The following is a 55,824-nucleotide window of genomic DNA, read 5'->3' on the forward strand; positions in this document are numbered from 1 at the left end:
CGAACGCGGACCGCCCGAACGGGGTGGCGTGCAGCACGACCGCGGCGATCGCGAGCAGCGCCAGGAAGGGCAGGAACGCGTACGGGATGAAGGTGTCCCCGATGCGTCCGGCCGCGAAGTCCAGGTACTGGGTGGGGAAGTCTGTCACCGCGTCCGAGCCGAGCACGATCTGCGCGATACCCCGGTAAGCGGCGAGCGTGCCGATGGTGACGGCGAGGGACGGCAGCCCGAGCCGGGTCACCAGCAGACCGTTGATCAGCCCGCACACCACGCCGAGGAGCAGGCAGATCGGGATGATCGTCTCGATGGTCATGCCCTGGTTCCACAGGGCTCCCATCACCGCGCCGGACAGACCGGCCGTGGACGCGACCGACAGGTCGATCTCCCCGGCCACCACCAGCAGGGTCATGGGCAGGGCGATCAGCGCGATGGGCAGCGTGCTGCCGATCAGGAACGACACGTTGAAGGCGTTGCCGAAGCCGTCGACGAACCCGAAGGAGAACAGCAGGATGACGATGAGGAGGGCTCCGACGGCTGAATCCCACCTTTTCAAGGCGGACCAGCGGACGGCGCGCGCGAGAGCGGAGTCAGCCATGGCGGGCGTTCCTCTTCTTCAGGGCGGTCGCCACCCGCAGGGCGACGATCCGGTCGACCGCGATGGCGAGGATGAGCAGGATGCCGTTGATGGCGAGCACCCAGACGGAGCTGACGCCGAGCGCGGGCAGCACGCTGTTGATGGAGGTGAGGAGCAGCGCTCCGAGTGCCGCCCCGTAGACGCTGCCGGAGCCGCCGGTGAACACGACACCGCCCACCACCACCGCGCTGACGACGGTGAGTTCGTAGCCGTTGCCCGTACCGGAGTCCACGTTGCCGAACCGGGCGAGGTAAAGCGCTCCCGCGAGACCGGCGAGGCCCCCGCAGACGACGTACGCGGTCAGGATCCGCTTGCGGACCGGGATGCCGGCGAGCCGCGCGGCCTCCGGGTTGGAGCCGAGCGCGTACAGCTCCCGTCCGCTGCCGAAGTGCTTGAGGTAGTACGCCGTGACCACCACGACGGCGACCGCGATCAGCGCGAGATAGGGCACCGCCGAGATGCCCTCCGACCCGAAGTCGATGAAGGAGTCGGGGAGGTTGGCCGCGGTGATCTGCCGGGAGCCGACCCAGATCGAGTCGATGCCACGGATGATGTAGAGGGTGCCGAGGGTGACGACCAGGGCGGGCACCTGGCCGAGACTGACGAGCAGCCCGTTGACCAGTCCGCAGCCGATCCCGAGCAGGATCGCCAGGACGAGTGCCACGACGGGGTTTCCGCCGTCCTGGAGATAGACGCCGGCCGCGAAGGCGCTGATGCCCAGCGTCGAGCCGACCGACAGGTCGACGTTCCGGGTGATGACGACCAGCGACTGGCCGGCGGCGACGAGCACCAGGATGGTCGCGTTCAGCAGCAGGTCCTTGATGCCCTGCTCGGACAGGAACTCGCTGTTGCCCAGCTGGGTGATCACGATCATCACCAGGAACACGGCCAGGATGGCGAGTTCCCGCATCTTGAACACACGGTCCACCAGCCGGGTGCCGCTCGACTTGGGCACCTCCGCGGCGGGGGCGGGGTTGGGGGCGATCACCGTCATTCGGCGGCCCTCCCCGTGGTGGTCGTCGTCATGCGGCGGCCCTCCCGGTGGCTGCGGCCATCACGGATTCCTCGGTGGCTTCGGAGCGTGGGATCTCGGCGGCGAGCCGCCCCTCGTGCATCACAAGCACGCGGTCGGCCATGCCGAGGATCTCGGGGAGATCGGAGGAGATCATCAGGACGGCCACCCCGTCGGCGGCCAGTACACTGAGCAGCCGGTGCACCTCGGCCTTCGTACCGACGTCGATGCCACGGGTCGGCTCGTCGACGATCAGTACCTTCGGCCCTGTGGCCAGCCACTTGGCGAGGACGACCTTCTGCTGGTTGCCGCCGGAGAGCGTGGACACGGCGTCGGCGATCCGCGCGTACTTCACCTGGAGCTTGACCGCCCAGTCCAGCGAGCGGCTGCGCTCGGCGCCCCGGTCCACGAGTCCGGCCTTCACCGTCGTACGCAGCCCGGTCAGGCCGATGTTGCGCTCGATGGACATGTCCATCACCAGGCCCTGGGCGCGCCGGTCCTCGGGGACGAGCGCCAGCCCCGCGGCCATGGCCGTGGAGGGCGCGCCGTTCGTCAGCGGCTTGCCGTCGACCGCCACCTCACCTGCGTCCCACCGGTCGACGCCGAAGACGGCCCGGGCGACCTCGGTGCGCCCGGCGCCGACGAGCCCGGCGAGACCGACGATCTCGCCGCGCCGGACATCGAAGGAGACGTCGGTGAAGACGCCCTCGCGGGTGAGCCGCCGTACGCTCAGGGCCACCTCGCCCGCTTCGACGGCCTGCTTGGGATAGAGCTCGTCGAGGTCGCGGCCCACCATCCGGCGTACGAGATCGTCCTCGGTCATGCCCTCCAGCGGCTCGCTGGAGATCAGGGCGCCGTCCCTCAGGGTGGTCACCCGCTGACTGATCTGGAAGATCTCCTCCAGTCGGTGCGAGATGAACAGCACGGCCGAGCCCTGCTCGCGCAGGGTGCGGACGACGCCGAACAGGCGGGCCACCTCGCTGCCGGTCAGGGCGGCGGTCGGCTCGTCCATGATCAGGACGCGGGCGTCGAAGGAGAGGGCCTTGGCGATCTCGACGATCTGCTGGTCGGCGATGGACAGGCCGCGGGCGGGGCGGTCGGGGTCGAGTTCGACGCCGAGGCGCTTCATCAGGGCCAGCGTCGCCGTGTGTGTGGCCTTGTGGTCGATACGGCCGAGGGAGCGCCGGGGGCGGCGGCCCATGAAGATGTTCTCGGCGATCGAGAGGTCGGGGAAGAGCGTGGGCTCCTGGTAGATCACCGCGATGCCGGCGTCCCGGGCGTCGGCGGGACCGTGGAAGACGGTGGGCTCGCCGTCGAGCAGCACCCGACCGGCGTCCGGTCGGTGCACGCCGGCGAGCGTCTTGATGAGGGTCGACTTGCCCGCGCCGTTCTCACCGGCGAGTGCGTGCACTTCGCCGGGGAACAGTTCAAGGGACACGTCCCGCAGGGCGCGTACCGCACCGAAGGACTTGGAGATGTCCTCAAGCGCCAGCACGGGGGCCGGACCCGCGTCGGACCGGTGGGTCATGGAAGGCTCCTCAACGACGCGGGCGGAGAGGCCTCACGACGTCGTGAAAGGTTTCAACTAGGTTGCCGGGACGTTAGACACGTAGCCCAGGTCACGTCAATGGGTACGCGTCGAAATTTTCGATAGCCAGCGGTCACAACAGGATCACGGGGAATACTCACCGCCGGAAGGGTTGACAGCCTTCCGGAGGGCTCATAGCTTCGCGTCTGAATCGTTTCAGACGGACGCTGCGCAAACCACCTTCCACACTGCCTTCAAGACCGCCCTACGGACCGTCTTCCAGACCCGATGTCACAGGAGCACTGAAGTGACCGAGCTCGCCGCGGTGAAAGCCGCTCTCAAGACCCAGGCAGTAGAGACGCCGTCGTGGGCGTACGGGAACTCGGGAACGCGTTTCAAGGTGTTCGCGCAGCCCGGAGTCCCGCGCAATCCGCGCGAGAAGCTGGACGACGCGGCGAAGGTGCACGAGTTCACCGGGGCGGCGCCGACCGTCGCGCTGCACATTCCCTGGGACAAGGTCGACGACTATGCGGCGCTTGCGAAGCACGCGGAGGAACAGGGCCTGAAGCTGGGCACGATCAACTCCAACACCTTCCAGGACGACGACTACCGGCTCGGCAGCATCTGCCACCCGGACGCGGTGGTGCGCCGCAAGGCCCTTGATCATTTGTACGAGTGCGTCGACATCATGGACGCGACGGGTTCGAAGGACCTGAAGCTGTGGTTCGCCGACGGCACCAATTACCCGGGCCAGGACGACATCCGCGAGCGCCAGGACCGTCTCGCCGAAGGCCTGGCCAAGGTCTACGAGCGGATCGGCGACGAGCAGCGGCTGCTCCTCGAGTACAAGCTGTTCGAGCCCGCCTTCTACACGACGGACGTCCCCGACTGGGGCACGGCGTACGCGCACTGCCTCAAGCTCGGCCCCAAGGCACAGGTCGTGGTCGACACCGGTCACCACGCGCCCGGCACCAACATCGAGTTCATCGTCGCCACGCTGCTGCGCGAGGGGAAGCTCGGCGGTTTCGACTTCAACTCCCGCTTCTACGCCGACGACGACCTGATGGTGGGCGCCGCCGACCCCTTCCAGCTGTTCCGGATCATGTACGAGGTGATCCGCGGCGGTGGCTTCACGCCGGACATCGCCTTCATGCTCGACCAGTGCCACAACATCGAGGCGAAGATCCCGGCGATCATCCGGTCGGTGATGAATGTGCAGGAGGCCACGGCCAAGGCACTCCTCGTCGACCGCTCTGCGCTCGGCGAGGCCCAGCGGGGTGGGGATGTGCTGGCTGCGAATGCGGTGTTGATGGATGCGTACAACACGGACGTGCGTCCGTTGCTTGCCTCCTTGCGGGAGGAGCTTGGGCTCGACCCCGACCCGGTCGCCGCGTACGGCCGGTCCGGCTGGCAGCAGAAGATCGCCGCGGAGCGGGTGGGTGGGGAGCCGGCCGGCTGGGGGGCGTAGGCGCTGCGCTGCGTCTGCCGGGTTACGCCCGGTGGCAGGCTGCGGGCCCGTTGTGGCTGGTCGCGCAGTTCCCCGCGCCCCTGGAGGGGCGCTCCCGTGCACGTATTTTTCCCTGCGAAGGACTGATCATGGCAATCCATCCCCAGGCCGCTGCTCTGCTCGCCCGGTCCCGTCGGCTTGGTGCCGACCCCCGTAACACCAACTACGCGGGGGGCAACACCTCCGCGAAGGGGACTGACACCGACCCCGTCACCGGTGGTGATGTCGAGTTGATGTGGGTCAAGGGGTCGGGGGGTGATCTCGGGACGCTGAGCGAGGGTGGGCTCGCGGTGTTGCGGCTGGATCGGCTGCATGCGTTGAAGGGGGTCTATCCGGGGGTGGAGCGCGAGGACGAGATGGTTGCCGCGTTCGACTACTGCCTGCATGGCAAGGGTGGGGCGGCTCCGTCCATCGACACCGCGATGCATGGCCTGGTGGACGCGCCGCACGTCGACCACCTCCACCCCGACTCCGGGATCGCGCTCGCCTGCGCGGCCGATGGGGAGAAGCTGACCGCCGAGTGCTTCGGGGACAGCGTGGTGTGGGTGCCGTGGCGTCGGCCCGGTTTTCAGCTCGGTCTGGACATCGCGGCGGTCAAGGAGGCCAATCCGCAGGCGCTCGGGTGTGTTCTCGGCGGTCACGGCATCACGGCGTGGGGCGCCACGGCCGAGGAGTGCGAGAGCAACTCGCTGCACATCATCCGCACCGCCGAGGCCTTCCTCGCCGAGCGCGGGAACGCGGAGCCCTTCGGCCCGGTGCTCGAGGGGTACGAGGCCCTCGACGCTTCGGAGCGTCGTGCGCGGGCCGCCGCCCTGGCCCCGTACGTCAGGGCGATCGCCTCCCAGGACAAACCGCAGGTCGGCCACTTCAACGACTCGGACGAGGTGCTGGACTTCGTCTCCCGCGCCGAGCACCCGCGGCTCGCCGCCCTCGGTACCTCCTGCCCGGACCACTTTCTCCGTACGAAGGTCAGGCCGCTGGTGCTCGACCTGCCGCCGGCCGCTTCGGTCGAGGACGCGGTCGCCCGGCTCGGCGAGCTGCACGCCGAGTACCGCGAGGAGTACGCCGCCTACTACCAGCGGCACGCCCTGCCCGACTCCCCCGCGATGCGCGGGGCCGACCCGGCGATCGTGCTCGTCCCCGGCGTCGGCATGTTCAGCTTCGGCAAAGACAAGCAGACCTCGCGCGTGGCCGGCGAGTTCTACGTCAACGCGATCAATGTGATGCGCGGGGCGGAGGCCGTGTCGACGTACGCGCCGATCGAGGAGTCGGAGAAGTTCCGCATCGAGTACTGGGCCCTGGAGGAGGCAAAGCTCCAGCGGATGCCGAAGCCCAAGCCGCTGGCGACGCGGGTTGCGCTGGTGACCGGTGCCGGCAGCGGCATCGGCAAGGCGATCGCCCAAAGGCTGGTGGCCGAGGGGGCGTGCGTGGTGGTCGCGGACCTCAACGCGGAGAATGCGGCCGACGTCGCGTCGGCGCTGGGCGGTCCCGACAAGGCCGTCGCCGTCACGGTCGACGTGACCTCCGAGGAGCAGATCGCCGCGGCCTTCGACTCGGCGGTACTCGCCTTCGGCGGCGTCGACCTCGTCGTCAACAACGCCGGTATCTCCATCTCCAAGCCGCTCCTGGAGACCACCGCGAAGGACTGGGACCTCCAGCACGACATCATGGCCCGCGGTTCCTTCCTCGTCTCGCGCGAGGCGGCCCGGGTGATGAGCAGGCAGGGCCTGGGCGGCGACATCATCTACATCGCCTCCAAGAACGCCGTCTTCGCGGGTCCCAACAACATCGCGTACTCCGCCACCAAGGCCGACCAGGCCCATCAAGTACGGCTGCTGGCCGCCGAGTTGGGTGAGCACGGGATCCGGGTCAACGGGGTCAACCCGGACGGAGTCGTGCGCGGTTCCGGGATCTTCGCGGGCGGCTGGGGCGCCCAGCGGGCGGCGACGTACGGCATCGAGGAGGAGAAGCTCGGCGAGTTCTACGCCCAGCGGACGATCCTCAAGCGCGAGGTGCTCCCGGAGCATGTCGCGAACGCTGTCTTCGCCCTGACGGCCGGGGACTTGACGCACACCACGGGACTGCACATCCCGGTCGACGCCGGCGTCGCCGCCGCCTTCCTGCGATGACCGCCTCCTTCGCCGCGGTCGACCTCGGCGCGTCCAGCGGACGCGTCATGGTCGGCCGCGTCGGCCCCGACTCGCTGGACCTCACCGAGGCGCACCGCTTCCCGAACCGGCCGGTCCGGGTTCCGGAAGGGCTGCGCTGGGACATCCTCGCGCTGTACGCGGGAGTCCTGGACGGTCTGCGCGCGGCGGGGCAGGTCGACTCCGTGGGCATCGACAGCTGGGCGGTGGACTACGGCCTGCTGGACGCGGACGGGGCGCTGCTCGGCAACCCGGTGCACTACCGCGACGCCCGCACCGAGGGCATCGCGGAGAAGGTGTGGGCGTCGGTGCCCCCGGCGGACCTGTACGCGGCGACCGGGCTCCAGTACGCGCCCTTCAACACCCTGTACCAGTTGACGGCGGCCCGCTCCTCCGCTCAACTCGCCTCAGCCGAGCGCCTGTTGCTCATCCCCGACCTGCTGGCGTACTGGCTCACGGGCGAGGCCGGCACCGAGCTCACCAACGCCTCGACCACCCAGCTGATCGACCCCCGGACGCGCGACTGGTCGTACGACCTCGCGGCGAAGCTGGGCATCGACCTCAAGCTCTTCGCCCCCTTGCGCAGCCCCGGAGACCCGGCAGGGTTCCTGCGGCCCGAAGTGCTGGAGGAGACCGGGCTGACCGGCCCGGTCCCGGTGACCACGGTCGGCTCGCACGACACCGCCTCCGCAGTGGCCGCCGTCCCGGCCACCGGCGAGCGCTTCGCGTACATCTGCACCGGCACCTGGTCCCTCGCGGGCCTGGAACTGGACGCTCCCGTGCTCACCGAGGCGAGCCGGGCGGCCAACTTCACCAATGAGCTGGGCCTCGACGGCACGGTCCGCTATCTGCGGAACATCATGGGGCTGTGGCTGCTCCAGGAGTGCCTGCGGGAGTGGGGGGACCCGGACCTCACCGCACTGTTGAGGGAAGCCGCCGAAGTAACGCCGCTGCGCTCCCTCGTGGACGCGGGCGACGCCGCGTTCCTGGCACCGGGCCGGATGCCGTCCCGAATCGCCGACGCCTGCCGGGAGTCGGGCCAGCCGGTCCCCGGATCCCCCGCCGAGGTCACCCGCTGCATCCTCGACTCCCTCGCACTCGCCCACCGCCGGGCGGTCACCGAGGCCCAGGCCCTCGCCGACCATCCGGTCGACGTCGTACACATCGTCGGCGGCGGCGCCCGCAACGACCTGCTGTGCCAACTCACCGCCGACGCCTGCGGCCTGCCGGTCGTGGCGGGCCCGGCGGAGGCGGCGGCCCTGGGCAACGTCCTCGTACAGGCCCGGGCGCACGGCCTCGTCGGTGACCGTTCGTCGATGCGGCGGCTCCTCGCTCGTACGCAGCCGTTGCGGCGGTACGAGCCCCGGGGCGACGCCGGCGTCTGGCGCGCGGCGGAGGACCGGCTGCTCAGCCGCCGGTGAGAGGGGGCTCCCGTGTCGCGCGCCCGCCGCGTACTCTGCACTCATCCGATGATCGAACCCGAGGAGCCGCGATGCGTGTCGCCCTGTTCCTGACCTGTGTCAACGACACGCTCTATCCGGACACCGGCCGCGCCGTGGTGAAACTGCTGACCAGGCTGGGTGTCGAGGTCGACTTCCCGTTGGCCCAGACCTGCTGCGGGCAGGCGCACTACAACACCGGGTACCGACACGAGGCAGAGCCACTGGCCCGGCATTTCTCCGATGTATTCGGTGAGTACGAGGCGATCGTGACGCCTTCCGGGTCCTGCGGCGCGATGGTGCGGGAGTTGTACCCGCGGATGGGCGAGCGGGCGCGCGCCGAGGGACGCGGGGACACACTCGCGGCGACGCTCGCGCCGGTCGTGCCCAAGACGTACGAGCTCACCGAGTTCCTCGTGGACGTACTCGGCGTGACCGACGTCGGCGCGTACTACCCGCACACCGTGACCTACCACCCCACCTGTCACGGTCTGCGCAGCCTCGGCCTCGGCGACCGGCCGCGCCGACTCCTCCAGTCCGTCAGGGGACTTGAGCTCCGCGAGCTGCCCGGAGCGGACGAGTGCTGTGGCTTCGGCGGCACCTTCGCCGTCAAGAACTCCGATGTCTCCGCGGCGATGGGCGCCGACAAGGTGCGCAACGCCGAATCGACGGGCGCCGATGTGCTGTGCGCCGCCGACAACTCCTGCCTGATGCACATCGGCGGCACCATGTCCCGCCTCAACACGGGTATGCGGCCCGTCCACATCGCGGAGATCCTGGCGAGCACGGAAGCAGAACCGAGCACGGGCACGGGCGTGGTACCGAGCACGGTCACCGCAAAGGAGCCGAGCGCATGAGCGGGACCTTCGTCGGCATGCCGGCTTTCCCCAAGGCCGCGCATGAAGCCGTGAACAACGCGACCCTGCGCGGCAATCTGCGCCACGCCACCCACACGATCCGCACCAAGCGCGCCAAGGCGGTCGCGGAGCTGGAGGACTGGGAGGCGCTGCGCGAGGCGGGCAAACAGATCAAGGACCACACCCTCCGCCATCTCGACCGGTACCTGGTGCAGTTGGAGGAGTCGGTCACGGCCGCCGGAGGCACCGTGCACTGGGCCGCCGACGCCGACGAGGCCAACCGGATCGTCACCGAGCTCGTGAAGGCGACCGGCGAGACCGAGGTCGTCAAGGTCAAGTCGATGGCCACGCAGGAGATCGCTCTCAACGAGGCGCTCGAAGCGGAGGGCATCCACGCCTACGAGACCGATCTCGCCGAACTCATCGTGCAGTTGGGCAAGGACCGCCCCTCGCACATCCTCGTGCCGGCCATCCACCGCAACCGCGGCGAGATCCGGGACATCTTCGTCCGCGAGATGAGCGAGTGGGGCCGCCCGGCGCCCGAGGGCCTGACCGACACACCCGCCGAACTCGCCGAGGCCGCCCGCCTCCACCTCCGCGAGAAGTTCCTGCGCGCCAAGGTCGGCGTCTCCGGCGCCAACTTCATGATCGCCGAGACCGGCACGCTGGTCGTGGTCGAGTCGGAGGGCAACGGCCGGATGTGCCTCACCCTCCCCGAGACGCTGATCTCGGTCGTCGGCATCGAGAAGATCCTCCCTACCTGGCAGGACCTGGAGGTCTTCCTCCAGACCCTCCCCCGCTCCTCGACCGCCGAGCGCATGAACCCGTACACCAGCACCTGGACCGGCACCACCGACGGGGACGGCCCCCAGACCTTCCACCTGGTCCTCCTCGACAACGGCCGCACCGACACGCTCGCCGACGAGGTCGGCCGCCAGGCCCTGCGCTGCATCCGCTGCTCGGCGTGTCTCAACGTCTGCCCGGTGTACGAGCGGGCCGGCGGCCACGCGTACGGCTCGGTGTACCCCGGCCCGATCGGCGCCATCCTCAGCCCCCAACTCCGGGGCACCGCAAGCGAGATCGATGCCTCGCTCCCGTACGCGTCCTCGCTGTGCGGCGCCTGCTACGAAGTGTGCCCGGTCGCCATCGACATCCCGGAAGTCCTCGTCCATCTGCGCGAGCGGATCGCCGAGGGCGGTCAGGCCACCAGCCAGGGCAACAAGGTCGTCCTCAAGCCCGCCAAGGGGCACGCGGCCGAGCGGGCGGCGATGCGCGCGGCACGCTGGGCGTTCAGCCACCCCGGCGCGCTGCGCACCGGCCAGCGGCTCGCCTCCCGCACGCGCCGCTTCCATCCACGGACGCTGCCGGGTCCCGGCAGGGCGTGGAGCGAGAGCCGTGATCTGCCCGCGGTTCCCGCGGAGCCGTTCCGGGACTGGTGGCAGCGTACGAACGGTGGGAAGGAGACGGCGAAGTGAGCAGCAAGGAACTGATCCTGGGCCGGGTGCGGCGCGCGATCGCGGACGTACAACAGGACGACACGCCTTACGAGCAGGACATTGACCGGAGCTATCTGCGCGAGCACGGTTCTCGGAGTGTCGCGGAGACGGTGGATCTGCTCGCGGAAAATCTGGCGGACTATCGGGCTCTCGTGCACCGGACGGACACGGAGGAGCTGCCGGATCTGATCATGAGGCTGCTCGCGCAGCGGGGCCCGCAGTACGTACTCGTGCCGCCGTGGTTGCCGCCCGAGTGGATGTCGGCCGCCGATCCCACCCGGGTGCACGACCGTGGAGTGAGCACCCCTCAGGAGCTGGACAAGGTGGAGAGCGTCGTCACCGGTTGCGCGCTCGCCATCGCCGAGACCGGCACCATCGTGCTCGACGGCTCCCCCGACCAGGGCCGCCGCCGCATCACCCTGGTCCCCGACCACCACATCTGCGTCGTACGCGTCCCGGACCAGGTCGTCTCCTCGGTCCCGCAGGCCCTGGAACGCCTCGACCCGACACGCCCGCTGACTTGGATCTCCGGCCCGTCCGCGACCAGCGACATCGAACTCGACCGGGTCGAGGGGGTGCACGGTCCGCGCACCCTTGAGGTGGTGCTGGTGAGCGGAGAGTGACGGGCGCGGTTAGCGTGAGGGAATGATCCGGTTCGAACAGGTCACCAAGCGGTATCCGGACGGTACGACCGCGGTGGACGGCCTCTCCTTCGAGGTCGCCGAGGGCGAACTCGTCACGCTCGTCGGCCCGTCCGGCTGCGGGAAGACGACGACCATGATGATGGTGAACCGCCTCATCGAGCCGACGTCCGGACAGATCTTCGTGAACGACGAGGACATCGCCAAGGTCGACCCGGTGCGGCTGCGGCGCCGGATCGGATACGTCATCCAGCAGGTCGGCCTCTTCCCGCACCGGACGATCCTCGACAACACGGCGACCGTGCCGTCGCTCGTCGGCTGGAAGAAGGCGAAGGCGCGGGCGCGCGCCGCCGAGCTGCTCGATCTGGTGGGCCTGGACCCGAAGACGTACGGAGCGCGTTATCCGGACCAGTTGTCGGGCGGTCAGCGCCAGCGGGTCGGCGTTGCGCGGGCGCTGGCCGCCGACCCGCCGGTGCTGCTCATGGACGAGCCGTTCGGGGCGGTCGACCCGGTGGTGCGGGAGCAGTTGCAGGACGAGTTCCTGCGGATGCAGCAGGCCGTGCGCAAGACGGTGCTGCTGGTCACGCACGACATCGAGGAAGCCGTGCGGCTCGGCGACCGGATCGCGGTGTACGGGCAGGGGCGCATCGAGCAGTTCGACACGCCGGGCGCGGTGCTCGGCACGCCCGCCACGCCGTACGTCGCCGAGTTCGTGGGCGCCGACCGCGGACTGAAACGGCTGTCGGTGACGGAGATCGAGCCGAGCGACCTCGAACAGCCGCCGATCGCCCGGCTGGACGAGCCCGCCGAGCAGGCGGCGGCCCGGATGCGGGCGGAGGGCGCGCGCTGGGCCGTGGTCCTGGACTCCGAGGGTGATCTGCACGGCTGGGTCGGCGTGGACGAACTCGGGGCGGGCGGCTCCGTCCGCGACCTCGCCCACCGGATGAACTCCTGGGTGGCCGTGGGCGCCCCGCTGAAGCAGGCCTTCGGCGTGATGCTCCAGCACGACGCGGGCTGGGTCGCCGTACTGGACGGAGCGCGCTTCCTCGGCGTACTGACCCCGGCGAAGCTGCACGAGGCGCTGCGCCGGTCGGTGGACGCGGACGCGCTGGGCGTGCCGCGGGGTCAGGTGGCGTTCGATTCGGTGGCCGATGCCTAGCAGTGTGTCTGCCGTGTGGTGACCTCACGCCCGACCAGGCCGTAGGCCCATCGCTCGTTGAATCCCGCCAGGAAGCCCACGGCGCCCCAGAATCCCCAGAAAAGGGTGCCGTTCGCCGTGGATTCCGCAGAACAGACGTCAGTGACAGCGGCGGGAATCTCGATCGCCGCGACGAGACCGGTGCTGAGCAGCAAATAGACGGCGATCGCGAGCAGCCAGCCGAGGAAGATCCGGTGGACACCGCCGCGTCGCATGCTGCGGGACAGCTGGCCGGGCGCGACAGCCGCTTTTCCCCCGTTGGCGGGTCGGCGTGTCACGTCGTCGTTGTTGCGCAGCCGCGTCAGAACGCTGAGCACCGCCCCGAACGCTCCGGCGCCCCCGCACACGAAGGCACCGAGCAGGCCCCACCGGTCGGTGCAGTTCAACGAGACGTCGCAGAGTCCGAGCAGCTTCTCCCCTGCCAGCAACGGCACGAACAGCAGGAACACACCGGCGACGAATCCGATGTTGAGACCGCGGTTGACGGCCAGCTCCCCGTCCTGGTCGATGCGGACCCGGATACGGAGGATCTCCCGTTCCAGGTAGGCGGCCAGGTGTTTGTCGGGCTGCGGATCTCCCAGTCGCTGATCGCGCAGGACGTTGCTCAGCACGTGGTGAACCGTGGTCTTCAGCGACTCCCTGGTCTTCTCCTCGAAGGCTCGCTGCGAGTCGCCGTAGAGCAACTGCAGTTCCAATTGCTGCTCGGGAAACGCGACACCGAACTGCCTGTACGCGTCCTGGAATTCGGACCCCACCAAGTCCATCAGCCCTTGGGGCCTGAGATCGGTGGTCGCCCCTTCGACCGTCTCACACACTTTCTGCCACCGAGACCGGTGGCCTTCCCCGTTGTCCCCCATGAAGTACGTGTACCGGCGCCCGCCCCCGGCGAATACCCGCCCCACCGCTCCAGTCCGGTAACCGACGTCACGGTCCTGTCACTTCAGCAGGCCATTCTCCTTCAGATAGGCCCGCGCCACGTCCTCCGGCAGCCGCCGCCAGCTGTCCACCTGTTCGTTTATGGACGCCAAGTCGGCAGTCGTGAGTACGTCGTTGAGCTTGCCGAGCGCCTTGGTGACGCCCGCGCTGCCCGCACGGGAGCGGTTGACGACGGGCACGATGTAGTCGGCGTTCTGCAGATGCTTGTCGTCGGTGAGCAGGACGAGCCCGAAGTCGCCCAGGGTCGCGTCCGTCGTGGTGGTCAGCACCATCTGGTCCTGGCCGTTCTGCACGGCGAGCTTCGCCGGTGTGGTGCCGACGCCCTTCGGGTCGACGGCGGTGATGTCGATGCCGTACGTCTTCTTCAACCCCGGTGCGCAGTACGGCCGTTGCACGCACTCGTCGCCCGCCGCGAGCCGCACCTCCAGTCCCGACTTCCCGAGGTCGCTGAGCGTCTTGAGGCGGTGCTGAGCGGCGTACGCCTCGGTGACCGCGAAGGCGTTCTGGTCGACGGCCCTGCCCGCGTCGAGGGCGGTGAGACCGCGTGGCGTGGCCAGCTCGCGCAGGGCGGCCATGGTGGCGTCGAGGTCGGGCGAGCCGACGGGCGGTGCGTCGGCGCCGTTGGTCTTGGCGTTCAGCCAGTCGGCGAAGGTGGCCGCGTATTCGGCGACGACGTCGATCTGGCCCGATTCCAGGGCGGGTTCGTACAGTTCGCGGTTGGCGACGGTGAGCATCGACGTCTGGTAGCCCGCCTGGTTCAGGAGCAGCGCGTACATCTGGGCGAGCAGGTCGCTCTCGGTGAATCCGGCCGAGCCGATGGTCAGGTGTTTGCTGTCGCCGGGCGGGGCGGTGATCGCGCCCTGGTTCTCCAGGGACGGGCCGGTGGTGCAGCCGCTCAGCAGGACCAGGGTCGCCAGTGCGATGCGGCGGCGGCGAGGCGCGCGCGGTGGCCGCGACGATCGCGTACGTCTCATCGCGAACCCCGCGCCCAGCTCGGCGCCAGCCGCTCCGCGACCTCGAAGATCCCCTCGACGATCAGCGCGAACACCGCCACCAGAACGGCACCGGCGACGACCTGGGGCGTACTCGCCAGGTTGAAGCCCGCAGTGATGATCCGGCCGAGCCCGCCGCCACCCGCCAGCGCGGCGATGGTGGCGGTCGCGACGAGCTGTACGGCGGCGATCCGGACCCCGTTCATCACCATGGGGAGCGCCAGGGGCAGTTCCACGCGGAACAGCATCTGCCGCCCGGTCATCCCCATCCCGCGCGCGGCCCGCACCACGCTGCGATCGACCTCGCGCATCCCCACGTACGCGTTGGTGAGCAGCGGCGGTACGGCGAACAGGACGAGGGCGACGACGGTGGGGCCCTCGCCCCAGTCCCCGATCGGCGTGAGGAGCAGGAGCACCAGCACGGCGAAGGTGGGGACGGCTCGCCCGACGTTGGAGATGTTGACGGCGAGCGCGCCGCCCTTGCCGAGATGGCCGAGGACGAGGGCGATGGGCAGCGCGATCAGGCAGCTGATGACCAGGCAGACGACGGTCAGGACGAGATGCTGGGCGAGCCGGTGCCAGATGCCGTCGGAGCCGGACCAGTGCGCGGAGTCGGTGAGCCAGTCCCAGGCGTCGGTCAGCGTGTTCATGCGCGGGCCGCCCTGGTCCAGGGGGTGATGAGCCACTGCACGCCGAGGAGCAGCAGATCTGCGGCGACGGCGATGATGACGCACAGCACGGACGCGGTGAGGACTTGGGCCTTGAAGTAGGTGTTCATGCCGGCGTAGATGAGGTTGCCGAGCCCTCCGAAGCCGACGATCGCGCCGACCGTCACCAGGGACACGGCTGAGACCATGGCGATCCGGAGGCCGGCCATGGCGGCGGGCAGGGCCAGCGGGAGTTCCACGGTGAGCAGCAGACGGATCGGCCCGTAGCCCATGCCGCGCGCGGCCTGCCGGGTCTCTTCCGGGACCGCGCGCAGTCCGGCGAGGATGTTCCGGACGAGCAGGGTCAGCGAGTAGAGGACGAGGCCCGCGACGACCAGGGCCGCCGAGAGTCCGTACACCGGCAGGAGCAGCGAGAACATCGCCAGCGACGGAATCGTGTAGAGGATCGTCGTCGCGGCGAGAACCGGCCCGGCGGCCCAGCCCCAGCGGCGCGCGAGGACGGCCAGCGGGACCGCGACGACGACGGCGATGAGCACCGCGATCGAGGTCAGCTGGAGGTGCTGGACCACCGCGTCGAGGAGGATCTGGCTGCGGGTGCTCAGATACTCCCCGCAGATCCACTCGTTGCGCGCGAGGCAGTCGTCCGGGGGCGCGGTCACCTGTCCATTGCACCCGTCCCGTAGGAGGGTCGGCGCGTTCTGGTGGCCCGTACGGGGTGTCACTGAGTACACCCCCGGATACGGGTTCTGCGCCCAATGTGGCTGGCCCCCGTTCTCCGTAGCGTCGTTGGCGAGGCACAGGGCGTGCCGGACGGAGTAGTGATGACGATGTTTCGCAGCACCGCGCGACGTACGAACGACTCGGGACCCGCCTCGGAGGCTCTGCGCCTGGTCAAGGTCACCAAGACCTATGGGGCCGAGGAGAACGCGGTGACCGCTCTGGACGGGGTGACGCTCTCGCTGGGGCGTGGCACGTTCACCGCGGTCATGGGGCCCTCGGGGTCCGGCAAGTCCACGCTGTTGCAGTGCGCGGCCGGGCTCGACCGGCCCGACTCCGGCATCGTGATGGTCGACGGCGCCGAGATGACGGGGGGCGGCGAGGCCGAGCTGACGAAGTTCCGGCGCTGCCGGATCGGCTTCGTCTTCCAGCAGTACAACCTGCTGCCGACGCTGACCGTCGCCCAGAACACGGTGCTGCCGCTGAAGCTCGCCGGGCGGCGCGTGGACCGTGCCCGGGCCCGCCAGACCCTGACGGCCGTCGGTCTCGGCGACCGGCTCGGCCACCTGCCCGACCAGCTCTCCGGGGGCCAGCGGCAGCGCGTGGCGATCGCCCGCGCGCTGGTCACGGAGCCCCGGGTGATCTTCGCGGACGAGCCGACCGGGGCGCTGGACACCCGTAGCGCGCGGGATGTGCTGCGGCTGCTCCAGGAGGCGGTGCGGGTGCACGGCAGGACCGTCGTCATGGTGACGCACGACCCGGTCGCCGCCTCGTACGCCGACTCCGTCGTGTTCCTCGCGGACGGGCGGCTGGCGGGCGACATGCGGGCACCGACGGCCGATGCCGTGGCCGAGCGTCTCGCGCACCTGGGTGACGACACCACGGTGGGGGTGTGAGCCATGTTCACTCTGGCCTTGCGTTCCATCCGGCAGCGCCCCGGGCGCTTCACGTCGACGCTGCTGTCCGCCTTCCTGGGCGCGGCGATCATCATGACCTTCAACGCGATGCACGACACCGCCGGGCAGCCGGGTGTCGACTCCGTGAGCGCGGAGTCGCTGACCACGTCGGCGAGCGTCGTCGGCGGCTACGGTTCCCTCCTTGTGTTCTTCGCGGTCGCCTCGACGCTGACGGTGAATGTCCGTCAACGCGCCGCTGAGATCGAGCTGTTGCGGTGCTCGGGGGCGACTCCGGCGCAGATCAAGCGGATGGTCGTCGGGGAGTCGGTGGTGGTCGCCCTGGTGGGCGCGGTGCTGGCGATCGGTCCGGCGATGCTCGGCGGCATGGCCCTGCTCGACGTGTTCCAGGACAGCGGTCAGGTCGCCCGGTCGGTGGACTACTCCTTCGGTTCCGTCGCACTCATGTCGGGCCTGTGGATCACGGTGCTCGCGGCGGCGGGAGCGGCGTTCCTCGCGGTGCGGCGGGCGACCCACCGGCGTCAACCTCGGGGCGGCGTAAGGAAGTTCCTCGCTTACGCGGCACTGGCCGCCGGCGGCCTCGCGGTCTGCTCGACCTTCGGGTTCTCCGCGACGGACGCCGCGCTGATGGCGCCTGCCGCGTACGGGGCGATCCTGCTGTCCGTGGGGTTCGCGCTGCTCTCGCCGCGGCTGCTCAAAGGTCTGCTCGACCGGCTTTCGCTGACGAGCCCGAGCGGCTACCTCGCCGTACGGAACATGCGCCGCCGGGCCGTCGAACTGTCGGGGGTCCTGATGCCGCTGATCCTCTTCACCGGCATGGCGACGGCGACGCTCTACATGCAGGCGGTCGAGAGCGACGCGATCGAGGCCTCGGGCGTCCCGAAGTCCATCGACGCGAAGAACCTCGAAACCCTCAACCTCGTGGTCGTCGGCATCATCGTGGTCTTCTCCTGCATCATGCTGGTCAACTCCCTGTACGCGGCGACGACTTACCGCAGCCGGGAGTTCGGCCAGCAGCGGCTGGCCGGTGCGACGCCGGGCCAGGTGCTCGGAATGGTCGGCGTCGAGGGCCTTGTCGTGACGGTCACCGGCGTCCTCCTCGGCACCGTGGCCGCGCTCGCCGGACTCATCCCCTTCACCATCGTCCGCACGGACGCGATCTGGCCGGACCAGGGCCTCGGCATCTGGCTCACCATCGTCGCGGTCGCGGCGACGGTCACACTGGGGACCAGCCTGTTCACGGCCCGGCGGACCTTGCGTACCCCTGCGGTGGCGGCGGTGACGATTGCCGCGTGACCACGGAGTACGGGGGCGGCCGGGCGTATTCGCCCGGCCGCCCTCATGTGCTGGGCCTCATCGGTGCAAACCTGCTCACACAGCTTGGCGATCCGGGCATGACTGAGAGCTATGGTGGGCAGAGACGTCCCAGACCCTGGCGGCATGTTGTTGCTCAGCACAGATTGCTGCAGGGTACGGACACTTCGTCCGGTGACCCGGCGCATCGCCCTGGAGGGAACCGGGCCGGTCTCGTGTCCGGCACAGAGACTGCCGGACCGGCCACCGCTCTGCCTCCGCCGAACGTACACCCGACCGTACCGAGAGCGTGCCAAGAGGGGCCGGGAGCCCGGCTCAACCACTGGCTTCGCTGCCCGGACGGTCTCCTGAACCGAGGCGTCATGCCCCTGCCCCAGTTGAATGTCTACCGGCACGACAACAAGAAACGGGCACTGATCACCCTCACCGGTGAGATCGACCTGCAGTCGGCGCCTCTGGTACGCGAGGCGTTGGAGCGGTGTCTGCGTGACGGCGTCCGCACCATCGACGTCGACCTCACCCCTGTCACCTTCTGCGACTGCAGCGGTCTGAACACCTTCGTCGAGGCCTCACAACGCACCGCCGAGGCCGGCGGGTCCCTCCAACTCCACTACCCGCCCTACACGCTGGCACTACTCGTGAAGCTCACCGGCACGGGCTTCCTACTCGCGGGCCTTCCGCCCGTCCAAGGGGAGTCACCGCTCATTTCCGACCCCACGGCGACCGACCCGGCCCCGGCGCCCTTGGTCTGCTCCGAGGCACACCGGAGCGAGTTGGTGCGGCCCGGCTGATGCCCGGCAACCGTTCGACCCGTATCCAGCTACTGGTCGCCGAGCAGGCAGCTCTGCGTGGTGCCCGGGTGGGTGTGGTGGATGTGTGCACCGCCGCGGTGGTCGCGCTGCCGGTCGGCGGGGCCGGGCTGTCGGCGATGTCCAGGACCGCGGCGAGCCATCCGCTGTGCAGCACCGACGACATCAGCGAGCAACTGGAGGAGCTGCAGCTCACGCTGGGCGAAGGGCCCTGCGTGGACGCCTTCGCCCACGGCTCGGCCGTCCTGACGTCAGATCTGCGCAGGGGTGAACTGCAGGACCGCTGGCCGGTGTTCGTCGATGCGGCCCTGGCCGCCGGAGCACTCGCCGTCTTCGCGTTGCCTCTTCAGGTGGGGGCGATCAGCCCCGGAGTGCTGGACCTGTACGCCCATGTTCCCGTGCGGTTGAGCCCGGAGGAGCTGGCCGACGCGCTGGCGTTCGCCGATCTCGCGACTCTGGTACTGCTCGACTCCCGGATCGACGAGACGGGCGGGCCACGCGGTGGCGGCAGGGAGGACCTGGGTGCGTACCGGGCGGAGATCGACCAGGCCACCGGGATGCTCACCGTCCAGCTCGGCGTCGGCATCGAAGAAGCCTTCGTCCGCCTCCGTGCGCACGCCTACGCCCATGAACGCCGGCTTGCCGACGTGGCCGCCGACCTGGTGGCCCGGCGCCTCCGCTTCTCCGCCGGCACGGACCCGGTTGGGGACGACGACACCTATGACTGCACTTGACACCCTCACCCGCTCAGACGGACCGAATGCGCACTTCCCGCCCCGTCCCGGCGGGAATAGTCTCAACAGAGGGTGCCACGATGAATCAGCAGCTTCTCGCCAAAACCTTCGTCGAGCTGGCGGACAACCTGGTCGCCGACTTCGACCTGATCGACTTCCTGCGCCTGCTGACCGACCGCTGCGTGGGACTGCTCGGCGCGAGCGCGGCAGGGGTACTGCTCGCCGACCGGGACGGCGAACTGCGCGTGGTGGCCGCCTCCGACGAACAAGTACGCCTGCTCGAGCTCTTCCAGCTCCAGAACGACGAAGGTCCCTGTCTCGACTGCTTCCGCACCGGCGCCCCCGTGGCAGTCGCCGACCTGGGCGCCGCCACCACTCGCTGGCCGCGGTTCGCCGTACAGGCCCGACACAGCGGGTTCGGGGCGGTGCAGGCCCTGCCGATGCGCCTGCGGGACGAGGTCGTGGGTGCCCTGAACCTCTTCCGCGCCACTCCGGGCCCCTTCGACCCGGCCGCCACACCACTTGCCCAGGCCCTGGCCGACGTCGCCACCATCAGCCTGCTGCAACAGCGCTCCGCGCTCCGCAGCACCGTCCTCAACGAGCAACTCCAGACGGCGTTGAACAGCCGAGTGCTGATCGAACAGGCCAAGGGAAAGCTGGCCGAACGCCAAGGCATCGACATGGAGCGGGCCTTCACCGCGCTGCGCGGCTACGCCCGCGCCCACAACCGCCGCCTGTCCGACGTGGCCCGCGCCTTCATCGACGACTCCGAACCCCTCCCGGGCCTGGTCTCCTGACCGCCGTCGGCGGCGCCCGTCGGCCCAACCGGCCCCGATACCAGGCCGATCCGGAGCTATGCTGAACGCACGTCCCGGATCCAGGCGCAGCACGACCCATCGGCCACGATGGCTGTCCCGCACGTCTCCCGGTCTCCTGAACCGAGGCGCCCCATGCGCACTCCCCCGCAACCGTACGAACCCGAAGGCGCGGAACCGTCCGCCATGGACACGGTGCGTCTGCGCCGGCTGAACCGCTGGCAGGCCGAGGGCCTGCGGGAGGACCTGGCGGATCTGTACGTGGAGTCCTCCGCCCCCGCGCCGGGTGAGGAGTTCGCCGGCCGGCAGAAGTTCCTGGGGCGCCTGGCGGACGACGTACAACTGCCGGGGTTCGACATGCTGGTCGCCGAGGCGGCGGCCCTGACCGGCTGTGTCTTCGGATTCCCCGTACCGCGCGACGGCTCGTGGTGGCAGGGGTTCGACGGACCGCTGCCGCAGAACCTGGAGCAGCTGACCGCGTCCGGGCATGTCTTCGCGATTCTCGAAACTCTCGTCCATCCGCACCGGCACGCTCCCGGACTCGCCCGACGGATGCAGGAGCGGCTGCTCTCCGATCACCAGGCTTCGCTCGGGGTCACTCTCGTGGATGGGTCCGACCGTTCGGTCTCTGCCGCCTTCAAGGACTGGGGCTGGCAGGAAGTGGGACAGGTCCTTCGGCGGCCCGGCCCAACAGCCCTACGGCTACTGGTTCTTCCCCTTGGAGAGCGCACGGCCGAGCATCCGGACGGCCTCGCCCACAACGACCGGACCCAACGGCCCGAATAGCCGCTCGCCACTGACGAGTCGGGGCGTCGAGGTTTGGGGTCGACAGGCAGGGCTACTCCAGAGGGGCGTCCGGCGGTCGGCCCGAACGAAGGCACCGGAGAGTTGAGATCACAGCTCCCGGTGCCGCCGGGCATACAGGTCGTCACCGCCGGTCCACCGCGTGGAGACGCCGCATCGCCCCGCGCAGCTCCCGGCGTATCTGCTCCGGGAGTGTCACGCCGTTCGGCGAGGCGACCAGAGCCGCGGCCACGTCCCGGAGTTTGACGTTGCAGTGCTGCGACACGTCCACCAACAGATCCCAGGCCCTCTCACTGGAACACGGTGCCAGGGCCATCACCATGCCGCGCGCCTGGTCGATCACCGCACGGCTCGCCAGCGCCTGCACCAACTGCTCGTTCTCCACACGTAGTTCGAGTATCTCCGCGATCAGGAGCGCATCCGCCGGCAGAGGTGCAGCCTGCAGGATCCCCTTGGCCACGTGGGGCGTTTTCGCCTGATACATGATGCCTACCTCACAGCGCAGTCGCGGTGTCCAGCCTGGGTGGAGCCGCCCTGGAGGAGAGCCGTCAGCGGCCGGCGAGTCACTGCTCGCCGGCCGCGCCGGGCTGGTAGGCCAAGCCGTGGTACTTGAAGTTCGTGTCCCCGAATTCGTTTCCCCGATTTCGCGTCCCCGATTTCGCGTCCTCGACAGGGACGACGACCAGACGATCCCGCGTGGCCGGTCCGTATGGCCGGTCCGAGCGTCCGCGCATCCACGGCCGGTGAGCATCACAGCCGGTCTGCCGCACTCGGGCTCCGCGCCCACGACTCAGTGGCCGCAGCGACGGACCCGGCGGGCCTCACCCACAGCGTAGCCCTGCCCAAAGGTTGCAGATACCGTCCGACGTAAGCGCGTACTGTCCGAGGTTGACATGGGAAGTGGCCGGGCGTTCACTGACGGCACGGCGTAGGGCCATGCCACTCCGGATCATTCGGGCGACGCATTCCACCTTCGCGCAACGCCCGGACCCCGCGGAACTCAGGAAACCCGCGATCTGGAGGTCCCGCGATGGTATGGATTCTTTTGCTTCTGCCGGCCCTCTGGATCGTCGGCTTGACCAGCCCGGGGCGGAGCAGCGGCAGACGCCGCTCCGGCCGCAGCCGCAGGTGGTCCACCTTCAACGACGAGGCCGACCATGAGCGTTGGACGAACGGTCAAGAACAAGACGCAGGAAGTGAAGGGAAGGATCATGGAAGCTTTCGGCCGGGCCGGCCGCAACAGGAAGCTGGAGCGGCACGGCAAGGCCGAACGGGTCTCCGGCAACCTGAGGCAGGCGGGCGAGAAGGCCCGGCAGGCTCTCAGGCGGTGACCATGACAGCCCCGGGTGGTGCCCACGTCGCGTGAGCGCCACCCGGCAGGCTCAACACGCAAGGTCCCACAAGGAGTTGGGGAGTGGCAGCCGCGTCCCGCCGTCGTGATCGACATCGCGACGCCAGCCGTACTCATGGACGGATGCAGCGCCAGGTCCGGCCGGCACGACGCACAGGAGAGCGACACACGATGATGTACGACCAGACACGCGCCCAACAGCCCCCCGACAATCGGCCCGGCTCCACCGGGCGTCACATCTCCGGCCCGGAGTCACTGCTCCCGCCGGACGCACGGGCCAAACTCGCCAAGCGCCTCCACCTGGCCCTCAACACCTTCGCCGACAGCCCGCGCCAGGCGCTGGAGGACTCCGACGCAGCCCTCGACGAGATCACCACCCAGCTCGTGAACGCCCTCGCGGAACGCCGGCGCGTCCTTCGCGCGGGCTGGCAGGACCAGGACCCCGAAGCGCAGTCGACCGAGTACCGGCTCGCCCTGAGGCAGTACCGGGAGCTCACGGAGCGCCTGCTGCGCCTGTAAGCACTCGCGCGGGTGGCCGCTTCGGAGCACCACGAGTGGTGTTGCCGCGGCATCCCCGGTGCCGGAAGAGCATTCCGGTCATACGATGAAAAGTGGGCCGGTGCACTCTCACGTGCGGCGACCCGGAAGGGCGGCCCCGGTGCGTAGACGCCGGGGCCGTTGTGCCATGGTCGGCGGGCAGACAGGGAGCAGGGGCATGATCCGTTCAGCGGACATCCGCGAGTGGCGCAACCATGACGTGGTCGACCCGAAGCAGCGCAGGATCGGCACCCTCGAAGCGATCTATGTGGACACCGCGACCGACGAACCCGCCATGGCCACCGTCCGGACGGGGCTGCTCAGCCGCCAGCGACTGGTCTTCGTCCCCCTCGACGAGGCTGTGCTCGGGCCGGACTATGTCAAGGTCCCCTACGACAAGGGACAGGCGCGGAAGGCCCCGTCGATCGGCACGGACGACGTACTGCCCGCCGAGCAGGAGGAAGCGATCTTCCAGTACTACGGCATGACGTACAAACCGGGTGCCAACGGCGAACGCAAACTCGCGCGGCGCTGACCGCCCACACGCAGTACAAGGAGGTGTTCGGCTGATGGCGCTCTTCCTGCTGCTCGTCCTGGTGGCCGTCGTACTGGGAATCATCGGTGCGGCCGCGGACGGCCTGGGCTATCTGCTGGTCATCGGCATCGTGCTCTTCGTGGCCGATGTGGCCTTCTTCGCCGTACGAGGATCCCGGCGTGCCGGACGGCGTCCCATCCGCTGACGACGGCAGCCGTGCCCGGATTCCTCGGCCGGTGCCCTCGCACCCGTCCTTCGGGCCCTGGCCGGGAGCAGCCTGGAACCACCGAGGACAATTCGTGCACCGGCTTGTGCCTGTGCCGTTTCGGCGATTCACGACACCGGGCCGGTTCAGGTCGGCCTGAGGGCTGAGGGCTGAGGGCATGTCATGACCGCGACCATGTTGGACGGACCGGCGGTAGTCGACCGGCCCCCTCCCTCGTCACCGCTCCGTCCGGCCGTCTCGGCCCACCCGCGATGACAGGACCACCGCAGCCCCGGCGGCGCACGGAAACGGCCGACGGCACTTGTACAACCGCCCTGCAGAAGTGCGGCCGCTTACTCACCGAAGGCATGAGGGGCGCGCTCCGAACCCGCGCCTCGCCGGGGTCCGTTCGACCTTCCGGGGGAGTAGCGTGGGGGCATCGAGAGTATTTCGCACATCGGCCTCCACGCCGGTGTCGTTCTCGGCGAGTGACGACACCGGGCCGCTGCCCAAGAGCAGCGGCTGGGAGACAGGTTCGCGAGATGTCCGCGACCACCGACCGTCCGCCGCTGCGGATCGTGCCCTTCAGGCCCCCGACCGCCCGTCTCGCATTGAAGCCCGTGAGCACCACCCGAGGACTTCTGGACGGCGCCTGGTGGCCCCGCTCCCGGGACCTGTCACATGAACTCTCCACCCTGGCCGACATGCTGGACCCACTGTGGGGACGGATCACCCGGATCGCCGTCAACCCGACGTACTGGCCCGGTCTCCCGGACATGGTGCCCGTCAACGGCCATATGGTGAAGGTCGGTTGGTTCACACGGGAGCTGGACCCTCACAAGATCCTGCTGCTGTCGTACACCGCCGGCCGCTGGGACTTGCTGGTGATCCCGCCGGAGACCAGCACCGCGGCAGCCGCACGCCTGATGGCCGCCGCGAGCGAGAGCGGCGGCACTGCGACCACCGCGAGCGCGCTCATGGCGGCGGAGCAAGCCGTCCACGGCAGCTCCGTGGCCGACCCGGACCGGGATTCCCCGGAGACCTCCGGCGACGAGGGCGGCGCCTCGCCCTACCCGGCCGTTGCGTCGGTCGGGCCGAGCCGCCTGCTCATAGGGATGTGAGCCTCGTGGTCACCGCCATGGCCTTCAGTGCCCTGCTGATCCTGTCCGTCGCGGCGGCACGCGTGATCCACCGGATCGACGCTGAGAGAGCGGAGCGCACCGCTGTCCAGTCGTACGACGGCCCGTCGACGGACCGGAAGCACCCCGCACCGACCGCCGGGCAGCCATTTCCCGGAATCGTCGCGCAACCCGCCGCGGTCCGTCCCCGGCGCGACAACCGGGACGGCGGCCGGGGCCGACTGCGCCCCCGACGCCGGAACACCGGCGTCTGAGGTCCCGCCACCGAACCGACGTGGTCCGCCCGAAGGACCGCCGGCCGCGCCCGCCGCCCGGTCAGACACCGCCACCCGCGGCGGCGGCCATGAGCTGCTCGGCGGTGTCCTGCGGGGTGTCGGGCGGTACGACGAGCAGGTCCCATCGCCCCCGGTTGGGGGCAAGCAGACAGACCGTGTGCGGGGCGGACGCTGCCGTGGATCTGCGCAGGCGCACGACCTCGTCGAGGACGAGCATCCGGCCGGGTGTCGCGGGCCATGTCGCCCCGTTGACCGTGACACCGGCGATGTGACCCCAGGTGCGGGGCAACCCGGCGAGCAGTCGCGGAAGTTCCGCGAGCAGGTCGTACGAGTGGGGCCACCACGCACCGTCGATGTGGTGCGGCAGGCCGCCGTGGGGCGCGAGGCTCAGGCGGAGCAGGGGATGCGGGGTGAGCGGGGGCTGCAGTACGGCGGTCATGCGGGCTCCTGTCGACTGCCGTGCGGAAAGGGCGGAAAGGATGGACCGGATGCGGCCGGACGGTCCGGGCTCACAGGCGGCGGGCGGCCACGCGGTCCGGGGCCGGCCAGCGCACCTCGCTCACCCAGCCGAGGCGTTCGAGAAGCCGGATGACGGCGGCGGAGGGGTCCACCTGGCCGCGGTCGACGCCGTGGCGGGCACACGTGGGGTCGGCGTGGTGGAGGTTGTGCCAGCTCTCGCCGAAGGAGAGCAGGGCCAGCGGCCACAGGTTGGTGGCCCGGTCGTGGCGACGGGTGCGGAACGGGCGCTCGCCGATCATGTGGCACAGGGAGTTCACGCTCCAGGTCACATGCTGGAGCAGTGCGATACGCACAAGTCCCGCCCACAGCAGGGCGGTCAGCGCGTGCACCCAGGATCCTCCGATGGCCCAGCCCGCCGCGAACGGCAGCGCGAGCGTGAGGACGCACAGGGCCGGGAAGGCGCGGGAGACGGCGTGGATGTCGCGGTCGGCGACCAGGTCGGGGGCGTAACGGTCCGCGGGCGTACCGTCGTTGCGGAACAGCCATCCGACGTGCGCGTGCAGCAGTCCGCGCAACTGGCCGCGCAGATGCGTGCCGTAGCGGTACGGCGAGTGCGGGTCTCCCGGCCGGTCGGTGAAGGCGTGGTGGCGGCGGTGCGTGGCGACCCAGCCGATGACATCACCCTGGAAACTCATCGAACCGGCCACCGCCAGCGCTATGCGCACGGGACGCACCGCACGGTAACTGCCGTGGGTGAGCCCGCGATGGAAGCCGACCGTGACGCCGAGGCCGGTGACCGTGTAGAGGACGACGGCGAGCAGGATGTCGGCGGGATGAATGAGACTCCCCCACAGCAACCAGCCGGCGAGGCCGAGTGCCACGAACGGCAGGACGACGATCGCCGCGGTCACAGCGACGTACAGCCGCTCGCCGCTGTTCCGTGGCGGAGTCGGAACCTCCTCGGGGAAGGGGCCCGTTCCGTCGTATCCCCCGGGCGGCTCGACAGCGTTCGTCGGCGCAACCGCTGAAGGGGGTTCGGCCGCGGACGTGGTGGAACTGAGTGACATGCGGAACTCCTTGACCTCGGTGCGGGTGGCGCGGCCGGGGTCACGGGCTGCTCCTGCAGGGACACGTGGTGGGCCTCGAAGCGGCGGTCTGGCGACTTCGTCCGGATCCGTACGGTCCGCCGACTGCCTGCTGGTATCTGCCCAGGAAGAGTCCTCAGTTCCTACACGGTACTCGCGCCCGCCCCGAAACGACGCGGCCCGGCTTGTCCGGGGTTGGCACCGCTATCGACGGGGCACCCGTCCGGTCGTCGAACCTAAAGGCAAATCATGACGAATCGATTGACGCCAGACGTGAGCCCTCCGGGTGCGTCAGACCTCGCAGAAGCCGAGCCCCTTGAGGGCGGCGTTGATCTGCCTGCCCTGTGCCTCGGTGGTGGTGACGTCCTTGTACGTGAAGCGCTGCGCGGCGAGGTAAGCGGCCTTGTCGCTGTCGACGGCGCTGCACTGATTGCGTGCGGCGTCGATGGCCTTGTCCTCGTACTTCACGGTGTCAGCGTTGGCGGCGGCGAGAGCCCTGAGCAGTACCTCGCGGTCGGCGCCTGTCGGCTCGGGCGGGATGCCGACGGAGGCGGCGGCACTGGCGCTCTGCTCGGGCGTGACCTCGGACTCGGTGACGCTGGGCGTCGCTTTCGCTGCATCATCGCCGGTCTCGTCGCTGCTGCAGCCGACGAGGGCGACGGCGAGCGTGGCTGTGACGGCCGCGATGGTGATGCGGGTGCGCATGATCCCCCCTGGGATTGGTGTGCCTGAGGAGGCATCATCCGTCACATGCGGGGTGAGCGAAGGTTCTGTGACTGCGCTGTGACACGACGAGGCCCTGGCACGCGATGATTCACCTGTGAATTCCCCGAGAAACGGCGAGATTCACACAGGTGATTCAGATAGTCCCTGGCCACCCACATTCATACGCCACGCGCAACCTTAGGTTCCTCTCCCAGCTCGTTGACCCTTCAAACTTTCCGGTGCAACGATCCCGCTACAGCGATTCCTTATGGATTTCACCGAAGCGTGGAATTCCACGGACCGGCAAGTGAATATGTGGAGGATAAGTAAATGGCAGGAGAAAATGCTGATGCCCGTTCTGGTGGCTCCTTGCGTCGGCGGGCGTTCCTCAGCAGCTCCGTGGCCGCAGCGGTGACGGCGGCGTCCCTGTCGACGGCTCTCGAGGCGCAGGCGTCGGACGCGAAACCGGCCGCCGACGCCTCCACGACGAGCCGGTCGGCGAGAACCGGGCTGAAGGTGGGCGCCGGGCGGGCGGCGATCGGCATTCCGTCGTCCCTTCTGCCGCTCGACAACTTCACCACCGTCCACGACGACCTCTACGTGCGGATCCTCCTGCTGGAAAACGAGTCGCGCCGCGTCGCCCTCACCGTGCTGGACCTGACGTCGATCAGCGCGGAGGCGATCGGCGCGATCAGGACGATCATCACCAAGGCGGCCGGCGTGGCGACGGCCGACATCGTGGTGACGGTGACGCACACGTTCTCCGCCCCGCACGTGCAGGCCGCGAGCAGCGGTACGGGGGCCGCGCAGTACGTCGAGCAGATCAAGCAGGCCGCCTCCACCGCCGTCACCGCCGCGGTCAAGGGCCTCAAGGCCGCGCGCGTCGGGTACGGGACGGGCAAGTCCGACGTGAACGTGAACCGGGACGTACTCACGGCCGACGGCTGGTGGCTCGGCACCGGTGAGGCGGGGGCGTCCGACAAGAGCGTCGGCGTCACCCGCTTCGACGACTTGGACGGCAACCCGATCGCCGTCCTCGCCAACTACAACGTCCAGTCCTCGGTCATGATGGAGTCGGTCATGGCCAACGGAGACCTGCCGATCACGGCCGACCTGGCGGGCGCCGCGGTGCAGCACGTCGAGAAGCAGTACGGCGGCGACGTCGTCGGCTTCTTCCTGGTCGGCTCCTGCGGAGACCAGTCACCCGCCTTCCGGTCCAAGCGGTACACCATCGACAAGGACAAGAAGTGGTCCCAGGTCGACGCCCAGGACGCCGGCTGGCTGCTGCTGACGGTGCAGGGCGAGCGGCTGGGCACGGAGATCGTCAGGGTCAGCGAGACCATCAAGACCGCCAACGGCGGGGCGAGTTCACCCCTGGCTCTGGTCAGGGACTCCGTCACGGTCGGCACGACGGCCTCGGGACATCCGACGGGGCCGACGAAGACGTACGACTTCACCCCCACCGGCACGGCGGACGTGCCGATCTGGGTCCTCCAGGTCGGTGACGGCGCGTTCGTCGGCGTGGCTCCGGAGCTTTCGACCGACACCGCGCTGAGCATCAAGAAGCACTCGCCCTTCCCGCACACCGCCGTCATGTCGATGCTGGAGGGCGGGTCGAAGAACATGGCCGAGGCCCGCAGTTACGCCCGGATCACGTACGAGGCGATGGACTCCTCCTACGCCCAGGGCGCGGCCGAGACCGTCGCCGCGAAAATCGGCGACCTGCTCGAAGCCCTGCGCGGCTGAGCCACGGCACACGGCGCCCGCCCGACGAATCCTGACGCGACCACGCCCTGGCAACCCTTGTCAACAATATCGTTCACAGCAATTTCCGATCTTGCTCTCGTACGGTCGCAGTCGCCCGACCCCGCGGTCGGCGCCCGACAGCTGTGGTCCGCACTCATCACCCCACTGAGGAGTCTGCATTCATGAAGAGGCGCACGTTCATCGCCGGAGCCGCGACGGCCGGGTCAATGGCCGCCGTCGGCAGCGTGGCCTACGGCGCGGCCGCCGACCCTGACAGCACGGCTTCACAGGCCGGTCACATCAAAGGCGCCACCGCGATCACGAAGGTGTTCGGCGACGGTCAGAAGCTCATAGCGGTAGCGGTCGAGTACGACCAGGAGATCGACACCTCGACGCTTTCGACGTCGACGTTCGCAGTCACCGACAGGACGGTCACCAAGGTCTACGCGAACCGGACGGCAGCTCTCGCCGAGCGGGACAGGGACGGCCGATACGTCATCGTCGAGCTCTCGTCCGACGACACGGCGGCGGCGCTGTGGGTGACCGGTCAGGGTTCCGGCACCCCGACGAGCACGCCCAGCAGCACCTCGACGGCCACCGCCAGCCCCAGCCCCAGCAGTTCCAGCGGATCCGGCGGTGCTCCCGGTGGAGGCGGGCCGGTGGTCGGCGACGACACACCGGGCGGGACCATCGTGGCGGCGAAGGCCACGCTGGTCCAGAAGGGCACCGTCACCAGCACCCACGGCACCCGCTACGCGGCGAACGACACGACGCTGACCACCAGTTCCGTGGTGAACCTGATCGTCGACGACTTCAAGCAGTTCACGTTCGACGACCCGGCGACCGGCCAGACCCTGAGGTACAACCTCTTCGTCCCGGAGAACTACGACCCCCGCAAGAGCTATCCGCTGGTGCTGTTCATGCACGATGCGAGCGTCGTCAACGTCGCCACCGAGGGTCCGCTGGTCCAGGGTCTGGGCGCCGTGTGCTGGGCGAGCCCCGCGGACCAGGCGAAGCACGAGTCCTTCGTCCTCGCGCCCGAGTACGGTTCGGTGGTCGTCGACGACAACTACGAGCCGTCGACGCTGTTCGACGCCACGGCCAATCTCGTCGAGTCCGTGACGAAGCGGTACAGCATCGACGAGGACCGGCGGTACACGACCGGACAGTCGATGGGCGCGATGATGTCCCTCGGTCTGAACATCAAGTACCCGGACCTCTTCACGGCGGCGTTCATCGTCGCCGGCCAGTGGCCCTCCGACGTGGCGGCCCCGCTCGCCGACAAGAAGCTGTGGATCCTCGTCTCCCAGGACGACGACAAGTCCTACTCCGGCGAGAACGCCATCACCACGGTCATCAAGGAGCAGGGCACCGCGGTCGCCACCGCGACGTGGGACGGACAGTCCACCGCCGCGCAGTTCGCCGCCGACGTCCGGGGCCTCAAGGCCCAGAAGGCGCCGGTCAACTACGCCTCGTTCCAGACCGGTACGACCGTCGAATCCGGCTCCGGAACCAGTGCGCACATGGGTACCTGGCAAACCGCCTACACCATCCCCGGTATTCGGGACTGGATCATGCAGCAGTCCCGGTAAAATCTCCTGTTCGGACCGACAGGGCGAGCCTCGAATTCACTCGCGAATTCGAGGCTCGCCCTATTCGCATTTTCGAGGGTATTTCCTCCCGGCTTTTCCTCGACCGTCGATTTCCGGACATTCTCAGTCCGCGGCTCGACCCGAGAGCCGTTCGACGCCGCGCAGCAGGGCGGAGTGATCCAGCGCGCCGTCACCGTTGGCGCGGGCGGAGGCCATCAGCTGGGCGGTGAGGGAGCAGAGGGGAAGGACGGCCCCAATGGCGCGGGCGGCGTCGGTGACGATGCCCATGTCCTTGTGGTGCAGGTCGATGCGGAAGCCGGGCTTGAAGTCCCGGTTCAGCATGGCGTCCTTCTTCCGGGCCAGGACGGTCGAGCCCGCCAGGCCGCCGCCGAGGACCTCCAGGGCGGAGGGGAGGTCGGCACCCGCCTTCTCCAGGAACACGACCGCCTCTGCCAGAGCCTGGATGTTGGCCGCGACGATGAGCTGGTTGGCGGCCTTGACGGTCTGACCCGCGCCGTGCGGGCCCACATGCACGACGGTCGTCCCGAGGACACGGAAGAGCGGGGCGGCCGCGGCGAAGTCGTCGGCGTCACCTCCGACCATGACGGACAGCACGGCATCGACGGCGCCGGCCTCACCACCGGACACGGGGGCGTCCAGGACGCGGACTCCCTTGTCGAGGCCCGCCTCGGCGATCGTGACGGCCGTCTGCGGGCTGACGCTGCTCATGTCGATGAGGAGGGTGCCGGTGCGGGCGTGCGCCAGGACGCCGTCCGGACCGAGCACGACCTCGGCGACCTGCGGATCCGCGGGGAGCATCGTGATGATCACGTCCGCGTCGGTGACCGCCGCCGCGACGCTGTCCGCCCCTTGTCCTCCCGCCCGGACGAGGCGGTCCACCGCCGGACGGCTCCGGTTGTATCCGATCACGGTGTGCCCGGCCCGGACGAGGTTGGCTGCCATGGGAGACCCCATGATGCCGAGGCCGATGAAGGCGATGGTGCGGGTCTGGACGGCTGTCGTGGCCATGTGGTCTGCGCTTCCTTCTGCTCGTCGAGGTGCGGCTGGAGAGGGTTGTTACGACAGCGTGCATGTCCGCCCGGGCGAGCGCACCGGCCGTCACGGATGATGGGGAAAAGATGCATCCAATGACGGAATAATGATGGATTCCACCCCTTCAGTATTGCCCTGCGGGCCACCTACCGTTGCGCCCATGTAAACGGCCTGGCCGTCGGCTGATCAGTAGGCCTTGACGGTTTCTGGAGGGAGAAGGCAATGAAGCCTGCGGAACTGCTCATCGGAAGCCGGTGGCAAGCGTCGGCAGGGTCGGGACGGACCCGGGACGTGACCTCGCCCTTCGACGGCAAGACCGTCGGTACCGTGGCGGTGGCCGGCCCCGAGGACGTCGAGTTGGCCCTGGCTGCGGCGGAGCGGGGTGCCGCGGTATGGAGGCGTACCCCCGCTCACGAGCGCATGACGATCCTGCTGCGTGCGGCGGAGCTCGCCGACCAGCGAGCCAACACGATCGCGCAGACCATCAGCGCGGAGTCGGGCAAGACCATCACCGAGGCCACCGGCGAGGCGTCGCGCTCCGGGGACCTGATCCGCCTCGCGGCCTTCGAGGGCACCCAGCTCTACGGCGAGACCCTGCCGTTGGACGCCAACCGCGGCACCGGACAGGACAAGGTGGGCTTCACGCTGCGCCAGCCCTGCGGAGTCGTGGTGGCCATCACGCCGTTCAACTACCCCGCCCTGCTCGTGCTGCACAAACTGGCGCCCGCGCTCGCGGCGGGCAACGCGGTCGTCCTCAAGCCGGCCACTTCGACGCCGCTGACCGCGCTGGCGCTCGCCGAGTGCTTCGTGGACGCGGGGCTTCCCGAGGGCGTGCTCTCGGTGCTCGTCGGATCCGGCGGGGTGCTGGGGGACGCCCTCGTGACCGACCCCCGCGTACGCAAGATCTCCTTCACCGGCTCCACCGGCGTGGGCGAGCACATCGCACGCGTCGCCGGGGTGAAGAAGCTCTCCCTCGAACTGGGCGCCTCCTGCCCGGTCGTCGTCCTGCCCGACGCCGATCTCGAACTCGCCGCGAGTGCCGTCGCGTTGGGCGGTTACGTCAACGCCGGACAGGTGTGCATCTCCGTCCAGCGAGTGATCACCCACCCCGACATCACCGGCGACTTCCTCGACGCCCTCGTCCCCAAGGTCAAGGCCATCCGGACCGGCGACCCGTCGTCCCCCGACACCACCATGGGTTCCCTGATCACGACCGCCGAGGCGGAACGCGTGGAGCGTGCCATCGCACAGGCAGGGGCCGACGGCGCCCGCGTCCTGACCGGCGGCGAGCGCGACGGGACCGTGGTGAGCCCGGCCGTCGTGGCCGATGTCGATCCCAACTCCCCGTTCAGCCAACAGGAGTTGTTCGGACCAGCGGTCGCCGTCAGCTCGGCCGCCGACTGGGAGTCCGCCATCGCCCAGGCCAACGGCACCGCCTACGGCCTCGGTGCGGGGATCTTCACCTCCGACATCGCAGGCGCGGTCCGTGCCATCCGGGAGATCGACGCCGGATCCGTCCACATCAACTGGACGCCTCTGTGGCGTGCCGACCTCATGCCGTACGGCGGTCTGAAGGGCAGCGGTTACGGCAAGGAAGGCCCCCGCGCCGCGGTCAGCGAGATGACCGAGGTCAAGACCATCGTCCTGCACGGCCGCCCCTGGTGACGCGGCCGCGTCCCCGTACACATCCCCGATCAGGAGCCGACTCATGACCGACCGGACGCAACAGGGCACGGTGCGCCTCACCGTCGCCCAGGCCGTCGTCACCTACCTCTCCCGCCAGTACTCCGTGGCCGACGGCCGACGCCGTCGGCTCATACCGGCCGCGCTGGGCATCTTCGGCCACGGCAACGTGGCGGGCCTCGGCCAGGCGCTAGACCAGCTCAGCGACCAACTCCCCTTCGTGCAGGGCCGCAACGAGCAGGCGCTGGTCCACATCGCGACCGCCTACGCCAAGGCGACCAAGCGGCACTCCACCCTCGCCGTGACCGCCTCCATCGGCCCGGGCGCCCTCAACATGGTGACCGGCGCGGGCCTCGCCACCGTCAACCGGCTGCCCGTCCTGCTGCTGCCCGGCGACACCTACGCGACCCGCCACCAGGGCCCCGTGCTCCAGCAGTTGCAGCACCCCATCGAGGCCGACGCCTCGGTGAACGACGCCTTCCGGCCCGTCTCCCGCTTCTTCGACCGCATCACCCGGCCCGAGCAGCTGCTGACCGCGCTGCCCGCGGCGATGCGGGCCCTCACCGACGTCGACACCGGCGCGGTCGTCCTCTCCCTCCCGCAGGACATCCAGTCCCACGCGTACGACTACCCGGTCGCGTTCTTCGCCGAGCACGACTGGGCGATCCGCCGTCCGGCGCCGGACGCCGACGAGGTCGCGGTGGTCGCGCGGATGCTCGCCGAGGCGGAGAAGCCGCTGATCATCGCCGGTGGCGGGGTCGTGTACTCCGGTGCCACCGAGGAGCTGGAGGCCCTCGCCGACACGGCGGGCATCCCGGTCTCGGAGACGTTCGCGGGCAAGGGCGCCATCCAGCGCCGCGCCTGGTGGCAGCTCGGCGGTATCGGTCTGGAGGGCACTCCGGCGGTCAACGTCCTTGCCCGGGAGGCCGACTTCGTCCTCACCGTGGGCTCCCGCCTGACGGACTTCGCCACCGCCTCGCACTCCATCTTCGAGAACCCGGGCGTGCGCTTCGCGAGCATCAACGTCAGCGTGCGCGACGCCGACCGCCTGGGCGCGACCGGCATCGTGGCCGACGCCAAGCGAGCCCTCGCCGCGCTGACGGAGGTCGTACGGGCGAACGGCACCACCACGTCGGCCAGTTGGCAGGACAAGGTGCGCACCCTGGACGAGCAGTGGCAGGAGCAACGTACCGCCGCACTCGACCCGGACACCCCCTTCGACTTCGCGTCGCTGGCCGACGACTCCGACGTCGTACGCGACACCGAAGCGGCCCTCACCCAGGGCCAGTTGATAGGCCTGCTGCAGGAGCACGCGCGGTCCGGTGACACGATCATCGCCGCCGCCGGTGGTCCGCCCGGGGACCTGCAGAAGGTGTGGGACGCCACCGAAGGCCGGTTCGCCCACCTGGAGTTCGGCTTCTCCTGCATGGGGTACGAGCTGCCCGCCGCGATCGGCGTCCGCTTCGCCGAGCCGGACCCGTCGAAGCGGGTGCTGTCCCTGCTGGGCGACGGAACCTTCCTCATGGCGCCGACCGAGCTGGTCACGGCCGCCCAGGAGAGGCTCCCGATCACGATCGTGATCCCGGAGAACCACGGCTACCAGGTCATCCATCGACTCCAAATGGGCCGCAACGGACGGGAGTTCGGCAACGAGTTCCGCTACCGCGACGGCAGCCTGGAGATCGGCTCCGGCAAGCCCGCCCGCCTGGAGGGCGACTACCTCCAGGTCGACCTCGTCAAGGTCGCGGAAGGCCTCGGCGCCCGCGCCCTCCGCGCCACGACCGCCGATGAGGTACGCGCCGCGCTGGCCGAGACCCGCGACCACAACGGACCGGTCGTCCTGGTCGTCCCCGTGATCCCGCACGCCGACCTTCCCGGCGCGGGTGTGTGGTGGGACGTGGCCCCGGCCGAGGTCTCCGAGCAGGAACTCGTCGCGCAGCTGCGCGACGAGTACGAAGAGGGTCTCGCGTCCCAGAGGTGGTACGGATGAATCGCTCTCCCTTGGATCACGGCCGCCTGCGCGCCCGGCTCGCCGCCGGCGAGGCCACCCTGGGCACCTTTGTCGGCCTCGCCTCCCCGGTCTCGGCCGAGGTCTGCGCCGCCGCCGGAGCCGACTGGGTGCTGCTCGACCTCGAACACGGCGCCGGCGGCGAGGAGCAGGTCCGTACGACCGTTCCCGCCGCGGCGGCCTACGGAGTGCCGACCGTCGTACGTGTCGAGTCCGTGGCCCGGATCCGCATCGGCCGCGTCCTCGATCTCGGCGTCGCCGGAGTCATGCTGCCGCGCCTCGACACGGCGGCCGAAGTCCAGGAAGCGGTACGGCACTTGAGGTACCCGCCCGCGGGGGATCGGGGCGTGGCCACCTACAACAGGGCCTGCCGTTTCGGACTCGACCCCGAAGCCCTGGACCGCGAGGGGGAGATCCTCGGCGTGATCCAGATCGAGTCGGCGAGCGCGCTGGACGAGGTCGAGGCCATCGCGGCCCTCGACGGCGTCGACGTGCTGTTCGTCGGCCCCCGCGACCTCAGCCATGACCTCGGCGTGCCGGGCGAGTTCGGCGCGCCGGTCTACCAGGAGGCGTTGGAACGTGTCCGCAAGGCGGCCGCCGACCATGGCAAGGCGTGCGGGCTCCTCGTCTCCGACGGTGCGGCCGCGGCCGCCAAGCGGGCCGAGGGGTGGACGTTCATCGGTATCGGATCCGACTCGACCTTGCTTGCCGCGGCGTTGTCCGCAGCGTTGTCCGCTGCGCGGGCCTGACCGTTTTTGTCCGCGGCGCCGTCGTGGCTGGTCGCGCAGTTCCCCGCGCCCCTGCGGGGCGCTGCCGACTTCACCCGAACTGCTCAGCACCCCCAGGAGACATCAATGACCCCCAACACCCCGGGCGCCGCCCGCGAGATCGGCGTCGGACTGATCAGCGTCGGCTGGATGGGCAAGCTCCACAGTCGCGCCTACCAGGCCCTGCCCTCCGTCTATCCCGAACTCGGCATCAAGCCCCGCCTCGTCCACGCCGCCGACACCGCCGAGGACCGCGCGGCCTACGCCCGTGACGTCCTCGGCTACGAGAAGGCCGGCACCGACTACCGCGCCGTCCTGGACGACCCGGACGTCGAGGTCGTCTCGATCTGCGCGCCCAACCTCCTCCACCACGAGATCGGCATCGCCGCCGCCAAGGCCGGCAAGCCGTTCTGGATCGAGAAGCCCGTCGGGCGCGGTGCCGAGGAGACCGCCGAGGTCGCCGCCGCGGCCCGCGCCGCCGGGGTCGTCACCTCCATCGGCTACAACTACCGGCACGCCCCCGCCGTGGAGCGGGCCCGCGAACTGATCGCCGAGGGCCGACTCGGCCGTATCACCAACGTCCGCGCCACCTTCTTCTCCGGCTACGCCTCCGAACCCAAGGGCGCCCTGTCCTGGCGCTTCAAGCGGGACCTGGCCGGACACGGCGCGCTCGGCGACCTGCTGAGCCACGTCGTGGATCTGGTCAGCTACGTCGTCGCCCCGATCGACGAGGTCTCCGCCCTCACCAGCACCGTCTACACCGAGCGTCCGATCCTCCCCATGGGCTCGGGCACGCACTTCGCGGTGATCGAGGACGGTGAGATGGCGGCCGTGGAGAACGACGACTACAGCGCAGCCCTCGTCCGCTTCCACGGCGGAGCCGTCGGCACCCTGGAGGCGTCCCGCATCATCGTCGGCCCGCAGTGCGGCATCGGCTTCGAGATCTACGGCACCGACGGCTCGGTCACCTGGAACTTCGAGCGCATGAACGAGCTGCGCGTCGCCCTCGACCGCAGCGGACCCCACCAGGGCTACACCACCGTGCTCGGCAACGGTCACATGGGCGACTACGCCAGCTTCCAGCCCGGCCCCGGCAACAGCATGGGCTACGACGACCTCAAGGTGATCGAGGCCAAGAAGTTCCTGGCCGCCGTGGCCGGCATCGAGCACCACAACTCGACGATCGAGGACGCGCACGCTGTCGCCGAGGTGATCGCGGCCGCGGCGGCCTCCGCGGAGAGCGGCTCCTGGCAGTCGGTGCTCGAGGTGCCGGGGGCCAACTTCGGCCATCCGGTGCGGAGTTGATCGTATGACCGAGCATGTCGTAGTGGCCCTCGGTCCCGTCGACGCCGACACCGTGGGTCCCGTCCTCGGGAAGCGGGTCACGTTCGTCACCGACCCCACCCCCGCGGACCTCGCGGTCGCCGAAGGCGCCATCGTCCGCGCCGACCGGCACATCGACGAGGACTTCCTCCGGCGGACCCCACGGCTGCGGGTCATCGCCCGTACCGGCGTCGGCGTCGACCTGGTCGACGTGGCAGCGGCCTCCGACCGCGGCATCGCCGTGGTGATCACCCCCAACAGCGGCAGCAGGGCCGTGGCAGAGGGTGTCTTCGCCATGGCCCTGCACCTGACCAAGCGGCTCAAGCCGCTGACCGAGCTGGTACGGGACGGCCGCTGGGCCGAGCGGAACGCCGTACCGGTCGGCGATCTGGACGGCGCCACCCTGGGGATCGTCGGTTACGGCCGCATCGGCCGCCGGGTGGGCGAACTCGCCGCCGCCTTCGGGATGCGGACGCTCGCCCACGACCCGTTCAGCCCTCCCCCGCCGGAGCTCGCCTGCGCCGACCTCGGTGCGCTGGCCGAGTCGAGCGACGTGCTCACCCTGCACGCACCGCTCGTCGAGGGCACCCGGCACCTCGTGGACGAGCGGCTGCTGTCCCGCGTCAAGCCGGGAGCGATCCTGATCAATTGCGGCCGTGGTGGCCTGCTCGATCCGGACGCCACCCTGGCCGCCCTGGAGTCGGGCCGGCTGTCGGGGGTAGGACTGGACGTGTTCGACCCCGAACCCGCCCTCCACCACCCGCTGTTCGACCACCCCGACGTCGTCCTGACCCCGCACCTGATGGGCATGACGCGCCGGGCGATGACCCTCACCTTTGTCGACGCCGCCCGCGGTGTCGTGGACGTTCTCGCGGGCCGCCCGCCGGCCGCGGTCGCCAACCCCGACTGGAACCACCGAAAGGCCACGGCATGACCACCTCACCCCTGAACAGGATCGCCGGCGCGCCCATCTCCTGGGGCGTGTGCGAAGTCCCCGGCTGGGGCTACCAGTTGACGCCCGAACGAGTGCTGAACGAGATGCGCGAGGTCGGCCTGGCAGCCACCGAGATCGGCCCCGAGGGCTTCCTGCCCGGCGAGCCGGACGCCATGGCCCGAACCCTCGCCGACCACGACCTGCACGCGGTCGGCGGCTTCACCCCGCTCCTGCTGCACGTGCCCGGACACGACCCGCTGCCCGAGGTCGAACAGCTCCTGGAGAGCTACGCCGCTTCGAAGGCGGAGGTGCTCGTCCTGTCGGCCGTCACCGGCCAGGACGGCTACGACTCCCGCCCCGACCTCGACGCCGACGGCTGGAAGCTGCTGCTGTCCAACCTCGACCGGCTCGCCAAACTGGCCGCCGAACGCGGTGTGCGCGCCGTCCTGCACCCGCACGTCGGCACGATGATCGAGAACGGCGACGAGGTCCAGCGCGTCCTGGAGCACTCGGCGATCTCGCTCTGCCTCGACACCGGGCACCTGCTCATAGGCGGCACCGACCCGGCCGAGCTCACCCGCCAGGCGCCCGAGCGCATCGCCCACACCCATATGAAGGACGTGGACGCCTCCCTCGCCGCCAAGGTCCAGTCCGGACACCTCAGCTACACCGAGGCCGTGAGCAAGGGCATGTACCGCCCGCTGGGTGCGGGAGACGTGGACGTAGAGGCCATCGTCACCCACCTCAGCGCACGCGGCTACGACGGCTGGTACGTCCTGGAACAGGACACCATCCTGACCGAGGAGCCCAAGGCGAAGGGTCCGGTCGAGGACGTGTGGGCCAGCGCCGAGCACCTGCGCACCGTGCTGCGCGGCGTCGCATAGTCGTATACAAGGCCTGATGTGTTTTTGATGCCTCCTGAGGGATTGACCGGCCGCGTGGGGCACCCAAGAATGCGGGGCGACTTGCTGCCTGTTCTTGGAATTGTCAGTCGTTGCGTGCCGGCGCCTTTTCCGAACATGAGGAATTCAGGAAAAAGAAATGACCGCTGACGAATTTCTGGCCACTTGTTGGACCACCGCGGGCAACGCCGCTCCCGACCAGGAAGACCAGCGCAGTCCGCTGAACCTGCGGGAACGGGTGGAAGCGGCGGCCGACGCCGGTTTCACGGCCTTCGGGCTGCTGTACGCGGACCTGGTGGAAGCCGAGCGCGAGTACGGGATCGCCGGCATCCGGTCGCTCTTCGCGGACAACGGGATCAACCACATCGAGTTGGAGCTGCTGACCGACTGGTGGACCGACGGACCCCGGCGGGCCGCGTCGGACACCGTCCGCGTCGGAATGCTGCGGGCCATCGAGGCCCTCGGCGCACGCACCTTCAAGATCGGCCCCGATGTGGCGGACGAACCCTGGGACCTGGACGTCTGGGCCAAGGAGTTCGCCACTCTGGCGGCGCAGGCCGACGGTGTGGGCGCCCGGCTCGGGGTCGAGCCCCTGCCCTGGTCCAACCTCAAGACCGTGCACGACGGCCTCCGGCTCGTCGAGACCGCCGGTCACCCGGCGGGCGGCCTCATCATCGACGTCTGGCACACCGAGCGCGCCCACACCCCGCCTGCCGACCTGGCAGACGTACCCGGGTCGCGGATCGTGGGCGTCGAGCTCAACGACGCCGACAGCCAGGTCATCGGCACTCTCTTCGAGGACACCGTTCATCGCCGTCGTCTGTGCGGAGAGGGCTCCTTCGACCTCCCGGGGATCATCGCCGCGCTCCGTACGGCCGGCTTCCGCGGCCCCTGGGGCGTGGAGATCCTCTCCGACACACACCGCACGCTGCCCGTGCGGGAGGCCGCCGCAGCGGCGTACCGGACCGCCGCGGCGCTGGTGAAGTAGAAGCCGCAGGGGTGGTGGGGACGAAACCACGGTCGTCCCCACCACCCCTGTTTCCATCCGCCGGTGCGAATCGACGGAGCAAGGCCCTATTGCCGCATGAGCAGCTGGAGCTCGAACACGTAGCGCGCCGCGTTGTAGAGATGCGTGCCGTACTCCACGGCCTCCCCGGCGGCGTCGTACGCCGTGCGCCGCAGGGTGAGCAGGGGCGCGCCCTCGGGCTCCCCGAGGTGTTCGCCGTCCTCGGCGGTGGCCGCGCGAGCGCCGATCGTCTGATGCCCGCTGTGCAGGCTGATGCCGGCCGCGTGCAGGAGCCGGTACAGCCCCGTGGCCTCCAGCATGTCCGTGCCCAGGTCGGGCAGCAGGCCGGTCGGCAGGTGGTTGCGCAGGACGGCCACGGGGAGTCCGTTCGCGTACCGGATCCGCTCCAAATAGACAACGTTGTCGCCCGTTCCGATGCCCAGAGCCGCGGCGGCCTCGGCCGACGCGGGTACGACATCGTTGCGTACCACCCGTGTGCTCGGTTCCTGCCCGGCCTCTGCCAGGTCGTCGTAGAGGCTGGTGAGTTCCAGTGAGCGCTTGACCGTGTTGTGCACGACCCGGGTGCCGACGCCCCGGCTCCGTACCAGCAGCCCCTTCTCGACCAGGGCCTTGATGCCCTGCCGGACGGTCGGACGTGACAGGCCGAGTCGTCCGGCGAGGTCGATCTCGTTGCCGAGCAGGGTGCCCGGGAGGAGCAGGCCGTGCTCGATGGCCTGCTCCAACTGCTGGGCGAACTGGTGGTACAGCGGTACCGGGCTCATACGGTCGATGGCGATGCCGAGCCGAGTGGTGGCGTCGGCCGTCTTCTGGCGCCCGGTTTTCATCAGTGGTTGCGCGGGAACCCGAGGTCGACGCCGGTGGGGGCGTCGGCCGGGTCCGGCCAGCGGGTCGTGACGACCTTGCCCCGGGTGTAGAAGTGGGTGCCGTCGTTGCCGTAGACGTGATGGTCGCCGAAGAGCGAGTCCTTCCAGCCACCGAAGGAGTGGTAGCCGACCGGGACCGGGATCGGCACGTTCACACCGACCATGCCCGCCTCGATCTCCAACTGGAAGCGACGGGCCGCGCCGCCGTCCCGGGTGAAGATCGCGGTGCCGTTGCCGAACGGCGAAGCGTTGATCAGCGCCACGCCCTCCTCGTACGTCTCCACCCGCAGCACACACAGCACCGGGCCGAAGATCTCGTCCTGGTAGGCCTTCGCGGACGTGGGCACCTTGTCCAGGAGCGAGAGGCCGATCCAGTGACCCTCCTCGAAACCCTCCACCGTGTAGCCGGTGCCGTCCAGGACGACCTCCGCACCCTCCGCCGCCGCGCCATGGACGTACGAGGCGACCTTGTCGCGGTGAACGGCCGTGATCAGCGGGCCCATCTCGGACGCCGGGTCGTTCCCGGGACCGATCTTGATCTTCTCGGCGCGCTCACGGATCTTCTCCACCAGCTCGTCACCGATCGCACCGACGGCCACGACCGCCGAGATCGCCATGCAGCGCTCACCCGCCGAACCGTACGCCGCCGAGACCGCCGCGTCGGCCGCCGCGTCCAGGTCGGCGTCCGGGAGGACCAGCATGTGGTTCTTCGCACCGCCCAGCGCCTGCACCCGCTTGTGGTTCGCGGCCGCGGTGGTGTGGATGTAGCGGGCGATCGGCGTCGAGCCGACGAACGAGACCGCCTTCACGTCCGGGTGCTCAAGCAGCCGGTCCACGGCCACCCTGTCCCCGTGCACGACATTGAAGACACCATCCGGCAGACCCGCCTCCGCCAGCAACTCGGCGATCTTCATCGCGGCCGACGGGTCCTTCTCCGACGGCTTCAGCACGAACGTGTTGCCGCACGCGATGGCGAGGGGGAACATCCACATCGGCACCATCGCCGGGAAGTTGAACGGCGTGATCCCGGCCACGACGCCCAGCGGCTGCCGGATCGAGGACACGTCGACCCGGCTGGCCACCTCCGTCGACAGCTCACCCTTCAGCTGCACCGTGATCCCACACGCCAGGTCCACGATCTCCAGACCACGCGCCACCTCACCCAGCGCGTCCGAATGCACCTTGCCGTGCTCCGCCGTGATCAGCTCCGCGATCGCATCCCGGTTCGCATCCAGCAGCGCACGGAACTTGAACAAGACCGTCGTCCGCTTCGCCAGCGACGACAGACCCCACGTCGCATACGCATCCTTCGCCGCAGCCACCGCGGCATCCACCTCCTCGACCGAGGCGAGGGGGACCTGCTTCTCCTGGTTGCCCGTGGCCGGGTTGTAGACGGGGCCGTAGCGCGCGGACGAACCCTCGCTGGGCTTGCCGTTGATCCAGTGGTGGAGGTTCTTCATGGGTGCGGGTTTCCTTTCGGGGGGCCGGACTCAGGCGTGGTCGCGGCGGGTGTTGAGGGCGGTGCGGAGAGGCAGACGAGGGTCGACCGGCCGTTGCCGGAGGGAGAGATCCGCTGGTAGCCGATGCCGTCGTCACCGGCGATCTCGAAGTAGTGGATCTCCCCCCACTCCGACTCCTCGCCGGGCCGGGTCTCGTCGTGCTTGCGCGGCGGGAAGGAGGACCAGTTGGGGCAAAGATCTCGCAGAAGGTGACGGGTGTCGGACGGCCGGCCACGGGCGACACCCAGCGGTCGTCGACCCCGAATCCTTTGGTGGCGGAGCCGCCCAGGAACTTGCCGGAACTCTCGACTCTTTCCAGGGGAACGCCGGTCTGCAGGGGATATATGCCGACGCCCGTTCGACCCATGGCTATTACATCAAAAGAAGCGTTCATTCACGGATCTCCTGCATGCGGGCACGCGTCCCCCTGCCGCGATCAGGAAGGCGAAGGGAAAGGGTCGGGGTCTCCCGGCCATTTCAGGTGTAGAGGTCACGCACAACCAGCGTCAAGTAATTGTTCTGACATCTTGCCGTGATGGATAAATGATGTCATTACAAACGTTGACCTCAGGGTGGCGTGACGGTTCTATCTCGTCATAGGCAACAGCCGTGTTAACGGCATGTGATCCGCAGTGTTCACGCGGTCAGCCGTTTCTCCCTTTCCCCTGCAGCACAGTGAGGTGCCGGAAAGATGGACCGTTCGTCATACCCCCGCTCCCGCAGAATCGTCCCCGTCGTCGCAGCGGCGGCAGCCGCCGCACTGCTTGCGGCCGGATGCTCCAGCAGCTCCGGAGGGAAGCAGGCCGAAGAGAGCGGCAGCGATGTCTCGGCCGGCAAGGCCGGCACGCCCCGCATGACGGTCGCGATGATCACGCACGCGGCCCCTGGTGACACCTTCTGGGACACGATTCGCAAGGGTGCCGAGGCTGCCGCCGCCAAGGACAACGTCAAGCTGGTTTACTCCAGCGACCCCAGTGGCCCCAACCAGTCGAACCTGGTCCAGAACGCCATCGACCAGAAGGTCGACGGCATCGCCGTCACCCTCGCCAAGCCCGACGCCATGAAGTCCGTGGTCGCCCAGGCCGAGAAGGCCGGCATCCCGGTCGTCGGCTTCAACACCGGCGTGCAGGACTGGAAGGAGCAGGGTCTGCTCGAGTACTTCGGCCAGGACGAGAGCATCGCCGGCGAGGCGTTCGGCCGCAGGCTCAACGAGGCCGGCGCCAAGCACACTGTCTGCGTGATCATGGAGCAGGGGCAGGTGGCCCTGGAGGCCCGCTGCGCCGGCGTGAAGAAGACGTTCGAGGGCAAGACCGAGATCCTCTACGTCAACGGCACCGACATGCCGTCGGTGAAGTCGACGATCACCGCCAAGCTCAAGACGGACTCCTCCATCGACTACGTCACCACGCTCGGCGCCCCGTTCGCGATGACTGCCATCCAGTCCATCGCCGACGCCGGCACCGACACCAAACTCGCCACCTTCGACCTCAACAAGGACGCGGTCGGCGCCATCAAGTCCGGCAAGATCCAGTGGGCCATCGACCAGCAGCCCTACCTCCAGGGCTACCTGTCGGTCGACTCCCTGTGGCTCTACAAGACGAACGGCAACTACAGCGGCGGTGGCGAGGCACCCGTGCTGACCGGGCCGGCCTTCGTCGACAAGACCAACGTCGACAAGATCGCCGAGTTCGCCGCGAAGGGCACCCGGTGATGACTATGACCCAGACCACGGTTCCGGCGACGGGCTCCCCGTCGCCGGCTCCGTCGGCCCACAAGAAGGACGGGCGGACCGCGGAACGGCCGCTGGCGATACGGCTGTTGGCCCGCCCCGAGGTGGGTGTCTTCCTGGGTGCCGCCGCGGTCTACGTGTTCTTCCTGATCTCGGCGCCGCCGGTGCGCGAGGCCAGCTCGATGGCGAACGTCCTCTACCAGTCCTCGACCATCGGCATCATGGCCCTCCCGGTCGCCCTGCTCATGATCGGCGGCGAGTTCGACCTCTCCGCCGGTGTCGCGGTGATCACCTCGGCGCTCACCGCGAGCATGCTCGCGTATCAGCTGAGCATGAACGTGTGGGTGGGTGTGATCGCCGCCCTGGCGGTGTCGCTGGGGATCGGGTTCCTCAACGGCTGGCTGGTGGTCAAGACCGGGTTGCCGAGCTTCCTGGTCACGCTGGGCAGCTTCCTGATCCTGCAGGGCGTGAACCTGGCGGTGACCAAGCTGGTCACCGGCAACGTGGCCACCGACGACATCAGCACCATGGACGGCTTCGGCCAGGCCAAGAAGATCTTCGCCTCGACCTTCGAGGTCGGCGGCGTCCAGATCAAGATCACCATCGTGTGGTGGCTGGTCTTCGCGGCCATCGCCACCTGGGTACTGCTGCGCACCAAGTACGGCAACTGGATCTTCGCGGTCGGCGGCAACAAGGACTCCGCCCGCGCGGTGGGTGTCCCGGTCGCCTTCACCAAGATCTCGCTGTTCATGCTGGTCGGTTTCGGTGCCTGGTTCATCGGTATGCACCAGCTGTTCTCCTTCAACACCGTGCAGTCCGGCGAGGGTGTGGGCCAGGAGCTGATCTACATCTCCGCGGCCGTGATCGGCGGCTGCCTGCTCACCGGCGGCGCCGGCAGTGCGATCGGCCCGGTCTTCGGCGCCTTCATGTTCGGCATGGTGCAGCAGGGCATCGTCTACGCCGGCTGGAACCCCGACTGGTTCAAGGCCTTCCTCGGCGTGATGCTGCTGGGCGCCGTCCTCATCAACTTGTGGGTCCAGCGCACCGCGACCCGGAGGTAACCACCATGACGAACACAGGCGGATCCGGCACGCACGGCGCCATCCTCACCGACCGCGCCCCCCAGGGCGAGGACGCTCCCCTCGTGGAGCTGCGCAACGCCGGCAAGTCCTACGGCAACGTCCGCGCCCTGCACGGGGTGGACCTCACCGTCCGCCCCAGCCAGGTCACTTGCGTGCTGGGTGACAACGGGGCCGGCAAGTCCACCCTCATCAAAATCATTTCCGGGCTGCACCAGCACACCGAGGGCGAGTTCCTCGTCGACGGCGAACCGGTCCACTTCACCACCCCCCGCCAGGCCCTCGACAAGGGCATCGCCACCGTCTACCAGGACCTCGCCACCGTCCCGCTGATGCCGGTGTGGCGGAACTTCTTCCTCGGCTCCGAAATGACCAAAGGCCCCTGGCCCGTCCGCCGCCTCGACATCGAGAAGATGAAGAAGACCGCGGACGAGGAACTGCGCAACATGGGCATCCTCCTGGACAACCTGGAACAGCCCATCGGCACCCTCTCCGGCGGCCAGCGCCAGTGCGTCGCCATCGCCCGCGCCGTCTACTTCGGCGCCCGCGTCCTCATCCTCGACGAGCCCACCGCCGCCCTCGGCGTCAAGCAGTCCGGCGTGGTCCTGAAATACGTCGCCGCCGCCCGCGACCGCGGCCTCGGCGTCATCTTCATCACCCACAACCCCCACCACGCCTACATGGTCGGCGACCACTTCAGCGTGCTGCGCCTGGGCACCATGGAACTCTCCGCCGAACGCAGCGAGATCACCCTCGAAGAACTCACCAACCACATGGCAGGCGGCACCGAACTCGCCGCACTCAAGCACGAGTTGGCCCAGGTCCGCGGCGTCGACGTCGAGAAGCTGCCGGATGCGGAAGCCCTTCAGGTGGGCGCCCCGCAGACCAACTGACCCTCACAAGCACCGGAGACATCACGAACATGCCACCTCAGCGAGCACTGGGTGTTGCCGTCATCGGCACCGGCAAGATGGGCGCCGACCATGTGCGCAGGCTGCACGACGTGGTCAGCGGGGCACGCGTGACAGCCGTCGTCGACATCGATGCGGAGCGCGCCAAGACGCTCGCGGACGCCATCGAGGGCTGCACGGCGTACACCGAACCCGATGCGGCGATGGCGGCTCAGGACGTGGACGCCGTACTCATCGCCTCCCCGGGGCCCGCCCACGAAGCGGCCCTGCTCGAAGCCCTCGGCCGTGACCTGCCCGTGCTGTGCGAGAAGCCGCTCACCCCCGACGCGGCCTCGGCCCTGCGTGTCCTGGAGACGGAGCAGCGGCTCGGGCACCGGCGTATCCAGGTGGGCTTCATGCGGCGGTACGACGCCGAGTACATGAAGCTGAAGCGGCTCCTCGACGGCGGAGAGCTGGGCAGGGCGCTGATGCTGCACCATCGGCACCGGAACCTGTCCATGCCGCCGTGGTTCACCAACGAGATGCTCATCAACGACTCGGTGGTGCACGAGATGGACGTGACCCGCTGGCTCCTCGATCAGGAGATCACAGCGGTCACCGTGCACAAGCCGGCCCCGACGTCACATGCTCCGGCCGGTATGAACGACCCTCAATTCGTCCTCTTCGAAACCGAGTTGGGCGCCTTGGTCGACGTCGAGATCTTCGGCCACTGCGGCTACGGCTACCAGGTGCAGGCCGAAGCGGTCTGCGAGCGGGGCACCGTACGCATCGGTGACGAGCAGGGGCCACGGCTGAGCGCCGACGGCCATTGGGGCGGACGTATCACCCCGGACTACGTGGAGCGTTTCGAGGACGCCTACGACCGCGAGGTCCAGGGCTGGGTGGACGCCACCCGACGCGGCGAGATCACCGGCCCCAGCGTCTGGGACGGCTACGCGGCCGCGGCCGTGTGCGAGGCGGGCGTGCTGTCCCAGCGGGAGGGGCGGCGCGTCGAGGTCGAGCTGATCGAGCGGCCGTCTTTCTACCGATAGGCGGCGCACAACGGAAGAGGGCGGTACCCGTCGGGTACCGCCCTCTTCCGTTGTGTCTCAGCTGCCGGCGTCCGGCAGGACCGTACGCGGCCGGAGCGGGAACCCGGCCGCCCGGTAGCAGTCGTCGATGAGCCGCATCGTGGTCAGCGCGTCATCTGCATCGAGCACCAGCGGTGCGCCGTGCCGCAAGTGGGCGGCGAAGGCCTCCAGTTGGTAGGTGTACGAGGAACGGCGGCCGAGTTCCTCGGTGCGCTCACCGGCGGCCGTACGCACGACGACGCGGTCGTCCAGGTGGGGCTGCACAAAGTTCACCACCGTGGCTTCGCCGCGCGAGCCCACGACGCGGCAGCTCATCTGCCAGCTGTCGTGGGCCATGTGGCAGCGGGCGCTGCCGGTGGCGCCGCCCGGGAACTCCAGATCCGCGTCCAGCCACTCGTCGACTCCCCCGGAGTCGGCCTTCTCACCGCCGCGCGCGGCGACGAGCCGGGGCGCCCCGCCCGCCCAGGGCGCGAGCATGCGCTGGGCGTGCAGGCTGTAGCACCCGAGGTCCATCAGCGCGCCGCCCGCCAGCGGGAGCGACCACCGTACGTCGCTGTCCGGCGGCGCGGGCATGGCGACCATGGTCTCCACTTGCCGCAGGTCGCCCAACTCCCCGCTGTCCAGCAGCTCGTGGAGGCGCAGGATGACCGAGTGGAACAGGTAGTGGAAGCCCTCCATGAACACCGTGCCCGCCTTGGCGACGGCCTCGTGGACCTCGACCGCCTCCGCCGCGTTGCTCGCGGACGGCTTCTCGGTGAGGACGTGCTTGCCGGCTTGGAGGGCGGCCAGGTTCCACGGCCCGTGCAAGCTGTTCGCAAGGGGGTTGTAGACGACCTCGATCTCCGGGTCGGCGATGAGCTCGGCATAGGAGCCGGCCACGCGTTCCACGCCGTGCGTGGCGGCGAAGCCCGCGGCCCGGTCGCGGTCGCGGGCCGCCACCGCGACGAGGCGGTGGCCGGTCGACCGGGCCGGTCCGACGATCGACAGTTCGGCGATCCGGGCCGCGCCCAGGATCCCGATCCGCAGGGGCTCGTCCGTTGTCACTTGCGCACCTCTTCGAGTCGTACGGGCCGGTGTTCATGGAGCGAGAGGGTGCATGCGTCGGCGATCCGGCTCGCCTCGACGGCGTCCGCGACTGTGCAGGGAGAGGTACGGGTACCGGCCACGACCTCGGTGAACGCGGTGAGTTCGGCGCGGTAGGCGGCGGCGAACCGGTCCATGAAGAAGGTGTGCGGGGTTCCGGCCGGGAAGGTGGCGCCGGGTTCGACGGAGCGCAGCGGCAGCTTGTCCTCCAGGCCGACCGCGATGCTGTCCTTCATGCCGTGCAGTTCCAGGCGTACGTCGTGACCGCGGGCGTTGTGGCGGGAGTTGGAGACGACGGCGATGGCACCGTCGTCGAGGGTGAGCAGGGCGGACGCGGTGTCGACGTCACCCGCCTCACGGATGTACCGCGCACCCCGGTTGCCGCCGGTCGCGTACACCTCGACCACCTCGCGGCCGGTCACCCAGCGCACGATGTCGAAGTCGTGCACGGAGCAGTCGCGGAAGATGCCGCCCGAGACGGCCACGTAGGCGGTCGGCGGCGGGGCGGGGTCGAGGGTGGTGGACCGTACGGTGTGCAGGTCGCCGAGTTCACCGCTCAGCACGGCCCTGCGTGCGGCCATACAGCCCGCGTCGAAGCGTCTGTTGTAGCCGATGTGCACCTCGACGCCGCTGCCCTCCACCGCGCGCAGCACCTCCAGGCTCTCCTCGACCCCGCGTGCCACGGGTTTCTCGCAGAAGACGGGGATGCCCGCCTTCACGGCGGCCAGGATGAGCTGGGGGTGGGCGTCGGTCGCGGCGGCGATCACGACGCCGTCGACTCCGGCGGCGAGCAGGGCCTCGGGAGAGTCGGTGGCGGTGGCCCCGAAGCGTTCGGTGGCGGTGGCGACGGCCGCGGCCACCGGGTCGGTGACCACCAGGGAGTCCACCGCGTCAAGGCCGGCGAGGGTCTCCGCGTGGAAGGCGCCGATGCGGCCAAGACCCATGATGCCTATACGCATGCCAGTCGTGCTCCTTCTGCTGAAGTGCGGCTCATTGATTGCTCCTTCAGCTCTGACGGCGCTTGGCGGCCGCCTCGAGTTCCTGGCGCAGCTCCTCGGGGTCCCAGCCCTCGGCGACTGCCTGCCAGACGGTGTCCGCCTGGGAGGGCGGGGCCAGACCGTCGACCGGCGGGTCGAGGTCGAGGTTGGTGGGGAAGGGGTAGCCCTCGGCGGTGGCCGCGATCACACGGCGCAGCCAGTCCTCCGAGACGCCCTCGGACTTGCGGCGCAGCAGCACCGGGAACAGGGCGTTCGCCATCGACTCCCGGTCCACCGTCTCCATCGCGCGGCCGAAGGCGGAGGAGACCTGCAGCAGATTGGCCATGCGCCTGATGTCGGCCGATCGGTTGTGTCCGGCGGCGTGGAAGAGCGCCGGGTTGAAGAAGACGGCATCGCCCTTCTCCAGGGGGAGTTGGACGCGGTGGGCGTCGAAGTACTCGACGAACCGCGGCAGTCGCCAGGCGAGATAGCCGGGCTCGAACTTCTGCGAGTGCGGCAGGTAGAGGGTTGGCCCGGACTCGACGGACATGTCGCAGTGGGCCACCGCGCCTTGCAGGGTGAGCACCGGCGACAGGCGGTGGACGTGTGCCGGGTAGGCGGCGGCGCGCTCCTGGGAGAGGAACCCGAGGTGGTAGTCGCGGTGGACGTTCTGCGCGGCTCCACCCGGGTTGACCACGTTGACCTGGGAGGTCACCTGGTAGGCGGGGCCGAGCCAGGCCTCGGAGATCAGCTCCAGGATGTCGTTGGCGTAGTAGTCGGCGAACGCCTCCGGCGCCCGTACGGCCACCTTGTCCAGCGCGTTCCAGACGCGGTCGTTGGCGCCCGGCTTGGCGAAGTGGTCGCCCCGGGCCGCGCCGCTCGAGCGCTCCTCCTCGATCAGTGCGTGGAAGGCCTCGGACGCCCGGTCCACGACGGCCGCGTCCGGGAAGGCGCCCTTCAGGACCACGATGCCGGGCCCGTCCAGCAGAGCCTGGGCCAACTCGTCCTGCACCTGCCGACGGCCCTCCGGGGAGGTCGTCCGGGAGCGGAGCCGATCGCTGTCGTAGAGCGGGACGTTCTGTTCGACCCGCTCGGCCGAGGGGTGGTCGGCGGGGTCGGTGCGCTGCTCCACGAGTGAGCGGAACGCGTCGAGATCGCAGTCCGCCTCGGTGAACCGAGTCCGCGTTCCCGCGGCGATGGGAGACATCCGGGTCCTTTCGCAGTCCGTGTATTTCTGCCAGTCTTGAGAACCCGAACACATCATTCAATGCTTATCAGTGCATCAAAAATCAATCATCGGCTTTTGGGATCAGTCATGCGACACCGCTACCCGATCAGGGAAATCGCCCGTCAGGCCGGACTGAGCACGGCCACGGTCGACCGCGTCCTCAATGAGCGGGGCAACGTGACCGACAGCACCATCAAAGAGGTACACGAAGCCATCAACGACCTGGACCGCCAGCAGAGCCAGGTCCGGCTCGGGGGCCGCACCTTCATGATCGACATCGTGATGCAGACCCCGGAGCGGTTCTCCACCGCCGTCCGGGAGGCGCTCGAAGCCGAACTGCCCTCGCTGCATCCCGCTCACGTGCGCTCGCGCTTCCACTTCCGGGAGGTCTGCCCTCCCGAGGAGCTGAGCGGCACCCTGGACAAGATCGCGAAGCGTGGTACGCAGGGCGTGATCCTCAAGGCCCCCGACGAGCCGGAGATCGCCGCCGCGGTGGGCCGGCTGATCGCGGCAGGCGTCCCCGTCGTCACCCTGGTGACCGACCTGCCCCACAGCGCACGCCTGGCATACGTCGGCATCGACAACCGCGCGGCCGGCGCCACCGCCGCCTACCTCCTCGGACAGTGGCTGGGCAAGCGGCCCGGCAATGTGCTCACCACCATCAGCCGGGGCTCCTTCCGGGGCGAGGAGGAACGCGAGATGGGATTCCGCAGCGCGATGCGCCTCGCCGACCCCAGGCGATCCCTGGTGGAGGTCACCGACAGCGACGGCCTGGACGCCACCCAGCGCGATCTCGTCCTGGAGGCCCTCAAGCGGGACGAGGACATCATCGCCGTCTACTCCGCGGGCGGGGGCAACCTCGCCACCCTCGACGCCTTCGACGCGCTCGGGCGGGAGTGCTCGGTGTTCATCGCGCACGACCTCGACCACGACAACACCCGCCTGCTCCGCGAGCGCCGCCTGTCCGCGGTCCTCCACCACGACCTGCGCCAGGACATGCGCCGCGCCTGCCAGATCATCATGCGAGCCCACAAGGCACTCCCCGACGACGGCCCCTCACTGTCCTCGGCGATCCAGGTGGTCACGCCGTTCAACATGCCACCAGGGGCTCCGTCCTCCGTGCCGGTCGTCGACTGAAATCCGCTGCAACCCGTCGCTCGGGCACGTGCGTTCCGCGCGGGCTCCGGGTCCGGCGGGCTACAGAGGGGCGAATGCCGGGACGCCTGCGGACTCGTTCAGCTCCGCCCAGACCGTCTTGCCGTGCCGGGCGTGGCGGGTGCCCCAGCGCTCGGCGAGTTGGGCGACCAGGAGCAGGCCGCGGCCGCCCTCGTCGTAGACGCGGGCGCGGCGCTGGTGCGGGGTGGTGCTGCTGTCGTCGGAGACCTCGCACAGGAGGGTGCGGTCACGGATCAGGCGCAGCCGGATCGGGGGTCGGCCGTAGCGGATGGCGTTGGTGACCAGCTCGCTGACCACCAGCTCGGCGGTGAAGGCCAGGTCCTCAAGTCCCCAGGTGCGCAGCTGCTCGGAAACGCTCGATCGGGCCCGCGGAACTGCGGCCGGGTCGGAGTCCAGGTCCCAGTCGGCGACCTGCAGGTCTCCCAGGGCGCGGGGGCGGGCCAGGAGCAGGGCGACATCGTCGTCCGGGCGACTTGGCAGCAGGGTTTCGAGCACCTTGTCGCAGGACGCCTCCAGAGAAGGGGCGGGCTGGCCGAGGGCCCGGCGGAGCAGGGTGAGGCCCGACTCGACGTCGTGGTCGCGGGCTTCGATCAGACCGTCGGTGTAGAGGGCGAGGAGGCTGCCTTCGGGAAGCTCGACCTCCGCCGCTTCGAACGGCTGACCGCCCAGGCCCAGCGGCGGACCCGGCGGCAGGTCGAGGATGTCGGCGCTGCCGTCCCGGGGCACCAGGACGGGCGGCACGTGGCCTGCGCGTGCGAGGGTGCAGCACCTGCTCACGGGGTCGTAGACCGCGTACAGGCAGGTGGCGCCCAAGTCAGTGGCTTCTGTGACGCTGTCCGGGTCGCTGGACGCTTCGGCGGACAGGCGGATGACGACGTCGTCGAGGTGCGTGAGGAGCTCGTCGGGCGGCAGGTCGATGTCGGCCAGGGTGCGTACGGCCGTCCGCAGCCGGCCCATGGTCGCGGCGGCGTGGATGCCGTGGCCGACGACGTCGCCCACCACGAGGGCGACGCGGGCGCCGGACAGCGGGATGACGTCGTACCAGTCGCCGCCCACCCCGGCCTGGGCGCCGGCGGGCAGGTAGCGGCAGGCGACCTCCACGGCGGACTGCGGTGGCGTACGCGACGGGAGCAGGCTGCGCTGGAGGCTGAGGGCGGTGGTGCGGGCGTGTGTGTAGCGGCGGGCGTTGTCGACGGCTACGGCTGCCCTGGCGGCGATCTCCTGGGCCAGGAGCAGGTCCTCGTCGTCGTAGCGGTCGGGGTTGCGGTGGCGGGAGAACTGGGCGACGCCCAGGGTGCTGCCGCGGGCGCGCAGGGGGACGACCAGCGTCGAGTGGACCGGGGCTGGCTCCGCCGTGCGGCTTCCGTCGGGGTGGTGGCGTGCGGGGCGGCCGGTGGTGAGGGCGCGGTCGGGTGGTGATCCGTCCGGGTAGGTGTGGAGTTGCTGTGGCGTGATCGTCGGTTCCGGGCGGTCGTCCGTCACTGACCGCAGGGCGAGTCTGCGTAGTACGAGCGGTTTCTCCGCCGGGGTTTCGGGTCCATGGAGCGCGGAGTCGAGCAGGTCGACGATTGCGAGGTCGGCGAAGTGCTCGGTGGCCAGGTCCGCCAGTTCCTGGGTGGTGCGGGCGATGTCCAGGGTGGTGCCGATGCGCAGGCCGGCCTCGTTCACCATCGACAGCCGCCACCGCAGCCGACGGTCCCGCTCTTCCTGGTACGCGATGACGCCCTGCTCCGATGCGCGGTCCACGTATCCGGTCGTCGTCGCGACCAGTTTGCGCGTCGCCGCGCTGATCAGCTCGGGGTCACTGGTCAGCCGGGACAGCACTTCGAGCAGCCGGTCGAGAGCGATGCCCTGTGCAAGCCGGTAGCCCCGCAGCATCACCGTGACGGGTATGCCGTGGCGGGCCAGCCGACGGGCGCGCTCGACATCGGCGGCGGGCGGATCGATCCGGCTCGGCTCGACGCCGTGCTCGAGGCCGGTCAGCGCGCCGAGGATGTGCTCGGCGATGTTCTCGGACGTCAGGCGGGCCATTCCCGGGTCGTCCCACAGTTCCGGGACTTCGCTCCGCAGGCACCTCTCCACGTCGGCGATCAGCCTGTCCGCGCTCCGGCTGAGCTCATGATGCGCGGCACGGGCGATGAGGCTGTCCGCGGTGACGTCCACAGTGTCGACGCTACGCCGTACGGGCGCGTCCGCATCGTCGGCGGCGGACCGGGTGCGCCCGTGCTGCGGGCCGACGCCCGCCGTCCGGCCTCGACAGTGCGAGGTCGGACAGAGGTCTCAGAGGTGCTGACCGGTTCACTGGACCGAGTCGACGTACTCCTCGTCCCGGCCCGCGTCGGCCGCCCCGGCTCCCCCTCGCGGTTCTCGCCGGACGCCCTGCGGCCGGGCAGGACCAACAGGACGACCACGGTTCCGGCGGCCATGATGATGCCGCCGATGAGGCTGGTGTGGGCGATGGCGTGGGCGAAGGACTCGTGGACCGCGTCGACCAGGATCTGGGCCTGCTGGGGGCCGCCGTCGGGGTTCTTCGCGACCTGCCCGGCGACGGCGAGGCCGCCACCCACCGAGTCCTTGGCGGTGTCCATCGCGGCGCCACACACAGCTCACCCGGGCCCGCATCCTGGAAGCGGCACGGCAGGAACTCGGCCGTGATCCCGACAGCAGCCTCGGGGACATCGCCGAGGCCGCGGGCGTCGTGCGCCGCACCGTCTACGACCACTTCGCCGGTCGGTCCGCGCTGATCGAAGGCCTTGTCGCGGAGGCCGCAGAGGCGCTGCGACACGCGTTGGCCGCCATGCCGAACCCCGCCCCTGACGCCGTCACCGCGATGACACGCTTCGTCGCGGCCCTGTGGCCCGTCGGCGACCGGTATCGCACACTGCTGAGACTCTCGCCCCAGGACCTGGGGGCGGAACGGGTGGACGAAGTCCTCGCCCCCGCCCGCGACATGGCGGCGTCGATCATCGCCCAGGGCCAGCAGCAGGGTGTCTTCCGGACCAACGTTCCGCCCGAGCCGAAGGGCTTCTGCTGGCACTCCTGGAGTGCGTGAACGCCGGCACCTGGAGCGACGACGGCACGTGCGCCGCGACCGCCGCCCTGATCGCGGTGGGGACGGACGCCGACCTCGCCCTCGCGCGGCTCCGCAAGCCCAGCCGCCCTGAGCACATCGCCTAGAAACCCCGTCCAAGTCCGGCTCCGGCAGCTCGTGCCCACGACCGGAGATCACTTCCCGAACCTCCCGACCCTCCCCGACTTCCTGAGAGGAAAGCCATGTACCAGTCCCGGCATGACGAGGAGCCTGTGGGCGAGCCGTTCTACGGAGACGGCGCCCTGTATGTGAGCTCCCCGGCCCCGGCGAGGCGGCTCAGGATCCTCGCCGCCGCGTCTCTGGCAGCGTTGCTGGTCGGGGCTGTCGTCGTCGACCGGGTTGCCGCGGCCCGTGCCGAGAGCCGTACGGCCGAGGCGTTCCAGGAGGGCATGGGTACGCCGGAGCGGCCTTCGGTGCACGTCAGCGGCTTCCCCGTACTGACGCAACTGGCCCGGGGCAGCCTGCGGCACGTCGACATCACCGCCCATGACATACCGGCCCGCGGAACGACGCGTCTCCTGCCGGTGACGCAACTGACAGTCGGCATCGACGGTTTGAAGACCTCGGAGAGCGCCGACGAAGCCCATGCGCGCAGTGTCGAGGCGACCGCCTTCCTGTCGTACGAGGACG

Annotated in this window: 54 protein-coding genes and 3 pseudogenes (2 of these 57 only partly in view); 36 read left to right on the forward strand and 21 right to left on the reverse strand. The window is 69.6% G+C overall.

All coding sequences use genetic code 11. The features are described 5' to 3' along the window. The 3 genes in view from OG219_RS46435 to OG219_RS46445 are tightly spaced (at most 28 nt apart) and all read right to left on the reverse strand, a layout consistent with a single transcriptional unit that may run on beyond the window. Nucleotides 1–595, reverse strand: the 5' portion of a protein-coding gene (locus OG219_RS46435; RefSeq protein ID WP_266837580.1) for an ABC transporter permease. It extends 401 nt beyond the left edge of the window; 595 of the gene's 996 nt are visible here — the first part of the coding sequence; its start codon is at nt 593–595; its stop codon lies beyond the left edge, outside the window. Next, a complete protein-coding gene (locus OG219_RS46440) occupies nt 588–1,628 on the reverse strand; it encodes an ABC transporter permease (RefSeq protein ID WP_266837582.1) in 1,041 nt (346 codons plus the stop codon). Before OG219_RS46440 ends, OG219_RS46435 begins: the two co-directional genes overlap by 8 nt. A gap of 28 nt (nt 1,629–1,656) precedes the next feature. Next, entirely contained in the window at nt 1,657–3,174 is a 1,518-nt protein-coding gene (locus OG219_RS46445; protein WP_266837584.1) for a sugar ABC transporter ATP-binding protein, read from the reverse strand. A gap of 307 nt (nt 3,175–3,481) precedes the next feature. On the opposite strand from OG219_RS46445, the gene rhaI reads away from it, so the two are divergent. The 7 genes from rhaI to OG219_RS46480 all read left to right on the forward strand — a co-directional run bounded on the left by rhaI (nt 3,482) and on the right by OG219_RS46480 (nt 12,420). Next, entirely contained in the window at nt 3,482–4,642 is a 1,161-nt protein-coding gene (gene rhaI / locus OG219_RS46450) for an L-rhamnose isomerase (RefSeq protein WP_266837586.1), read from the forward strand. 128 nt (nt 4,643–4,770) lie between these two features. Beyond that, nucleotides 4,771–6,810, forward strand: a complete 2,040-nt coding sequence (locus OG219_RS46455; RefSeq protein WP_266837588.1) for a bifunctional aldolase/short-chain dehydrogenase — start codon at nt 4,771–4,773, stop codon at nt 6,808–6,810. Continuing rightward, entirely contained in the window at nt 6,807–8,249 is a 1,443-nt protein-coding gene (locus OG219_RS46460) for a rhamnulokinase family protein (RefSeq protein ID WP_266837590.1), read from the forward strand. Before OG219_RS46455 ends, OG219_RS46460 begins: the two co-directional genes overlap by 4 nt. 71 nt (nt 8,250–8,320) lie before the next feature. Next, a complete protein-coding gene (locus OG219_RS46465; RefSeq protein WP_266837592.1) occupies nt 8,321–9,124 on the forward strand; it encodes a (Fe-S)-binding protein in 804 nt (267 codons plus the stop codon). Beyond that, nucleotides 9,121–10,599, forward strand: coding sequence for a LutB/LldF family L-lactate oxidation iron-sulfur protein (locus OG219_RS46470; protein ID WP_266837594.1), 1,479 nt, complete (start codon nt 9,121–9,123; stop codon nt 10,597–10,599). Before OG219_RS46465 ends, OG219_RS46470 begins: the two co-directional genes overlap by 4 nt. Then, on the forward strand, nt 10,596–11,243 hold the full coding sequence (locus OG219_RS46475; protein WP_266837596.1) for a lactate utilization protein C: 648 nt from the start codon (nt 10,596–10,598) through the stop codon (nt 11,241–11,243). The genes OG219_RS46470 and OG219_RS46475 overlap by 4 nt, the downstream gene beginning before the upstream one ends. Nucleotides 11,244–11,265: 22 nt before the next feature. Next, complete coding sequence (locus OG219_RS46480) at nt 11,266–12,420, forward strand: betaine/proline/choline family ABC transporter ATP-binding protein (RefSeq protein ID WP_266837598.1); 1,155 nt, start codon at nt 11,266–11,268, stop codon at nt 12,418–12,420. Here OG219_RS46480 and OG219_RS46485 read toward each other — a convergent pair. From OG219_RS46485 to OG219_RS46500, 4 genes are all read right to left on the reverse strand, one after another. Next, complete coding sequence (locus tag OG219_RS46485; protein ID WP_266837600.1) at nt 12,417–13,223, reverse strand: hypothetical protein; 807 nt, start codon at nt 13,221–13,223, stop codon at nt 12,417–12,419. The two genes, OG219_RS46480 and OG219_RS46485, sit on opposite strands and share 4 nt — an antisense overlap. 171 nt (nt 13,224–13,394) lie before the next feature. Continuing rightward, nucleotides 13,395–14,369, reverse strand: a complete 975-nt coding sequence (locus tag OG219_RS46490) for an ABC transporter substrate-binding protein (protein WP_266837602.1) — start codon at nt 14,367–14,369, stop codon at nt 13,395–13,397. Beyond that, nucleotides 14,366–15,037, reverse strand: coding sequence for an ABC transporter permease (locus OG219_RS46495; protein WP_266837604.1), 672 nt, complete (start codon nt 15,035–15,037; stop codon nt 14,366–14,368). The genes OG219_RS46490 and OG219_RS46495 overlap by 4 nt, the downstream gene beginning before the upstream one ends. Then, a complete protein-coding gene (locus OG219_RS46500) occupies nt 15,034–15,714 on the reverse strand; it encodes an ABC transporter permease (protein WP_266837606.1) in 681 nt (226 codons plus the stop codon). The genes OG219_RS46495 and OG219_RS46500 overlap by 4 nt, the downstream gene beginning before the upstream one ends. A gap of 168 nt (nt 15,715–15,882) precedes the next feature. Here OG219_RS46500 and OG219_RS46505 point away from each other — a divergent pair, with 168 nt between their 5' ends. The 6 genes from OG219_RS46505 to OG219_RS46530 all read left to right on the forward strand — a co-directional run bounded on the left by OG219_RS46505 (nt 15,883) and on the right by OG219_RS46530 (nt 21,144). Continuing rightward, complete coding sequence (locus tag OG219_RS46505) at nt 15,883–16,668, forward strand: ABC transporter ATP-binding protein (RefSeq protein WP_266837994.1); 786 nt, start codon at nt 15,883–15,885, stop codon at nt 16,666–16,668. Between the two features lie 3 nt (nt 16,669–16,671). Then, nucleotides 16,672–17,982, forward strand: a complete 1,311-nt coding sequence (locus OG219_RS46510) for an FtsX-like permease family protein (protein WP_266837608.1) — start codon at nt 16,672–16,674, stop codon at nt 17,980–17,982. 380 nt (nt 17,983–18,362) lie between these two features. Continuing rightward, entirely contained in the window at nt 18,363–18,791 is a 429-nt protein-coding gene (locus OG219_RS46515; RefSeq protein WP_266837610.1) for an STAS domain-containing protein, read from the forward strand. After that, a complete protein-coding gene (locus OG219_RS46520) occupies nt 18,791–19,543 on the forward strand; it encodes an ANTAR domain-containing protein (protein ID WP_266837612.1) in 753 nt (250 codons plus the stop codon). The genes OG219_RS46515 and OG219_RS46520 overlap by 1 nt, the downstream gene beginning before the upstream one ends. Before the next feature lie 80 nt (nt 19,544–19,623). Continuing rightward, nucleotides 19,624–20,340 (forward strand): GAF and ANTAR domain-containing protein, encoded by a 717-nt coding sequence (locus OG219_RS46525; protein ID WP_266837614.1) that lies wholly within the window; start codon nt 19,624–19,626, stop codon nt 20,338–20,340. A gap of 204 nt (nt 20,341–20,544) precedes the next feature. Beyond that, nucleotides 20,545–21,144, forward strand: coding sequence for a hypothetical protein (locus tag OG219_RS46530; protein ID WP_266837616.1), 600 nt, complete (start codon nt 20,545–20,547; stop codon nt 21,142–21,144). Between the two features lie 142 nt (nt 21,145–21,286). On the opposite strand, the gene OG219_RS46535 is transcribed toward OG219_RS46530, so the two are convergent. Then, nucleotides 21,287–21,646, reverse strand: a complete 360-nt coding sequence (locus OG219_RS46535; RefSeq protein WP_266837618.1) for an ANTAR domain-containing protein — start codon at nt 21,644–21,646, stop codon at nt 21,287–21,289. Between the two features lie 673 nt (nt 21,647–22,319). Here OG219_RS46535 and OG219_RS46540 point away from each other — a divergent pair. The 6 genes from OG219_RS46540 (at nt 22,320) to OG219_RS46565 (ending at nt 25,183) form a co-directional block, all read left to right on the forward strand. Next, a complete protein-coding gene (locus OG219_RS46540; RefSeq protein ID WP_266837620.1) occupies nt 22,320–22,493 on the forward strand; it encodes a CsbD family protein in 174 nt (57 codons plus the stop codon). A gap of 191 nt (nt 22,494–22,684) precedes the next feature. After that, nucleotides 22,685–23,032, forward strand: coding sequence for a hypothetical protein (locus tag OG219_RS46545; RefSeq protein WP_266837621.1), 348 nt, complete (start codon nt 22,685–22,687; stop codon nt 23,030–23,032). 196 nt (nt 23,033–23,228) lie between these two features. Beyond that, nucleotides 23,229–23,585 (forward strand): PRC-barrel domain-containing protein, encoded by a 357-nt coding sequence (locus tag OG219_RS46550; protein WP_266837622.1) that lies wholly within the window; start codon nt 23,229–23,231, stop codon nt 23,583–23,585. A gap of 34 nt (nt 23,586–23,619) precedes the next feature. Then, entirely contained in the window at nt 23,620–23,790 is a 171-nt protein-coding gene (locus OG219_RS46555; protein WP_266837623.1) for a hypothetical protein, read from the forward strand. A gap of 542 nt (nt 23,791–24,332) precedes the next feature. After that, nucleotides 24,333–24,911, forward strand: a complete 579-nt coding sequence (locus OG219_RS46560) for a DUF5994 family protein (protein ID WP_266837624.1) — start codon at nt 24,333–24,335, stop codon at nt 24,909–24,911. Beyond that, complete coding sequence (locus OG219_RS46565; RefSeq protein ID WP_266837625.1) at nt 24,908–25,183, forward strand: hypothetical protein; 276 nt, start codon at nt 24,908–24,910, stop codon at nt 25,181–25,183. Before OG219_RS46560 ends, OG219_RS46565 begins: the two co-directional genes overlap by 4 nt. Before the next feature lie 61 nt (nt 25,184–25,244). Here the strand turns inward: OG219_RS46565 and OG219_RS46570 are convergent, their stop codons facing one another. The 3 genes from OG219_RS46570 to OG219_RS46580 all read right to left on the reverse strand — a co-directional run bounded on the left by OG219_RS46570 (nt 25,245) and on the right by OG219_RS46580 (nt 27,453). Further along, nucleotides 25,245–25,643, reverse strand: coding sequence for a DUF5994 family protein (locus OG219_RS46570; protein ID WP_266837626.1), 399 nt, complete (start codon nt 25,641–25,643; stop codon nt 25,245–25,247). Between the two features lie 70 nt (nt 25,644–25,713). Then, entirely contained in the window at nt 25,714–26,730 is a 1,017-nt protein-coding gene (locus OG219_RS46575; RefSeq protein WP_266837627.1) for an acyl-CoA desaturase, read from the reverse strand. Between the two features lie 309 nt (nt 26,731–27,039). Next, a complete protein-coding gene (locus OG219_RS46580) occupies nt 27,040–27,453 on the reverse strand; it encodes a hypothetical protein (RefSeq protein ID WP_266837628.1) in 414 nt (137 codons plus the stop codon). A gap of 330 nt (nt 27,454–27,783) precedes the next feature. Here OG219_RS46580 and OG219_RS46585 point away from each other — a divergent pair, with 330 nt between their 5' ends. After that, nucleotides 27,784–29,199, forward strand: coding sequence for a hypothetical protein (locus tag OG219_RS46585; RefSeq protein ID WP_266837629.1), 1,416 nt, complete (start codon nt 27,784–27,786; stop codon nt 29,197–29,199). Nucleotides 29,200–29,381: 182 nt separating this feature from the next. Then, nucleotides 29,382–30,791 carry an alpha/beta hydrolase-fold protein gene (locus OG219_RS46590; protein ID WP_266837630.1) on the forward strand — a complete coding sequence of 470 codons (1,410 nt, stop codon included), beginning with the start codon at nt 29,382–29,384 and terminating at the stop codon, nt 30,789–30,791. 123 nt (nt 30,792–30,914) lie between these two features. Here the strand turns inward: OG219_RS46590 and OG219_RS46595 are convergent, their stop codons facing one another. Next, on the reverse strand, nt 30,915–31,820 hold the full coding sequence (locus OG219_RS46595; protein WP_266837632.1) for a 2-hydroxy-3-oxopropionate reductase: 906 nt from the start codon (nt 31,818–31,820) through the stop codon (nt 30,915–30,917). A gap of 246 nt (nt 31,821–32,066) precedes the next feature. Between OG219_RS46595 and OG219_RS46600 the strand changes: the two genes are divergently transcribed. From OG219_RS46600 to OG219_RS46630, 7 genes are all read left to right on the forward strand, one after another. Further along, entirely contained in the window at nt 32,067–33,509 is a 1,443-nt protein-coding gene (locus tag OG219_RS46600; RefSeq protein WP_266837634.1) for an aldehyde dehydrogenase family protein, read from the forward strand. Nucleotides 33,510–33,552: 43 nt separating this feature from the next. After that, nucleotides 33,553–35,517 (forward strand): 3D-(3,5/4)-trihydroxycyclohexane-1,2-dione acylhydrolase (decyclizing), encoded by a 1,965-nt coding sequence (gene iolD, locus OG219_RS46605; RefSeq protein ID WP_266837636.1) that lies wholly within the window; start codon nt 33,553–33,555, stop codon nt 35,515–35,517. After that, the gene (locus tag OG219_RS46610) at nt 35,514–36,284 is read left to right on the forward strand and encodes an HpcH/HpaI aldolase/citrate lyase family protein (RefSeq protein ID WP_266837638.1); all 771 of its coding nucleotides are present in this window, start codon (nt 35,514–35,516) and stop codon (nt 36,282–36,284) included. The genes iolD and OG219_RS46610 overlap by 4 nt, the downstream gene beginning before the upstream one ends. A gap of 105 nt (nt 36,285–36,389) precedes the next feature. Continuing rightward, complete coding sequence (locus OG219_RS46615) at nt 36,390–37,607, forward strand: Gfo/Idh/MocA family protein (RefSeq protein WP_266837640.1); 1,218 nt, start codon at nt 36,390–36,392, stop codon at nt 37,605–37,607. A gap of 4 nt (nt 37,608–37,611) precedes the next feature. After that, on the forward strand, nt 37,612–38,559 hold the full coding sequence (locus tag OG219_RS46620; protein ID WP_266837642.1) for an NAD(P)-dependent oxidoreductase: 948 nt from the start codon (nt 37,612–37,614) through the stop codon (nt 38,557–38,559). Further along, a complete protein-coding gene (locus tag OG219_RS46625; RefSeq protein ID WP_266837644.1) occupies nt 38,556–39,443 on the forward strand; it encodes a sugar phosphate isomerase/epimerase in 888 nt (295 codons plus the stop codon). Before OG219_RS46620 ends, OG219_RS46625 begins: the two co-directional genes overlap by 4 nt. A 157-nt stretch (nt 39,444–39,600) precedes the next feature. After that, nucleotides 39,601–40,449, forward strand: coding sequence for a sugar phosphate isomerase/epimerase (locus OG219_RS46630; RefSeq protein ID WP_266837646.1), 849 nt, complete (start codon nt 39,601–39,603; stop codon nt 40,447–40,449). Between the two features lie 86 nt (nt 40,450–40,535). Here OG219_RS46630 and OG219_RS46635 read toward each other — a convergent pair whose 3' ends face one another. The 4 genes and pseudogenes from OG219_RS46635 to OG219_RS46650 form a co-directional block, all read right to left on the reverse strand. Then, nucleotides 40,536–41,312 (reverse strand): GntR family transcriptional regulator, encoded by a 777-nt coding sequence (locus OG219_RS46635; protein ID WP_266837648.1) that lies wholly within the window; start codon nt 41,310–41,312, stop codon nt 40,536–40,538. Beyond that, nucleotides 41,312–42,811, reverse strand: coding sequence for a CoA-acylating methylmalonate-semialdehyde dehydrogenase (gene mmsA / locus OG219_RS46640; RefSeq protein ID WP_266837650.1), 1,500 nt, complete (start codon nt 42,809–42,811; stop codon nt 41,312–41,314). Before mmsA ends, OG219_RS46635 begins: the two co-directional genes overlap by 1 nt. Before the next feature lie 74 nt (nt 42,812–42,885). Continuing rightward, nucleotides 42,886–43,038: pseudogene (locus OG219_RS46645) on the reverse strand (5-deoxy-glucuronate isomerase); the annotation flags it as partial. Continuing rightward, nucleotides 43,038–43,244 (reverse strand): annotated as a pseudogene (locus tag OG219_RS46650) (5-dehydro-2-deoxygluconokinase); the annotation flags it as partial. The pseudogenes OG219_RS46645 and OG219_RS46650, both read right to left, overlap by 1 nt. A 297-nt stretch (nt 43,245–43,541) precedes the next feature. On the opposite strand from OG219_RS46650, the gene OG219_RS46655 reads away from it, so the two are divergent. From OG219_RS46655 to OG219_RS46670, 4 genes are read left to right on the forward strand one after another with little or no spacing between them, the layout of a single operon-like run. Beyond that, nucleotides 43,542–44,561: a sugar ABC transporter substrate-binding protein gene (locus tag OG219_RS46655; protein WP_266837652.1), complete on the forward strand. Its 1,020-nt coding sequence runs from the start codon at nt 43,542–43,544 to the stop codon at nt 44,559–44,561. Continuing rightward, the gene (locus tag OG219_RS46660) at nt 44,561–45,640 is read left to right on the forward strand and encodes an ABC transporter permease (RefSeq protein ID WP_266837654.1); all 1,080 of its coding nucleotides are present in this window, start codon (nt 44,561–44,563) and stop codon (nt 45,638–45,640) included. Before OG219_RS46655 ends, OG219_RS46660 begins: the two co-directional genes overlap by 1 nt. 5 nt (nt 45,641–45,645) lie before the next feature. Then, nucleotides 45,646–46,551 (forward strand): ATP-binding cassette domain-containing protein, encoded by a 906-nt coding sequence (locus OG219_RS46665; RefSeq protein ID WP_266837655.1) that lies wholly within the window; start codon nt 45,646–45,648, stop codon nt 46,549–46,551. Between the two features lie 29 nt (nt 46,552–46,580). Continuing rightward, nucleotides 46,581–47,600: a Gfo/Idh/MocA family protein gene (locus OG219_RS46670; protein ID WP_266837657.1), complete on the forward strand. Its 1,020-nt coding sequence runs from the start codon at nt 46,581–46,583 to the stop codon at nt 47,598–47,600. A gap of 57 nt (nt 47,601–47,657) precedes the next feature. Here the strand turns inward: OG219_RS46670 and OG219_RS46675 are convergent, their stop codons facing one another. Genes OG219_RS46675 through OG219_RS46685 form a run of 3 tightly spaced genes read right to left on the reverse strand, consistent with a single transcriptional unit; the run spans nt 47,658 to nt 50,906 of the window. Continuing rightward, nucleotides 47,658–48,683: a Gfo/Idh/MocA family protein gene (locus tag OG219_RS46675; protein ID WP_266837659.1), complete on the reverse strand. Its 1,026-nt coding sequence runs from the start codon at nt 48,681–48,683 to the stop codon at nt 47,658–47,660. Next, the gene (locus OG219_RS46680; RefSeq protein WP_266837661.1) at nt 48,680–49,681 is read right to left on the reverse strand and encodes a Gfo/Idh/MocA family oxidoreductase; all 1,002 of its coding nucleotides are present in this window, start codon (nt 49,679–49,681) and stop codon (nt 48,680–48,682) included. The genes OG219_RS46675 and OG219_RS46680 overlap by 4 nt, the downstream gene beginning before the upstream one ends. A 46-nt stretch (nt 49,682–49,727) precedes the next feature. Continuing rightward, entirely contained in the window at nt 49,728–50,906 is a 1,179-nt protein-coding gene (locus tag OG219_RS46685) for a phytanoyl-CoA dioxygenase family protein (RefSeq protein WP_266837663.1), read from the reverse strand. Nucleotides 50,907–51,014: 108 nt separating this feature from the next. Between OG219_RS46685 and OG219_RS46690 the strand changes: the two genes are divergently transcribed. Then, nucleotides 51,015–52,064 carry a LacI family DNA-binding transcriptional regulator gene (locus OG219_RS46690; RefSeq protein WP_266837665.1) on the forward strand — a complete coding sequence of 350 codons (1,050 nt, stop codon included), beginning with the start codon at nt 51,015–51,017 and terminating at the stop codon, nt 52,062–52,064. A gap of 60 nt (nt 52,065–52,124) precedes the next feature. Here OG219_RS46690 and OG219_RS46695 read toward each other — a convergent pair whose 3' ends face one another. Together OG219_RS46695 and OG219_RS46700 are read right to left on the reverse strand one after the other, a co-directional pair. Then, complete coding sequence (locus OG219_RS46695; protein WP_266837667.1) at nt 52,125–54,266, reverse strand: SpoIIE family protein phosphatase; 2,142 nt, start codon at nt 54,264–54,266, stop codon at nt 52,125–52,127. A gap of 212 nt (nt 54,267–54,478) precedes the next feature. Continuing rightward, nucleotides 54,479–54,694 (reverse strand): annotated as a pseudogene (locus OG219_RS46700) (MFS transporter); the annotation flags it as partial. A 107-nt stretch (nt 54,695–54,801) separates the two neighbouring features. Here OG219_RS46700 and OG219_RS46705 point away from each other — a divergent pair. From OG219_RS46705 to OG219_RS46715, 3 genes are all read left to right on the forward strand, one after another. Then, nucleotides 54,802–55,155 carry a TetR/AcrR family transcriptional regulator gene (locus tag OG219_RS46705; RefSeq protein ID WP_266837669.1) on the forward strand — a complete coding sequence of 118 codons (354 nt, stop codon included), beginning with the start codon at nt 54,802–54,804 and terminating at the stop codon, nt 55,153–55,155. Then, a complete protein-coding gene (locus tag OG219_RS46710; RefSeq protein ID WP_266837671.1) occupies nt 55,152–55,280 on the forward strand; it encodes a hypothetical protein in 129 nt (42 codons plus the stop codon). Before OG219_RS46705 ends, OG219_RS46710 begins: the two co-directional genes overlap by 4 nt. A gap of 96 nt (nt 55,281–55,376) precedes the next feature. Then, nucleotides 55,377–55,824, forward strand: the 5' portion of a protein-coding gene (locus tag OG219_RS46715; RefSeq protein ID WP_266837673.1) for a DUF2993 domain-containing protein. Its footprint extends 335 nt past the window's final position; 448 of the gene's 783 nt are visible here — the first part of the coding sequence; it begins with the start codon at nt 55,377–55,379; the stop codon falls past the right edge of the window.

It is taken from the genome of Streptomyces sp. NBC_00038, assembly GCF_026343635.1.
Taxonomy (GTDB): Bacteria; Actinomycetota; Actinomycetes; order Streptomycetales; family Streptomycetaceae; genus Streptomyces.

Coding starts and splice junctions, on each gene's coding strand:
- OG219_RS46440 (WP_266837582.1), bottom strand. CDS start 1,628: ATGACGGTGATCGCCCCCAACCCCGCCCCCGCCGCGGAGGTGCCCAAG.
- OG219_RS46445 (WP_266837584.1), bottom strand. CDS start 3,174: ATGACCCACCGGTCCGACGCGGGTCCGGCCCCCGTGCTGGCGCTTGAG.
- OG219_RS46455 (WP_266837588.1), top strand. CDS start 4,771: ATGGCAATCCATCCCCAGGCCGCTGCTCTGCTCGCCCGGTCCCGTCGG.
- OG219_RS46460 (WP_266837590.1), top strand. CDS start 6,807: ATGACCGCCTCCTTCGCCGCGGTCGACCTCGGCGCGTCCAGCGGACGC.
- OG219_RS46465 (WP_266837592.1), top strand. CDS start 8,321: ATGCGTGTCGCCCTGTTCCTGACCTGTGTCAACGACACGCTCTATCCG.
- OG219_RS46470 (WP_266837594.1), top strand. CDS start 9,121: ATGAGCGGGACCTTCGTCGGCATGCCGGCTTTCCCCAAGGCCGCGCAT.
- OG219_RS46480 (WP_266837598.1), top strand. CDS start 11,266: ATGATCCGGTTCGAACAGGTCACCAAGCGGTATCCGGACGGTACGACC.
- OG219_RS46485 (WP_266837600.1), bottom strand. CDS start 13,223: ATGGACTTGGTGGGGTCCGAATTCCAGGACGCGTACAGGCAGTTCGGT.
- OG219_RS46490 (WP_266837602.1), bottom strand. CDS start 14,369: ATGAGACGTACGCGATCGTCGCGGCCACCGCGCGCGCCTCGCCGCCGC.
- OG219_RS46495 (WP_266837604.1), bottom strand. CDS start 15,037: ATGAACACGCTGACCGACGCCTGGGACTGGCTCACCGACTCCGCGCAC.
- OG219_RS46505 (WP_266837994.1), top strand. CDS start 15,883: ATGTTTCGCAGCACCGCGCGACGTACGAACGACTCGGGACCCGCCTCG.
- OG219_RS46510 (WP_266837608.1), top strand. CDS start 16,672: ATGTTCACTCTGGCCTTGCGTTCCATCCGGCAGCGCCCCGGGCGCTTC.
- OG219_RS46515 (WP_266837610.1), top strand. CDS start 18,363: ATGCCCCTGCCCCAGTTGAATGTCTACCGGCACGACAACAAGAAACGG.
- OG219_RS46520 (WP_266837612.1), top strand. CDS start 18,791: ATGCCCGGCAACCGTTCGACCCGTATCCAGCTACTGGTCGCCGAGCAG.
- OG219_RS46525 (WP_266837614.1), top strand. CDS start 19,624: ATGAATCAGCAGCTTCTCGCCAAAACCTTCGTCGAGCTGGCGGACAAC.
- OG219_RS46530 (WP_266837616.1), top strand. CDS start 20,545: ATGGACACGGTGCGTCTGCGCCGGCTGAACCGCTGGCAGGCCGAGGGC.
- OG219_RS46535 (WP_266837618.1), bottom strand. CDS start 21,646: ATGTATCAGGCGAAAACGCCCCACGTGGCCAAGGGGATCCTGCAGGCT.
- OG219_RS46540 (WP_266837620.1), top strand. CDS start 22,320: ATGAGCGTTGGACGAACGGTCAAGAACAAGACGCAGGAAGTGAAGGGA.
- OG219_RS46545 (WP_266837621.1), top strand. CDS start 22,685: ATGATGTACGACCAGACACGCGCCCAACAGCCCCCCGACAATCGGCCC.
- OG219_RS46550 (WP_266837622.1), top strand. CDS start 23,229: ATGATCCGTTCAGCGGACATCCGCGAGTGGCGCAACCATGACGTGGTC.
- OG219_RS46555 (WP_266837623.1), top strand. CDS start 23,620: ATGGCGCTCTTCCTGCTGCTCGTCCTGGTGGCCGTCGTACTGGGAATC.
- OG219_RS46560 (WP_266837624.1), top strand. CDS start 24,333: ATGTCCGCGACCACCGACCGTCCGCCGCTGCGGATCGTGCCCTTCAGG.
- OG219_RS46570 (WP_266837626.1), bottom strand. CDS start 25,643: ATGACCGCCGTACTGCAGCCCCCGCTCACCCCGCATCCCCTGCTCCGC.
- OG219_RS46575 (WP_266837627.1), bottom strand. CDS start 26,730: ATGTCACTCAGTTCCACCACGTCCGCGGCCGAACCCCCTTCAGCGGTT.
- OG219_RS46580 (WP_266837628.1), bottom strand. CDS start 27,453: ATGCGCACCCGCATCACCATCGCGGCCGTCACAGCCACGCTCGCCGTC.
- OG219_RS46585 (WP_266837629.1), top strand. CDS start 27,784: ATGGCAGGAGAAAATGCTGATGCCCGTTCTGGTGGCTCCTTGCGTCGG.
- OG219_RS46590 (WP_266837630.1), top strand. CDS start 29,382: ATGAAGAGGCGCACGTTCATCGCCGGAGCCGCGACGGCCGGGTCAATG.
- OG219_RS46595 (WP_266837632.1), bottom strand. CDS start 31,820: ATGGCCACGACAGCCGTCCAGACCCGCACCATCGCCTTCATCGGCCTC.
- OG219_RS46600 (WP_266837634.1), top strand. CDS start 32,067: ATGAAGCCTGCGGAACTGCTCATCGGAAGCCGGTGGCAAGCGTCGGCA.
- iolD (WP_266837636.1), top strand. CDS start 33,553: ATGACCGACCGGACGCAACAGGGCACGGTGCGCCTCACCGTCGCCCAG.
- OG219_RS46610 (WP_266837638.1), top strand. CDS start 35,514: ATGAATCGCTCTCCCTTGGATCACGGCCGCCTGCGCGCCCGGCTCGCC.
- OG219_RS46615 (WP_266837640.1), top strand. CDS start 36,390: ATGACCCCCAACACCCCGGGCGCCGCCCGCGAGATCGGCGTCGGACTG.
- OG219_RS46620 (WP_266837642.1), top strand. CDS start 37,612: ATGACCGAGCATGTCGTAGTGGCCCTCGGTCCCGTCGACGCCGACACC.
- OG219_RS46625 (WP_266837644.1), top strand. CDS start 38,556: ATGACCACCTCACCCCTGAACAGGATCGCCGGCGCGCCCATCTCCTGG.
- OG219_RS46630 (WP_266837646.1), top strand. CDS start 39,601: ATGACCGCTGACGAATTTCTGGCCACTTGTTGGACCACCGCGGGCAAC.
- OG219_RS46635 (WP_266837648.1), bottom strand. CDS start 41,312: ATGAAAACCGGGCGCCAGAAGACGGCCGACGCCACCACTCGGCTCGGC.
- mmsA (WP_266837650.1), bottom strand. CDS start 42,811: ATGAAGAACCTCCACCACTGGATCAACGGCAAGCCCAGCGAGGGTTCG.
- OG219_RS46655 (WP_266837652.1), top strand. CDS start 43,542: ATGGACCGTTCGTCATACCCCCGCTCCCGCAGAATCGTCCCCGTCGTC.
- OG219_RS46660 (WP_266837654.1), top strand. CDS start 44,561: ATGACTATGACCCAGACCACGGTTCCGGCGACGGGCTCCCCGTCGCCG.
- OG219_RS46665 (WP_266837655.1), top strand. CDS start 45,646: ATGACGAACACAGGCGGATCCGGCACGCACGGCGCCATCCTCACCGAC.
- OG219_RS46670 (WP_266837657.1), top strand. CDS start 46,581: ATGCCACCTCAGCGAGCACTGGGTGTTGCCGTCATCGGCACCGGCAAG.
- OG219_RS46680 (WP_266837661.1), bottom strand. CDS start 49,681: ATGCGTATAGGCATCATGGGTCTTGGCCGCATCGGCGCCTTCCACGCG.
- OG219_RS46685 (WP_266837663.1), bottom strand. CDS start 50,906: ATGTCTCCCATCGCCGCGGGAACGCGGACTCGGTTCACCGAGGCGGAC.
- OG219_RS46690 (WP_266837665.1), top strand. CDS start 51,015: ATGCGACACCGCTACCCGATCAGGGAAATCGCCCGTCAGGCCGGACTG.